This window comes from Roseococcus sp. SDR (assembly GCF_019083995.1).
Taxonomy (GTDB): domain Bacteria; phylum Pseudomonadota; class Alphaproteobacteria; order Acetobacterales; family Acetobacteraceae; genus Roseococcus.
This window is the reverse complement of the sequence record NZ_JAHRCU010000024.1, coordinates 1-54,174: the sequence shown is the minus strand read 5'-3', so window position 1 is coordinate 54,174 and position 54,174 is coordinate 1. Positions and strand designations below refer to the sequence as shown.

Below are 54,174 nucleotides of genomic sequence, written 5' to 3'. Positions count from 1 at the left end.
CATCCTTCCAGGGTAGTTTCCTGGGGTGACGTCAGCACTGATGCGCCCCTGCGTTATTCGGTTGAACATTGCTTCACCCGCAGAGCGCCCTCCCGGTAATGTCCGTATGTCAGTTGTCGCACCTCTCAGTTGAGTGCCAATTGGCTGCCCGTTCGGCGTCACGATTTCGAGGATCTCGCGTCGGCTGGCAGCAGCTGTCGCGGCCGGTGTGGACGGCGTCTGGCCGCGTAAGCCGGATTGTGGCGCCGCAGCCGCGCCGCCTCCGCCACCCCCTGCCTCCGGAATGACGCCCTTCCGATCGCCCACCCCGCCACCGTCCGGTCGTCGCGCCGCAGCCAGGGAGATATGGGCATCGTCCAACAAGCTTCGGCGGCGCAGCACGAGCTTTCCGAAGCCACCTGCGTCACCCCCTGACGGCCCGCGCGTCTTGATGCCTCGGGCCGCGCCGCCACGATCCGCGCCAGCATCCATGAGACCCCCAGCGGGCGCCGCGCGCGTGTGGGCGGCAACCGGTTGCCCGTTGCGGAGATAGGCGCGCACCTGGATGAGGCCGCCGCTCGGCCGGGCATCACGCCCGTACATGGCCTGGAAGCCCTCGGTGACCCAGGCGCGCCAGGCGTCCCTCTCGGGATGGCCGGGCCGCCAGTATCGTTCATCCGCGACAGCCGCGCGCAGTCCGGCGGCGTCCAGGGTGACCTTGTCGGACATGGGCGGGCTTCTCCATCGCCGCGACGCGCCTGGGCGCTCGTCGGCTCACGACATGGAATGGTTTGCGAGTGGCGCGGGCTCAGCCGCGCCGATGCCCCGCCTGCCTGCTGGCCTCGTGCCGCATGGCGATGGCGCTACACCCGGCCAGCGCCACGCCGAGCCAAGCTGATTGCATCCAAAGGCATGGGACCTTGCCCGGCGGATCGCCGGACGCAGTTCGGCCGCGGCGCTCATGACATCGCATGAATACGATCAGAAGTCAGGAATTTTTTCTTATCGTGGGCCGGGGAGGATGGCCTGCGCGACCCCGGGATGATCGGCAGTCCTGCGCGCGGGCGGCCCCGCGGAAAAGCGGAACGGGCCGGTGCGGCGGGTTGCGCCGCCGCCCGCTAAGCCCAGAGCCGCTCGCGCTGCATGTTGGTGTAGAGGCCGGCCACGAACTCGCCATAGCCGTTGAAGATCCGCGTCGGCACGCGCTCGCCGGAGCCCAGCAGCCGCTCGGTGGCCTGGGACCAGCGGGGATGCGCGACCTCGGGGTTCACATTCGCCCAGAAGCCGTATTCGGAGGGCTGGATCTTGAACCAGAAATTCTCCGGCCGCCGGTCGGTCAGCGTGATGCGCACCACCGACTTGCCGGACTTGAAGCCGTATTTCCACGGGAACACCACGCGGAAGGGCCCGCCATTCTGCGCCAGCAGCGGCTTGCCATACATGCCGACGGGCATGAAGGTCAGCTCGTTCATCGCCTCCGCGATGCTGCAGCCCTCCACATGCGGCCAGGGATACCAGCTCTGGCGCAGGCCGGGCATCACCGCCGGCAGCTGCGCGGTGGTGAAGGAGACGTAGCGCGCATTGGCAGTGGGCTCGACGAGCTTCAGCAGTTCCGAAAGCTGGAAGCCCGTCCAGGGCACGGTCATCGCCCAGGCCTCGACGCAGCGCAGGCGATAGATGCGCTCCTCGATCGGCAGCAGGCGGATCAGGTCATCCACGCCATAGGTGGCGGGCTTGGCCACCATGCCATCCACCTGGATGGTCCAGGGGCGCATCGGCATGCGGCTCGCTTCGCGCACGATGTTCTTGCTCGTGCCGAATTCATAGAAGTTGTTGTAGGTCGTGGCCTCGCGCTCGGGCGTGATCTCGCGCTCGGGGCGGTAGCGCAGGTTGCGCTGGTGCTCGGGCAGGGGCGGCACGGGGCCGGATGCCTGCTGCGCGAGCGCAGCCGACGGAAGCAAGGCGGCACCCGCGCCCATCAAGGCGCGCCGGTTGACCACCAGGTGCTCGGGCGTGACCTGGCTTTCCGGAATTTCATAGCCACGGCGGCGACGGATCAGCATGGGATGGCTCCTGGCGCTTGTTCCACGCCCAAGGGTGGGGATCAGACCCTCTTCGTCAAGCGCGGCCGGAAGGTAACGCCCGCCTCACCAATCGGGCGCCAGCACATGCAGGCCATTGGCCTCCACCAGCCGGTCCCGCTCTGGCCGCAGGCCGGCGCGGGCGAGTGCGAGACTCTCGGCGTCGCGCAGCACATACATCACGCCGGGCTCGGGCCGGCCCTCGGCGAGGCGCGCGGCCACCTCGGCCCGCAGGGCGGCCACGCGGCGGCCATCGCTGCGCGCCAGGTAGATCGCGTCCGTCGCCATGCGGTGCGTGGCCGCGAAGACCGCGATCTCCTCCCAGGCCGCGCCCTGGTTGGCCGCGGGCACGGCACGGATGGCGCGATAGCGCGTCGCCGCCTCGGCCCAGAATGGGTCGGAAAGGCGCAGCGGAAGCTCGGCCGGCGTCGGCGGAAACAGGCCGGCGAGGCGCGCCACACCCGGCCGCAGATCGGCCGCCTGGATGGCCAGCAGCCCGGCCAGCGCGAGGCCCGACCAACGCGGGCCGCACAGGCGGATCAACCCCGCCACACCGCCCAGCAGCGCCGCATAGGCGATGGGCCAGAAGAAGCGCTCCGAGGCGCGCAACGCGCCCATCCACTCCACCACGCGCCCGGGCAGCGGCAGCAGCGTGATCTGCGAACCGCCGACGGAAGGCCGGTGCGTGATGGCGAAGGCCAGCATGGCCAGCAGCACCACGAGCAACGGCACATGCCGCCAGCCGGGCCTCAGCCAGGCCAGGAAGGGCAGCAGCAGGAGCGCGCCAAGCCCGGGGTAGCTGCCCGAGACCTCCGGGTGGTCGGGGTCGGGCAGGTCGGGCAGGAAGCGGCCCCAATAGGCGGGGTCGAAGGGCGCCAGCAGGTCGAGCTGCTTCGCGCCATAGGTCGTGCCGCCATGCCCGGCCGAGAGCAGGAAGAAGCCTGCCGCCCAGAGCCCGGCGATGCCCACCCCCAGCACCATGGCCGCCTCGGTCCAGTTGCGCCGGCGCCACCAATCGGCGGCCCAGAGACCCAGCACCATGGGCAGCAGGTAGGAATGGACCAGCGAGGCGGCCAGCACCAGCGCCGTCCAGCGCCAGCGGCCCGCCCCCTCCAGCACGAAGCACAGCCCCCAGAGCAGCAGGAAATGCGCACCGAGGGCGAAATGCCCGCCGAGGCGGTTCAGCAGCATGGGCTGCAGCACGAAGAGCATCGCGCCGGCGAGGCGCGGCAGCGGCGCCTCCGTCCAGCGGCCGATCAGCCGCCAGGCCAGCCAGCCCTGCAGCGCGCCGCAGGCCAGGAGCCACATCCCCCAATACTGGCCGATCTCGAAGACGCCCCGGAGCGCCTTGAACAGGAAGGCCAGCAACGGGATCGCATCCGCGTAGAAGACGGAGGAGGCCAGCTCCATCCCGAAATTCGGGCTGATGCCGGGCGGCAACCCCCAGGGCGCGTCCCGGAAGAAGGTCCAGCCCAGCCAGTACTGGACCGGATCGGGCCCGAGCCGGCCGGAGAGCATCCAGCCGCTGTGCGAGGGGGGGACGATGCCGGGGCCGAAGATGCCAAGGATGACGCTCGCGCCCAGCAGGGCGGCGGCCGTGGCGCCGATCGCGGCATGGAGTGATGGAGGGCGCAGCGTTCGGTCTTTCCCGGCGTGAAGGCCGGGAAGAAGCGTCAGTCATGCGGCCATATGATGGCGAAGTGGCGCGCCCCTCAGACGGGGCCTTCCGCCTTCAGGATGTCACCCAGCGGGATCACCTCCGGCGCGCCCTGCACCTTGAAGGCGACGCTGCCCTCATCCTCGCCGTTCCAGGCGCGGCTGAGCACGGCGCCGATCACCGGCAGCCAGGAGGAATCGGCCAGGGACTTGCTGACATGCGCGATCAGCGTGCCGCGATCATCATGCATGGCGGTGACGTGCCGGACCCAGACGCCCTCACCCAGGCTGGATTCATCATCCGGCGCTTCGCGCGTCAGGATGCGGAGCAATTCGCGCACCCGGCCGTCGGTCCGGGCCAGCCGATCCAGGCGCCAGGGTTCCTCGCTCGCATTATGGGCGGTCATCGTCGGATAGACTGGGCGCAACGCTCTGTTCCTCATCCCGGAGCGGCGGCGCTTGTCATGGGCGGCCTGCCGCACGCCCCAGGCATTGTCGCCCAGGGAATGTAACAATCCTGCATGGCGCCGACGCAACGGCAAGAAGAATCTTGGCAGGAAGGCCGGAAAGCGTCTGTGCAGACCGTTCCAAATCAGGAACTTCTGAGACGACCTATCCCAGCGCAATCAATCCCGCACAAGTCGAAATCCGCCCTCAGCCCTTGGGGTGCGGCCTGTCGCGGAAGTAGGGGATCACCTCACCCTGCATCTTCATGGTCAGCGGCAGCCCGTTGCGGCCCACCTGCTTGCCCATGATGAGGCGCACCCAGCCCTCGCTCACGCAATACTCATCCACATTGGTGCGCTCGATCCCCTTGAAGATCACACCGACGCCGCGCTCCAGCGCCTTGGCATCGTGGAAGGGGCTCTTGGGGTCGGCCGCCAGGCGGTCGGGGGGCGTGTCGGGAAGATCTGCGTCGGACATGCGCGTCTCCTAACCCCGTTTCGGGGAAATTGGCCAGCCGCGCGCCTTCCGATTATGTCTGTGTCATCAACCTGAACCGGTGCCGCCATGACCCGATTCCGCAACGCCCCCGCGATCCGCAGCCCCCGCGGCCTCGACATCACCTGCCGCCAATGGACCACCGAGGCGGCGATGCGCATGCTGATGAACAACCTCGATGACGAGGTGGCGGAACGCCCGGGCGAGTTGGTCGTCTATGGCGGCATCGGCCGCGCGGCGCGCGACTGGGACAGCTATGAGCGCATCGTCGCGGCACTCAGGACGCTGGAGGGCGACCAGACGCTCTGCGTGCAGTCGGGCAAGCCGGTCGGCGTCTTCCGCACGCATGCCGATGCGCCGCGCGTGCTCATCGCCAATTCCAACCTGGTGCCCGCCTGGGCGAATTGGCAGCACTTCAACGAGCTCGATCGCAAGGGGCTCATGATGTACGGCCAGATGACGGCCGGCTCCTGGATCTACATCGGCAGCCAGGGGATCGTGCAGGGCACCTATGAGACCTTCGTGGAAGCCGGCCGCCAGCATTTCGGCGGCTCGCTGGCGGGCCGCTGGATCCTGACGGGTGGCCTGGGCGGCATGGGCGGCGCGCAGCCGCTGGCGGGCGTCTTCGCCGGCGCCTCTGTGCTGGCCGTCGAATGCCAGCCTTCCAGCATCGAAAAGCGCCTTGAGACGAAGTATCTGGACCACCGCGCCGAGGATCTCGACACGGCGCTGTCCATGATCCGCACGGCCTGCGCCGAGAAGCGCGCCATCAGCGTGGGCCTGCTCGGCAATGCCGCCGAGATCTTCCCCGAGCTCGTCCGCCGCGGCGTGGTGCCCGACATCGTCACCGACCAGACCAGCGCGCATGACCCGGGCAATGGCTACCTCCCCGCCGGCTGGACGCTGGCCGAATGGCAGCAGAAGCGCGAGAGCGATCCGGCCGCCGTCGCCGCCGCCGCCAAGCGCAGCATGGTGGCGCATGTGCAGGCCATGCTCGACTTCCAGAAGATGGGCAGCGCCGTGCTCGACTACGGCAACAACATCCGCCAGATGGCCAAGGATGAGGGCCTCGCCAACGCCTTCGATTTCCCGGGCTTCGTGCCCGCCTATATCCGTCCGCTCTTCTGCCGCGGCATCGGCCCCTTCCGCTGGGCCGCGCTCTCCGGCAACCCGGAGGACATCGCGAAGACCGATGCCAAGGTGCGCGAGCTGATGCCGCATGACACGCACCTCCATCAATGGCTCGACATGGCGAAGCAGCGCATCGCTTTCCAGGGCCTGCCCGCGCGCATCTGCTGGGTCGGTCTCGGCGATCGGGACCGCATCGGCCTCGCCTTCAACGAGATGGTGGCGCGCGGCGAGATCGGCCCCGTCGTCATCGGGCGCGACCACCTGGACAGCGGCTCCGTCGCCAGCCCCAACCGCGAGACGGAGGCGATGATGGACGGATCGGACGCCGTCTCCGACTGGCCGCTGCTGAACGCGCTGCTCAACACCGCCTCCGGCGCCACCTGGGTCTCGCTGCATCATGGCGGCGGCGTGGGCATGGGCTATTCGCAGCATTCGGGCATGGTCGTCGTCTGCGACGGCACGCCCGACGCCGCGCGCCGCCTCTCCCGCGTGCTGTGGAACGATCCGGCCACGGGCGTGATGCGCCACGCCGATGCAGGCTACGACATCGCGCTCGCCTGCGCGCGCGACAAAGGGCTCGACCTGCCCGGCATCCTGAAGTAGCGCGCCGCGCGGTGCAGATCCTTTTCCTGCATCAGAACTTCCCCGGGCAGTATCGCCACCTTGCGGCGGCGATGGCCCGACGGAAGGGCGTGAAGGTGGTGGGCCTCGGCCAGAACGAGACGCCGCTGCTGCCGGGCATCACGCAGCTCCGCTACAAGCCGCCAGAGCCCGGCAAGACCACGCCGCATCCCTACCTCCTGCGCACAGAAGGCCATATCCGGCACGGCCAGGCGGCCGCCCGCGCCGTACTCGAACTGCGCAAGAAGGGACTCCGGCCTGATCTGATCTGCGCCCATCCCGGCTGGGGCGAGGCGCTCTTCGTGAAGGACGTCTTCCCTGAGGCGAAGATGATTCTCTACTGGGAGTACTTCTTCCGCTCAGCCGGCGGCGATATCGGCTTCGACCCGCCCGGCGTGCCGGTGAGCCTGGATGAGGCCGCGCGCACCCGGGTGCAGAACACCATCCAGCTCATCCAGCTCGAGGCCGCGGATTGGGGCGTCTCCCCCACGCGCTGGCAGTGGTCCCGCTATCCCGACTGGGCGCGGGACCGCATCTCCGTCATCCATGAGGGGATCGACACCGCCATCGCCTCGCCCCACGGGCCCGCCGAATTCCGCCTGCCGGACGGCCGCGTGCTCACGAAGGAGGACGAGGTGGCGAGCTTCGTCGCGCGCAACCTCGAGCCCTATCGCGGCTTCCCGCAATTCATGCGCGCCCTGCCCGCCTTCCAGAAGCTGCGCCCCCGCGCCCATGTCGTGGTCGTCGGCGGCGACGGCGTCTCCTATGGCCGCGCGCCCGCGCAAGGCGGCAGCTGGCGCGACGTGATGCTGCGCGAACTGGACGGGCAACTCGACCTCAGCCGCATCCATTTCACCGGCCGCGTCAGCTACCCCAACCTGCTCAGCCTCTTCCGGCTGACCCGCGCGCATCTCTACCTGACCTACCCCTTCGTCCTCTCCTGGTCGATGCTCGACGCCATGGCCTGCGGCGCCGCCATCCTCGGCTCCAGCACGGCACCCGTCACGGAAGTCATCCAGGACGGCATCAACGGCCGCCTTACCGACTTCTTCAACCCCGCCGCGATCGCCGAACACCTGGCCGCGATGCTCGCCGACCCGGACGCCCAGGCCCCGCTCAAGGCCGCCGCCCGACGCCACGTCGAAACCCATTACGACCTGCAGGCCATCTGCCTCCCCCGCCAAATGGCCCTGCTCGACGCCATCGCGACCGGCCAACCGGCGCCCGAGTTCGACGGCTGAGCGCATCCGCCGGGCCTAGGGCACGCGGGACTTGGAGAGGGGCGCCGCCCCTCTCCAAACCTCACCCCGCCAAGGGCCGAGAGGCCCTTGGAACCCAGGACGGGGCTTGTTGAGGGAGGGGGCATCGAGGGCGCGCGCGTGATCAAGGGCGCTTCTGCCCCCTCCCTCAACAAGCCCAATTCTTGAAGGGGTCCACGGGGCCCTGGCCCCTGGCGGGATGGGTCTGGGAAGGGCAGAGCCCTTCCCAGTTCACCCGCGCACCCCGGCCCGGATGGGCGCGCTCAGCCTGCGAATTCGGCGCGGATGGCGGCGTCGTGTTCGCCGAGGCGGGGGACGGGGCCGAATTCGCGCGGGCCGTCGCTGAAGCGGGCGGCGGGGGCCGCGAGGGGGATGGGGCCTTTTTCGGTCTCGACGTTGATGCGGCGGAGTGCCTTGTGTTGCGCGAGGCCGGCAACGTTGTTCACGAAGCCATAGGCGGTGTTGGCGCGCGTCAGGCGTTCGACGCAGGTGTCGCGGTCGTAGGATTTGAAGACGGCGGCGATGTGCGCGTCCACCATCGGGCGCTGGGCCACGCGTTCGACGTTGATGCGGAAGCCTTCGCGTTCTGTGAGGCTTTTGTCGCCGAGGAAGTGTTCGGCGAATTGCGCCCATTCGCGCTCGTTCTGGATGGAGATGAGGATGAGGGCACCGTCCTTCGTCTCGAAGGCGCCATAGGGGCAGAGCGAGGGGTGGGCGAGGCCGATGCGCTGCGGTTCCTTGCCGGTGCCTTCGAGGTAGAGGAGCGGCACGTTCATCCAGTCGGCCATGCCGTCGAAGAGGCTGACGGCGATGCCCTTGCCCCGGCCGGTGATGGCGCGTTCGAGGAGGGCTTCCAGCACAGCGGCATGGGCGTTCATGCCGCAGGCGATGTCGCAGGCCGAGACGCCCACGCGGCCCGGGCCCTCGGGGCGGCCGGTGACGGAAGTGAGACCGCTTTCCGCCTGCACCAGCAGGTCATAGGCCTTCATGCCGGCGTATTCGCCATCCTCGCCATAGCCGCTGATGTCCACGGTGATGAGGCGCGGGTGCTTCGCGCGCAGTTCGGCGGAGCCGAAGCCGGCGCGTGCCATCGCACCGGGGGCGAGGTTCTGGATGAAGACATCGGCTTTCGCGAGCAGGCGGGCGAGCAGCGCCTTGTCCTCGGGCTTCTTGATGTCGAGGCGGAGGCTTTCCTTGCCGCGGTTGAGCCAGACGAAATAGGTGGAGAGGCCCTTGCAGGCGGCATCGTAGCCGCGGGCGAAATCGCCTTCCGCGCGTTCGATCTTGATAACGCGCGCGCCGGCATCGGCCAGCTTCATCGAGCAGGTGGGGGCCGCCACCGCCTGTTCCATCGAGACCACCAGGAGGCCGGCCAAAGGTTTCCCGCTCACGTGTCCTACCCTTCTCGTTTCAAACTCTTCTCATTGCAGGCGCGCCGTGCGGATGAAGCTACCCCAGCGGGCATGCTCGGCGCGGATCAGTGCGGCCGCGGCCGCCGGTCCGTGCTCCGTGCCTTCGGGCGTGATGACGGAATCGGCGGCGAGGCTGCGCGCCAGCATCTCATCCCCGAGCGAGGCCTCCAAGGCCCGGGCCATGCGCTGGATGAGGGGCTCGGGCGTGCCGGCGCGCAGCGCGAGGATGTTCCAGATGGCAAGGTTGGGCAGCGTCAGCCCTGCTTCGGCGGCGGTCGGCACGGTGGCGAGTTCGGGCAGGCGATGCGGGTGCAGCACGGCGATGGCACGGGCGCCGAGATGGGTCGCGGGGATGGCGGTGATGGCCTGGTCCACCATCACGTCCAGCAGCCCGGATTGCAGGTCCTCCAGCGCGGGTCCGCCGCCGGGATAGGTCACGAGTTCGCCGCCATCGCCCAGCGCGCGCATCAGCATGACGCCACCCATGAAGAGCGCGCTGCCGCGCCCGGCGCTGCCGATGGTCAGCGGCCCCTGCTGCGCGCGCCGGCGCAGCGCCGCGACATCGGTGATGCCGGAAGTGGCGCTCGCCAGCAGCACCATGGGGTTGGTCGCGATCAGGCCGATGGGGGCCAGGTCGGCCAGCGGATCATAGGCGAGTTGCGCGAAGAGGTGCGGGTTGAAGGCGAAGAGGGCCGGATTGCCGATGATGAGGGTGCGGCCATCGGCGGGCTGCGCCATGAGGTGGCGCATGGCGCGCTGGCCCGTCTCGCCGGGCATGACCTCCACCGTCACGGGCGCGTCCAGCGCGCGCGCCAGGACGGGCGCGATCATGCGGCCCAGGCGGTCGGTCGCGCCGCCGGCGGCGAAGGGGATGAGCAGGGTGACGGGCTCGGTGGCGCGGGCGGGTGCGGCCGTGAGGGCGAGGCCCGCGAGCATGCTGCGGCGTGTCAGGCTTGGCACGGACAAGCTGCCCTCCCCTGCTTTCCGGCGGAACCGGATGGGCCCATAGTGGCGCGAGACTGCCATTGCCGGGCGCAAAGGTTAAGCTTTCTGCCGCCCCGCGCGATCCCGCGCGGGCGGCCGTGACGGAGGAACCATGCCCATGTCGCAGCACGCCACGCCATGACCACCTCCTGGGGGGAGAAGTATCGCGCGGCCCGCCCCGCCCGCGTGACGGAGCTGGAAAAGCCCTTCGCCGGCATCCCGGCGGGCGCGCAGCTCTTCATCGCCTCGCCCAAGGTGATTGATGCCTGGCTGCGCACCATCCCGCCCGGCCGGACCAGGGATGTGGCGGCGATGCGCGATGCGCTGGCGAAGAGGAACAAGGCGGATGCCACCTGCCCGACCTCGACCGCGATCTTCCTGCGGATCGTGGCGGAATCCGCGCTGGAGCGCGTGGCGGCAGGCGAGGCGCCGGAGGCGGTCTCGCCCTTCTGGCGCGTGGTGGAGCCGGGCGGCGCATTGGCGCAGAAGCTCTCCTGCGGGCCGGATTTCATCGCGCAGCAGCGCGCGCTGGAGGCGGCCGCGAAACCCTCACGCAAGAAGGCCGACCCCGCATGATCACCCGCATCCCTGGCAAGGTCGCGAGCCGCAGCCGCGCGGTCATCCACAATGGCATCGTGACGACGGTCGCGACCTCGCCCGTGAAGTCGGCCTCGATGCTGGAACAGGCGCGGCTGGCGCTGGCGGCGATCGACCAGAACCTGGCGGATGCGGGGACCAGCAAGTCCCGGATCATCACGGCGATGGTCTATCTGGCCGACATGTCCCGGAAGGGCGAGCTGAACCAGGCCTGGGATGAGTGGGTGGACATGGCCAACCCGCCGCAGCGCGCCTGCCTGGGCGTGGCGCTGGAGGGGGCGGATCTGGTGGAGATCGTGGTCACGGCGGTGGTGTAGGCGGCTGCATCCCAGCCCCATCCGGACCGCACGCTCAGAATGAGCACGGCCTACCGAGAATGCGGCCGCAAAGCGGCCGCCGCGCCCAGAGTAAGCTTGCAACTCGCGCACGCCGAGCGGCGCGAAGCCAAGCGCGCGGAGCGCGCGCCCGGCGTTTGAGGGCATCAACAAGACCATGCGGCCGCAAAGCGGCCGCCGCGCCCAGACTGACCTTACAACCCGCGCGGGTTCAGCGGCGCGAAGGCAAGGCGGCGGAGCCGCCGCCCGCCGTTTGAGGGCGGGAAAACTAATAACTTCTCGGCATGCCGAGCACATGCTCGCCCAGATAGCTCAGCACCAGGTTCGTGCTGATCGGCGCCACCTGATACAGTCGCGCCTCGCGGAACTTGCGCTCCACGTCATATTCCTCGGCAAAGCCGAAGCCGCCATGCGTCTGCACGCAGGCCTCGGCCGCCGCCCAGGCGGCATCGGCGGCCAGCATCTTGGCTGTATTCGCCTCCTCGCCGCAGGGCAGGCCCGCCTCGAACTTCTCGAGGCCCTTGTGCAGCAGGGCTTCGGCCGCGCGCATCTGGGCATAGGCCTTGGCGATGGGGAACTGCACGCCCTGGTTCTGCCCGATCGGGCGGCCGAAGAGCACGCGCTCCTTCGCATAGGCCACCGACTTCTGCGTGAACCACTTGGCGTCGCCGATGCTCTCGCTGGCGATCAGCAGGCGCTCGGCGTTCATGCCGTCCAGGATGTAGCGGAAGCCCTTGCCCTCGACGCCGACCAGGTTCTCGGCCGGGACCTCCATGTTGTCGAAGAAGACCTCGCAGGAATTGTGGTTCATCATCGTGCGGATCGGCCGAATGGTCAGGCCGTTGCCCAGCGCGGCGCGCATGTCCACGATGAAGGTGGAGAGCCCCTCGGTCTTCTTCGCCACCTGGTCCTTGGGCGTGGTGCGGGCCAGCAGCAGCATCAGGTCGCTATGTTCGGCGCGGCTCGTCCAGATCTTCTGGCCGTTCACGATGTATTTGTCGCCCTGCTTCACAGCCGTGGTGCGCAGGTTGGTGGTGTCCGTGCCGCTGGTGGGCTCGGTCACGCCGAAGGCCTGCAGGCGCAGCGTCCCCTCCGCGATGCCGGGCAGATAGCGCTGCTTCTGCTCCGCGCTGCCATGCTTGAGGATGGTGCCCATGATGTACATCTGCGCGTGGCAGGCGGCGCCGTTGCAGCCCTCGGCATGGATCGTCTCGAGGATCGCGGCGGCGGCCGAGAGCGGCAGGCCCGCGCCGCCGAACTCCTCGGGGATCAGCGCGCCGAGATAGCCGGCCTCGGTCAGCGCCTTCACGAATTCGGTCGGATAGCCGCGGCGCGCATCCAGCTCACGCCAATACTCGCCCGGGAAGCGCGCGCAGAGCTTGCGCACCTCCTCGCGGATCTCGGCATGCGGGTCAGCGGAAATCAGGGAATGGTCCATGGGGCGTCTCCTTGCCCGATGGATTAGGCCCCGATCCCCGTCAGGGCAAGATTACCAGCCGAGGTCCCCCTCGCCTTTCGCGCGTTCCACATTGGCGGCAAAGGCGGCAAGGTTCCGCGTGAAGATCGCGGTGCACCACTCGATCTTGTTGACCGGGCCGGGGCCATAGAAATCGATCCGGTGGAAGCCCGCCTCGCGCAGCTGGCGATAGGCCGCGTTGTATTGCCAGCGATCGGCATTGTCGAAGATGAGGAAGCCATCGGGCTTGAGGTGGCGCGGCGCCAGCCACGCGGCGAAGCAGCGTGCCATGCCATCCACCACGATCACGTCGAAGGGGTCGGGGCCATGCGCCTCGATCTCGGTCGCATAGGCGGCGAAATCCTCGGTGAGGAGGCCGTGCATGACATTGTGCCCGTCATCATGGCTGAGCGGCAGTTCGGGCGCGGTCGCCAGGAAGCGCTTGAGCAGCGCGCGGCGTTTCGGCGACAGCGCGGCGCCCCGCTCGCGCGTGAGGATGCGGAGATTGCCGCCCCCCGCGGCCGCCACGCGCGCCGCCCAGCCGGCGTCATGCTCGACGCTGATGACCTCGGCCACGCGCGCCGCCCACCAGAGCGAGGAGCCGCCACAGCCATATTCGAAGACGCGGAATTCCGGCCGGATGATGCGCGCCAACTGCCGCAGCGCCGGATAGGTGATGTAGGGCACATAGCCCGCATGGTCGCGCGGCGTGCCGTCCAGGCTGGCGAACCAGCCCAGCCGGTCGAGATAGCCGCGCGCGAAGTGATAGACGGTCTCGTTCACCGCCGCGTGATGCTGGATGCTCATCCTGGGCTCCGGGTTTCACCGGAGCATGCGCGCGGCGTGCTTAACGCGCGGTAAGCGTCAATCCACCGTGGCGCCCGAAAGCCGCACCACCTCCGTCCAGCGCGCCATGTCCTCGCGCAGGAAGGCGGCGTATTCCGCGCGGCTCATCGGTGCGGGCTCCGCCCCGGCCGAGCGGATGCGCTCGGCGATCGCGGGGTCGCGCAGCATGGCCTGCGTCATGCGGTTCAGCGCCTCCAGCACCGGCTCAGGCGTGCGGGCGGGTGCGACGAAGCCGAACCAGGCGCGCACGTCGAAGCCGGGCAGCACCGTCTCGGCCAGCGTCGGCACATCGGGCGTGAAGGGCCAGCGCTGCGGCGTGGTGACGGCGAGCAGCTTGATCCGGCCCTCCCGCACATGCGGCAGATAAAGCGGCACATTGTCGATGACGACACCCACCTGCCCGCCCAGGAAATCCACGACGAGCGGCGCCGAGCCGCGGAAGGGCACATGCACCATCTCGATGCCCGCACGCAGCTTGAAATACTCCTGCGTCACATGCCCCGAGGTGCCGTTGCCCGGCGAGCCGCAATTGAGCCGCCCGGGCTGCGCCTTGGCCAGCGCGATCAGCTCCGCGATCGTGTTCGCCGGCACGGAGGGGTGCACGAAGATGCCGTTGGCCACGACGGAAATGGCGCTGATCGGCGCGAAGTCGCGCAGCACGTCATAGTTCAGCCGCCCGGCGCGCAAAGCCGCACCCGCCGTCATCGAGATGGAGGTGGAGAGGAAGGTGTGCGCGTCATCCGCGCGCGCCGTCTGCTCATTGGCCAGCGTCCCGCCGCCACCCAGGCGGTTCTCGACGACCACGGGCTGGCCCAGCAGGGGCGAGAGCCGGTCGGCCAGCATGCGGGCATAGATGTCGGGCAGGCCGCCGGGCGGGAAGCCCACCAGCATGCGGATGGGCCGCGTGGGCCAGCCCGGCACGCCGGAGCCCTGGGCCCGCGCGGCAACAGGCCAGAGCGCGGGGGCCGCCAGCGCGTGGCGTCGCGTGAGCCTCATGGTCCATCTCCCGAAAGACGGGGCGATCGGACCATGATGCGAAACGGCAGAAAAGCAGAAATTGCATCTCCGTCGCAGCCGGTGCGACGGAGATGCCCGTTCCTCAGTCAGCCTGGATGCGGAATTCGCGCACCAGGCCACCCCATTGGGCGATCTGCCGATCCAGGAAGGGGCCAAGCACGGTCTTGTCGCCCAGCACCACGCGGGCCTGCTGGGTTTCCGTCATGGTGCGCGTCACGCGCTCCTCCTGGAAGGATTCCTTCAGGGCCGCGAACATCCGCGCCTGGATCGCGTCGGGCGTGCCATGCGGCGCGAAGACGCCCCACCAGGCCTCGGCCTCGAGGCCCTGGAAGCCGCCCTCCACCGCCGTCGGCACCTGGGCCAGCGCGGGCAGGCGCTCGGGGCCGAACTGCACGACGGGGCGCAGCGTGCCGCCGGCGATGTGCGGGGCGACGACGGCGGCACTGCCGATCATCATCTCCACATGGCCGGCCACCGTGTCATTCACGGCAAGCCCGCCGCCGCGATAGGGCACATGCGCCATGCGGATATTGGCGCGCGAACCCAGCAGGATCATCGTCAGATGGCCGATGGTGCCGTTGCCGGTGCTGCCATAGCTGATGGCATCGGGGCGCGCGCGGGCGGCGGCCACCACATCGGCCAGCGTCCGGTAGGGCTTGTCCGGCCGCGTCGCGATGACATAGGGCGCGCCGCCGATCAGCATGACGGGATCGAGATCGCGCGTCAGGTTGAAGGGCAGGTTGGGCAGCAGGGCGGGCAGCGTCGCGTGGCTGTCGAAGGTGAGCAGCCAGGTCTGCCCATCGGGCCGCGCCGTCGCCACCACCTGCGTGCCGAGCGAGCCCGCGGCACCGCTGCGGTTCTCCACCACCACCGGCACGCCGAGGCGTTGCGAGAGGCCGGGCGCGGCGAGGCGCGCCACCGCATCCGTGCTGCCGCCCGGCGCGAAGGGGACGACGATGCGGATGCTGCCCGCGGGCCAGGACTGGGCGGACGCGATGGCCGGTGCGGCGAGAATCGCGCCCAGCGTGGCGCGGCGTGTGATGCGGATCATGTTTCCCCCGGTTCCCTATTCCAGCTTGGCGCCCGTGGCCGCCACGATGGGCCGCCACTTCGCCTGTTCGGCGGCGATGTAGTCGCGGCTCTGGTCGGGCGACAAGCGCCCCCCGACCTCAAAGCCCGCCGCCTCCAGCTCGGCGCGGAATTCCTGCACCGCGAGTGTCGCGGTGATGGCGGCGGCGAGGCGCGCGCGGATCGGCTCCGGCGTGCCGGTGGGCAGCATGACGGCGAGCCAGACCGCGGCCTCGAAACCCGAAAGGCCCAGCGCCTCGGCCACCGTCGGCACCTCGGGCACCAGCGGGCTGCGCGCGGTGGAGGCGACGGCCAGCATCCGGGCGCGGCCCGAGCGGTGCTGCTCCAGCGTCGTCGCCACCGTATCGGTCAGCGCATCCAGATGGCCGCCCAGCAGATCCGCCATGGCGGGCGCGCTGCCGCGGTAGGGCACGTGCTCGATGTTCACATTCGCCTCGCGCTTGAACAGCTCGAAGGACATGTGGAGGTAGCTGCCCGTCCCCGGCGAGCCGTAGCGCAGCTGCCCTGGCCGCGCGCGCGCGACGGCGACCAGCGCGGGCAGGCTGTCGGCCACGCCCGGCCGCACCACGAAAGCGACGGTGGCGGCACCCGGGATCGCGACCGGCAGGAAGTCGCGCAGCGGGTCGAATTGTGGGCGCTCGGCCAGAAGCGGATAGAGGCCGAGCGTGCTGGCCGTGCCGAAGAGCAGCGTCTGCCCATCGGGCCGCGCGCGCGCCGCCTCCAGCGTGCCGATGGCGCCCGCCGCCCCCGTGCGGTTCTCGATGACCACAGGCTGGCCGAGCTCCGCCGGCAGCCGCGCGGCGAGCCGGCGGGCAAACACGTCCGTGGCGCCACCCGGCGGGAAGGGCACGATCATGCGCAGCGGGCGGTCCGGCCAGGATTGCGCGAGGGCGGGTGTGGCCAGCGTCGCGGCCAGGAGGGCGCGGCGCTTCACAGCCCGGCCTCCCGCCAGCCGGGCGCCGCCTCATCCGGATGCGCCCCCAGCCCCGCCGCGCGGATGCCCATGATCGCCGCATATTCGTCACGGTCCGAGGCGTCGCCCGAGACGCCGACGGCGCCGATCGCCTCGCCCGCCGCGTTCAGGATCAGCACGCCGCCGGGCACGGGGATGAAGCGCCCGTCACTCGCGGCCGCGATGGAGGCCTGGAAGGCCACGCGTTCCTTCAGCCTGTCCCGCACGACGCGGCTGCCGATGCCCATGCCGAGTGCGGCCTGCGCCTTGCCGCGCGCGATCTCGAAGCGCAGCACCCCGCAACCATCCTCGCGCCGGAAGGCGACGAGCTGCGCGCCGGCATCGAGCACAACGACGGCGAGCGGCAGGAGATCGGCCTCGCGCGCGGCCTTCAGCGTGCCGTCCAGCACCGCTTCGGCCTCAGCGAGGCGCAGCGCAGAGGCGACAGGAACCAGGAAATAGCCTTCGGCCATGCCGACACATCCTCCGCATTCTCGTTGTCACGAGACTATCGCATCGAAGGCGCCCGCGGGAGGGCGCCGCTTGATCCGGCGCAAGGCGGAGCCCGCCGGATTTTCCTAAACGGATTGCAACGCGCCGGGATGCGGCGCGGATCGCCGGAAGGAACGCAAATTCATGAAATCGAAAGACCTCATGACCACCAACCCCGTGGTCATCGCCCCCGACACCCCGGTGGCGGCCGTGGCCGAGTTGCTGGCCGCGCGCGGCATCTCCGCCGTGCCCGTCGTGGACGCCGAGGGCGTGCCGCAGGGCATCGTGACCGAGGGCGACCTGATCCGCCGCCTGGCCGATCGCCCGCCCGGCCCGCTCAGCTGGTTCCTGCAGCTCTTCGAAAGCTCCGAGCCGCTGGTGGAGCGCTTCGCCAAGGCCCATGGCAAGACCGCGGCCGATGTGATGAGCAAGGACCTCGTCACCGTCAGCGAGACCGAGACGGCCGAGCGCATCGCGCAGCTCATGGAGCAGCACCACATCCGGCGCGTGCTGGTGGTGAAGGGCAACCACCTGGTCGGCATCGTCAGCCGCGCCGACCTGCTGCGCGCCGTCCTGCGCGGCCAGGCGACCGAGCAGGAGGCGCATGACGACCACGGCATCCAGACGGCGCTGGTGAAGGCCATGCGCGCCCAGCCCTGGGTGGACACCTATTGGGTCTATCCCTCGGTGAAGGCCGGCACCGTCACCTTCCACGGCTTCGCGCGGAACGACACGATGCGCCAGGGCCTCGCCATCATGGCGCGCGAGATCCCGGGCGTGGTGGCGGTGCGGGACAAGATGGACCCCATGCCGCTGATCCTGCGCGCGACCTTCTAAAGGGCCGGCGCCGCCCCATATCAGCACGGTCCGCGATATGGGGCGTGCCATGCAGGAAGAGCCAGGTCAGCAGCGCGAGGTGACGATCGGGGGCAAGTTCCTGGGCCTCGGCATCGTCGGCTGCACGGTGATCTATTGCATCTTCGTGGAGAAGTTCGGCTCGCCCGAGGCGCAGGGCAGGCTGCTTTGGGTCTTCCTCGGCTCGGTGGCAGCGGGCGTGATCATCCCGCTGCTGTTCTGCCGCCGACCCATCCGCTGAGCCGGCGGCACACAGCGCGCTTCTTGCCACGCACACGGAGTTGCAACCTGCGGCCCGCAGAGCCGAGCGCGCGAAGGCGCGCTGCGGCTCATGCCGCGAAGCCAAGGGCCGCGGACGCGGCCCGCCCGGCCTCTGAGGGGCACGAAGGTGAAACCTTCGTACGCGGGGTATCAGATATTGGCGCCCTCGATCACATTGCCGAAGCGCTCCCAGCCCGTGCCGTTCCAGCGCTGCAATTGCATCTGCCGGATCACGTTGAAGTTGTTGGGCTGCGTCTGCACCTTCACGCCCGGCAGCAGGGTCGCGATGTCCATGGGCGCGATGTTCGCCGCCTGGCGCATGATGTTCTCGCGGCTGAAATCATTGCCGCATTGCTTCAGCACCTGGATCATGGTGGTCCCGACGCCATAGCCATAGGTGAAGTTGTTGTCGTTCAGGTCGCCGTTGGGGACGAAGCGCTGCATGAAGCCGCGCCACTCGTTCATCCCGGCATCGTTGGCCCAGGCCGGGTCGCTCTGGTCCTTGCGGTAGTCGGAGGTGATGAGGCCGACGCCACGCTCCTTGCCCGCCGGCTCCATCACGGCGCCGACCGAGACGGAGACATTGGTCATGAACATCATCGGCCGCCAGCCGATATCGTGCACGCGGCGGATCGCCTGGGCCGCGAAGCGCGGAATGACGCCGCAGATCAGCACATCCGCGCCGCTCGCCTGGAGCTGGACGATCTGGCTGTCCACCGTCGGGTCCGTCGCCTCATTGGTGGCGACGCGCACCATGGAATCGAAACGGGGGCCCAGCACGTCGCGCACGCCGTTCAGGTAGTCCCGCCCGAAATCATCATTCTGGTGCAGCAGCGCGATGCGCGCATTGGGGCGCGTTTCCAGCACGTGCTTGGCGTAGATCTGCGCCTCGACGCGATAGCTGGGCTGCCAGCCGATGGTCCAGGGGAACTCGCGCGGATTGGCCCATTTGTCGGCGCCGGTCGCGAGGAACAGGTGCGGCACGCGGCGCTGGTTCATGTAGCGATGCACGGCATTGTTGGTGGGCGTGCCGAGCTGGTTGAAGGTGAAGGCCACGCGGTCCTGCTCCACCAGGCGGCGCGTCTGCTCCAGCGTACGCGGCGGCGAATAGGCATCGTCATAGACGATGAAGTTGATGCGCCGGCCTGCCACACCCCCCTCCTCGTTCAGGCGGCGGAACATGGCGGTGAGGCAGGTCGAGATCACCGAATAGGCCGAGGCCGGCCCCGAGAGCGAATTGGTGCTGCCGATGCGGATCTCATTGGCCGTCACCCCCGGCGCTTCCTGCGCGGGGGCGATGTTGGGCGCGGCGAGCGTGGCGCCGGAAGCGATGAGCAAGGTGCGACGCGTGGTCATGATGGTTCCCTCCCAGGAATGACGCGTTTCTTGGTGGTGAGGCGGCGGACCAGCCCGGCCACGCCGTCCGGCAGGACAAAGAGGAAGAGGATGAGGATGGCGCCGTAGATCACGCCCGGCGCCGAGCGGCTGACGGCCTCGGCCAGGTTCGGCACGAAGAGGACGAAAAGCCCGCCGAAGACCGAGCCCAGGATGGAACCGACACCGCCCACCACCATGCCGACGAAGAGGCTGATGGAGAGGATGAAGGTGAAGCTGTCGGGCGCCACGAATTCCACCACCGCGGCCGAGAGCGAGCCCGCCATGCCGGTGATGATGGCGCTCACGGCAAAGGTGCGCGTCTTGATGCTGGCGAGGTCCATGCCCATCGCCTCGGCGGCGGTCGGGTTGTCGCGCACCGCCATCATGGCGCGGCCGATGCGCCCGCGCAGCAGGTTGGCGGTGAGGAGGTAGCAGACACCCGCCACCAGCAGTGCCACGAGATACATGTACTGATCGGGGTTGAGTTTCAGCCACTCCGGCGCCTCGGGCTTCAGCAGAAAGAGGCCCTGCACGCCGCCCGTCCAGGCCTCGACGGCCTTGTGCTTCAGGATCTGCGGGACCGCGACGGCGAGGGCGAAGGTGGTCAGCGCCAGATAAAGCCCGCCCAGGCGCAGCGCGGGGAAGCCCACGCCCCAGCCCACCGCGCCGCAGATCAGGGCCGAGACGGGCAGCGTCGCCCAGAAGGACCAGTCGAGCAGTGACATGGGGATCGCCGTCGCATAGGCGCCGACGGCGAAGAAGGCGCCATGGCCGAGCGAGATCTGGCCGTTGTAGCCGGTGACGATGTTCAGCCCGAGTACGGCCAGCGCCATGATGACGGCCTGCGTCAGCTGGAAGAGGTGAAACCCCTCCAGCAGCCAGAGCGGCAGCAGGGCCAGGGCGAGACCAGCGAGGAGAAGCAGCGGCCGCATCCGCTCAGACCCGGCTGAAGACGACGCGGCCGAAGAGGCCGGAGGGCCTGACGACCAGCACGCCGATGATGATGACCAACGCCACCGTCAGCTTGAGTTCCGTCCCCACCACATAGGCGCCGGCCAGGTTCTCCAGCACGCCCACCATGAAGCCACCGATCACCGCGCCGGATGGGTTGTCGATGCCGCCCAGAAGCGCGCCGGCGAAGGCATAGAGCAGGATGCCCAGCATCATGTTGGGGTCGAGAAAGACGGCGGGAGCGACCATCATCCCCGCGACGGACCCGATGGCTGCCGCCAGGCCCCAGCCCAGCGCCAGCATCCAGCCGACGCGAATGCCCACCAGCCGCGCCGAGCGCGGGTTGTAGGCGGCCGCGCGCATGGCAAGGCCCAGCGAGGTGTGTGCGAAGAACAGATACACCAGGATCAGCACCGCCAGCGTGACCGCCGTGCTGCCCAGCTCATGTGCGGAGACGAGGCCGCCGAAGAGCAGGCCATCGCTTTGGAAGGGCGTCGGGAAGGCCTTGGTGGTGTGGCCGAAGATCCAGCCCGTGGCGTTGCTGATGATGAGCAGCATGCCGATGAAGACGCCCACATGCGTCAGCACCGGCGCATTCTGCACGGGGCGCATCAGGATGCGCTCGACCAGCGCACCGATGACGAAGGAGACCACCAGCGTCGCGAAGAAGGCCACCCAATAGGGCAGCCCGGCCTGGATCATGGTGAGCGCGATGAAAGTCGAGAGCGTCGCCATCTCGCCCTGGGCGAAGTTCACGTGATGGGTCGCCTGGTAGATCATGACGAGGGCCAGCGCGACCGAGGCGTAGATGCCGCCCGTGGCGATGCCGGCGATGAGCTGATGCGCGAAGCCGTCCATAAGCTATGCCTTCTTCCTGCCGGCCGATTCAGACCTTCGCTCCTGCGTCGCTTCGGTCATCGGACGGCTCAGTATCCCAGATAGGCGCGGCGGATGGCCTCGTCCTGCCGGATTTCGGCGGCGGGGCCCGAGGTCACGATGTGCCCCGTCTCGATCAGATAGGCGCGGTCGGCGAGTTCGAGCGCGAGATTCGCGTTCTGCTCGACGAGCAGGATGCCCACGCCGCTCTCCTCGCGGATGCGGCGCATGATGCCGAAGATCTCCTGCACGATGAGGGGTGCCAAGCCAAAAGAGGGCTCGTCCAGCAGCAGAAGCTTGGGCCGCATCAGCAGCGCGCGGGCGATGGCGAGCATCTGCTGCTCGCCGCCCGAAAGCGTGCCGGCCTGCTGCTTCCAGCGCTGCCTGAGGCGCGGGAACCACTCCCACATGCGCTCGAAATCCGCCTGCACCTCAGCATCACGCCGCGTATAGGCGCCGAGGCGGAAATTCTCCTCCACGGTGAGTTCCATGAAGGTGCCGCGCCCATCGGGCACATGCGCGACACCCAGCCGCGCGATGTCCTCGGTCGCCATGCCGGTGATGCGGCGGCCTTGCAGCACCACGTCGCCTTCCACGCGGATCATGCCGCAGACGGCGCGCAGCGTGGTGGTCTTGCCCGCGCCATTGGCGCCGAGCAGCGCGGTCACGCTGCCTTCCTGCACCACGAAATCCAGGCCATGCAGCACCTGGATGGGGCCATAGCCGCCCCGCAGCTTCTTCACCTCAAGCAGCATGCGCGTCATGCCCATCACCCAGATAAGCGCGGATCACCTCCGGGCTGGTGCGCACCTCATGCGGCGTGCCATCGGCGATCTTCTTGCCGAAATCCAGCGCCACCACCTTGTCCGAGACGCGCATGACGAGGTTCATGTGATGCTCGACCAGCAGGATGGCGAGCGCGAAGCTCGCCCGCACCTGCTCCAGCAGGCGCGCCAGCTCATCCACCTCGCCATGGTTCAGGCCGCCCGCCGGTTCATCGAGCAGCAGGAGCTTGGGTTGCGAGATCAGCGCGCGCGCCATCTCCACCCGCTTCTGCGTGCCGAAGGGCAGGTCCGCCACCGGCACATCGGCGACGTTCTCGAGCGCCAGCAGGCCGAGCAATTCGTCGGCGCGGCGGGCGGCCACCCGGTCCTCTTCGCGCGCGCCGGGCAGGCGCAGCGCATGGGCCAGGAAGCCTGCGCGGCCCTGCGAATGCGCCCCCGCCAGCACGTTCTCCCGCACCGACATGCTTCGGAACAGCGCCAGGTTCTGGAAGGTGCGGCCGAGGCCCAGCGGCGCCATGGCGTGGCGCGGCATGCCCGTGGTGCTGGTGCCCGCGAAGGTGACGCTGCCTTCGCTCGGTCGGTAGATCCCGCTGATGATGTTGAAGAGCGTGGTCTTGCCCGCGCCATTGGGGCCGATCAGCCCGCAGATCTGGCGCTCCTCCACCGCGAAGGAGACGCCAGCCACCGCCGTGACGCCGCCGAAGCGCATCACGACATCGCGCACCTCAAGCAGCGCCAAGCGCCGCCCTCCTGCCGGTGGGACGCATCACTTCCTCCCTCCGCCGCTTCGCGGTCGGCTCTTTTCAGAAGCTGAATGCAGCCTGAAAACGCGGCGGCCCGCAAGGAGAAATCAGGCGGCGCGCGCCGCCGCCGGCAGCACGCCGCCCATGGCCTCGGTCAGCGCCGCCGCCGCCGCGCGCACGCGCGGGCCCATGGAGGCCACCTTCGCATCATCCATCCGCACCGTGGGACCGGAGATGGAGACGCCGCCCACCGGTTCGCCGAATTCATTGAACACGGCGGCCGCCACGCAGCGCATGCCGAGGTTGCGCTCCTCATCATCCACCGAAAATCCGCGCGCGCGAATGCCGATCAGGTCCGCGATCAGGCTCGCGCGCGTCGCATGCGTCTTGGGCGTGAAGACCTCGAGCGGCAGGCGCTTCAAGAGCGCGTCGCGCTGGCGCGCCTCGGTGAAGGCGAGGATGGCCTTGCCGATTCCCGAGGCATGCAACGGGCTGCGCGTGCCGGGGCGGAAGAAGGCGCGGATGGCTTCATGCGTCTCCACCTGGCTCACGAAGACCACGCAATCCTCATCGGCGAGGGCGAGATTCGCCGTCTCGCCCGATTCCAGCATCAGGTCCTGGATGATGGCGCGCCCCTGCTCGGCCAGCTTGCGGCGGCGCAGGAAGCCCGCCCCCATGCGGAAGGTCTCGATGCCAATGAACCAGAGCTGGTCGGCCTCGTTGAACTCCACCATGCCGTGCGCCTGCAGCGTGGTGAGCATGCGATAGGCGGTGGAAGCCGCGATGCCCGATTGCTGCGAAATCTCGGTCAGCGAGAGGCCATTGCCGGCCGAGAGCAGCTTCATCAGCGCGATGGCGCGATCGAGCGACTGGACCGAGGCGGCCTCATTCGCCTGCGAGGTGCCACGGGGCCGCCCGCGGGAGCGCTTTTCGGCCACGGGCCTAGGCATCGCGGAAATATTTTTCGCCATCTGGAAAACCCCAAGCGCAGTGGAAAACCTTAATCGCTTCCGAGTCAGTATGTTAGTCCTATTTTTCCGCATTGCAAAATAATATTCTGAAAAAATTGCACGCGAAGGCGGCACCTGTCATTCCTTCCCGTCGCAACGACCTCGCAGGGGATGAACTCATGGCCAAGATGCGCGCAGTGGATGCAGCGGTTCTCGTGCTGGAAAAGGAGGGCGTGGACTGCGCCTTCGGCGTCCCCGGCGCCGCGATCAATCCCTTCTATTCCGCGATGAAGAAGCGCGGCTCCATCCGCCACATCCTGGCGCGCCATGTCGAAGGCGCCTCGCACATGGCGGAGGGCTATACCCGCGCCAAGCACGGCAATATCGGCCTGTGCATCGGCACCTCCGGCCCCGCCGGGACCGACATGATCACCGGCCTCTACTCCGCCCAGGCCGACAGCATCCCGATCCTCTGCGTCACCGGCCAGGCGCCCCGCGCCAAGCTGCAGAAGGAGGACTTCCAGGCGGTGGACATCGCCGCCATCGCCGGCCCTGTGACCAAGTGGGCGGTGACGGTGATGGAGCCCTACCTCGTGCCCATGGCCTTCCAGAAGGCCTTCCACCTGATGCGCAGCGGCCGCCCCGGCCCCGTGCTCATTGACCTTCCCGTGGACGTGCAGGTGGCCGAGATCGAGTTCGACATCGAGACCTACACCTCGCTGCCCGTCTACAAGCCCGCCGCCAGCCGCGCCCAGATCGAGAAGGCGCTCACCATGCTGAACGAGGCGGAGCGCCCGCTGATCGTCGCCGGCGGCGGCATCATCAACGCCGATGCCAGCGAGGAGCTGGTGGAATTCGCCGAGATCACCGGCATCCCCGTGATCCCCACGCTGATGGGCTGGGGCGCCATCCCGGATGATCATGACCTGATGGCCGGCATGTGCGGCCTGCAGACGAGCCATCGCTACGGCAACGCCAACATGCTGGCCTCCGATTTCGTGCTCGGCATCGGCAACCGCTGGGCGAACCGCCACACCGGCAGCGTGGACAAGTACACCGCCGGCAAAAAGTTCGTGCATGTGGACATCGAAGGCACGCAGATCGGCCGCGTCTTCGCACCCGATTATGGCATCGTCTCCGATGCGCTCGCCGCCCTCGACCTCTTCGTGAAGGTGGCGATCGAGTGGAAGACGGCGGGCAAGCTGCGCGACCGCAGCGCCTGGGCCGCCGAATGCCTCGCCCGCAAGCACTCCATGCTGCGCGAGACGCATTACGACCAGGTGCCGCTCAAGCCGCAGCGCGTCTACCAGGAGATGAACGAGGCCTTCGGGCGGGACACCTGCTACGTCACCACCATCGGCCTCAGCCAGATCGCGGGTGCCCAGCATCTGCGCGTCTACAACCCGCGCAACTGGATCAATTGCGGCCAGGCCGGCCCGCTGGGCTGGACGCTGCCGGCGGCGCTGGGCGTGCGCGCCGCCGATCCGGACAAGGAGATCGTGGCGCTCTCGGGCGATTACGACTTCCAGTTCCTGATCGAGGAGCTGGCCGTCGGCGCCCAGCACAAGCTGCCCTACCTGCATGTCGTCGTGAACAACTCCTATCTCGGCCTCATCCGCCAGGCGCAGCGCGGCTTCGAGATGGATTTCGAGGTCTCGCTCAGCTTCGAGAACATCAACATGGAGCATGACGAGAATCTCGCCGGCTATGGCGTGGATCACGTCGCCGTCGCCGAGGGCCTGGGCTGCAAGGCGCTGCGCGTGAAGAGCCCGAACGAGTTCAAGCAGGCCTTCGCCGATGCCAAGGCGCTGATGCAGGAACACCAGGTGCCGGTGGTGCTGGAGTTCATTCTGGAGCGCGTGACCAATATCCCGATGGGCACCGAGCTCGACAATGTGAATGAGTTCGGCGGCGCGCTGGATGTGGCGCCGGCGGCGCGGGAGATGGCGCCGGCCAAGTAGTCAGGGCCGCAGCGCTTCCGTGAGGAAGCGCACCACCTCGGCGTTGAACCTGGCGTGGAAGGCGGCGCGGTCAAAGCCCGGTGCGCTGGCACAGATGAAGGCTGCCACCCGCGCCAACTCCGCATTGCAGGGCGCGAGGAAGTCGAAATGCCCGGCGCCCTGCACGCGGTGGAACTCGGGCGGGCGGGGAAGCGCCGCCCGCACCGGCTCGACATAGAAGGGCGCGCGCAGGATCTCATCCTCCGCCGCCTGCCAGAGCTGAACCGGCATCGCCACCGCATCGAGCGAGCCGGGCAGGAAGGCGAAGCCAAGCGCCGGTGCCGCCACCACCAGCGCGCGCAGAGGGACCGCCGAGCGCGTGACCTGCGGTGCTGCCGCCTGCGCCGCTGCGCCGATCAGGCGGCAGTCAAAGAAATCGGGATGGGCCGCGCAATGCGGCGCCACGCGGCCGAAATCCGGCATGCCGCCCGCCGCCGCCAGCACGGTAAAGCCGCCGGCGGAGAACCCGAAGGCGCCGATCCGCTCCGGCGCCACCGCCCCTGGATTCCAGGGCCCGGCCATGTAAGCCACCACCGCCGCGAATTGCCGCGTGCGCCCGCCCAGATCGGCCGCGCCGGATTGGTCACGGTAGTTGTCGCCGGGGTGGGTGGGGGCCGCGACGATGAAGCCAGCCTCGGCCAGGGCCAGGGCGGTGTCGGCATGGCTCGCGAGGTAGCCCCCATTGCCGTGGGAGATGACGATGAGCGGCAAGCCCCTGCCCCGCAGCGGCGCCCCGGGAACGAGTTGCTGGGTGAAGGCGCCGACGCGGGTGGGCACGGCGGTGCCGGTTGCGCCCGGATACCAGATAGCCGTCTCGATCAGCGCCCCGCCTGGATCGGGCAGTTGGATCAGCGCGAAGCCGGTTTGCGCCTGCGCCGGCCAGGCGCCAGCCAGGAAACAAAGGACAGCGAGCAGATGATGCATGACGACACCCCCGGTCTGACCCGACAAGCTGGCCCACCGCGCTGGCCCAAGTCAAAGCGCGGCAGACGCCCCGTGATCGCTATTGCGGCCGGACACCCATGGCGATGGTCCGTTCATCCATGCGCGGGTCATGCCGCAGGCCGCGCCGCACGGCCCAGGTGTTGAGGTATTGCACCAGCTGGATCACCGGCCGCTCCTCGGCGAACATGGCCACCGCCTCCTGCCACATCGCCTCGCGCCGCTCGTCATCCATCGTGGCGGAGGCCTCGGCGGTGAAGGCGTCGAAGCGCGGGTTGGAATAGCGGGCGTTGTTGTTCGCACCCGTCAGGCGCTGGCGGTCATGCGTCGAGACGATGTTGACCAGGAAGTTCGACGCCTCGCCGGTCGAACTCCCCCAGGCGCCGATCTGCATGCCGAATTCGATGCGCGCCCGGCGCGGCACGAAGCCGGTCCAGGGCAGCGCCTCCACCTGGGTGCGCACGCCGATGCGCGTCCACATCTGCGCGACAGCCTGGGCCAGGCGCGCATCATTGGGCCAGCGGTCATTCGGCGTGGCGAGCGTCAGGCGGAAGCCGTCAGGGAAGCCCGCCTCGGCCAGCAGGCGGCGCGCGCCATCGGGGTCGAAGGCGTCGGGCCGGACATTCGGGTTGTAGCCGAAGGCGCCGGGCGGCAGCCATTGCGCGGTGGATTGCGCGGCCCCCTCCATCACGCGCTCCACCAGCGCGTCACGGTTGATGGCGAGGCTGAGCGCGCGGCGCACCCGCGCATCCTTGAACGGATTGGCGGCGAGCGGCTGGCCGGCATTGTCCGTCACCCCGGGCGGCGCGCCGTCGCGCGAGAAATCGGGCGCCATGTAGACGGTGCGCAGGCTCGGGATCTCGGTGACCGTGATGCGCGGATCGCGGCGCAGGCGCGCCAGGTCGCTCGTCGGGATCTGCTCGATGATGTCCACATCGCCGGCCAGCAGCGCCGCGGTGCGGGAGGCATCGTTCAGCAGCATGCGGTAGCTGACGCGCGCCCAGGGCTCGGCCCCGCCGAAATAAGCGTCGTTGCGCGTCATCTCCACGCGGTCGCCGGCGCGAAAGCTGACGAAGCGATAGGGCCCGGTGCCGATCGCCGCGCGGCCGCTGTTGAAATCCTCCGTCGCCGCCCCTTCCGCCGCGTGGCGCGCGATGATGGAGACCGAGGCAAGATCGAGCGGCATGAGCGGGTGCGGCGCGCGGGTGTGCAGCCGGATGAGGTGCGGGTTCACCACCTCGACGCGCTCGATGGCGCGGAGAAAGCCGCCGAAACCGCCCGGGCTATTGGGCACGTTCGGCACGCGGCCGAAGGTGAAGACCACGTCGTCCGCGGTGAAGGGGCGCCCGTCATGCCAGGTCACGCCTTGGCGCAGCTCCAGCTCCCACACCGTGTCCGAGACGGGGCGCCAGGCGGTGGCGAGCGAGGGGTGCGGGCGGGCCCTGCCGTCGCGCTCGATCAGCCGGTCGAAGATATGCATGGTCAGCGCGTTGTTCGGGCCGACATTGTGGAAATGCGGGTCAATGCTCGTGACCGGCGCGCCCGAGCCCACGCCGAGCGTCTGTGCCACCCCTTGGGCCTGCGCCGAGACGCTGATCGCCGCCGCCAGCACCGCCGTCACCCACTTGCCCATGAACACCTCCCGCGAATTGTCCGGAAGGCTAACACCCAGGCAATGCGGGCGGCTACTCCTCCTCGCGCCGGAAGCGGCTCTGCACCACAGGGCGGGATGGGCCCGCGCCCTGGCGGCTGATGGGAATGGAGCGGACCTTCACCTCGGGCATCGGGCGCTGGAGGTCAATGTGCAGCAGGCCATTGTCCAGGAAGGCGCCTTCCACCTCGATCCCCTCAGCCAGCACGAAGGCGCGCTGGAATTGCCGCGCCGCGATGCCGCGATGGATGAAGATGCGCCCCTCCGTGTCGTCCCGCTGGCGGCCGCGGATGACGAGCTGGTTGTCCTCCTGCGTGATGGCCAGGTCATCCATGGAGAAGCCGGCGACGGCGAGCGTGATGCGCAGCCGCGCCTCGCCCGTCTGCTCGATATTGTAGGGGGGATAGCCCTCGGCGTTCTTCTGGACGCGGTCGAGCATCTGTTCGAGGTGGTCGAAGCCGAGAAACAGCGGCGAACCGAACACCGAGGATCGAGACATGCAGCCTCCTGCCGGGAGCGAGGACATGCCGCGCGCCCCTTCGTGGCGGCGCCCGGCCCGCCAAGACTTGGCCCGGGTGGGGCCGGCTTGCAAGGTCCGTTGCCAGGGTGGGGGCCAGGCGCTACCTCAGCCCCATCATGAGCGACGAAAAACTCCCCATCCTGCTGGTGCCCGATGCGCGGCTCCGCCTGAAGTGCCGCCCGGTGGGCGAGGGCGATGGCGATGCGGTCCGCGCGCTGGCGCCCCGCATGCTGGCCACGATGTATGCCGCCCCCGGCATCGGGCTGGCCGCACCCCAGGTGGGCTCGGACCTTCGCCTCTTCGTGCTGGATTGCGGCGGCAAGGACACGCCCGAGCCGATGGTGCTGGTGAACCCGGAAATCATCGCCGAAAGCCAGGAGCGCGGCATCCGCGAGGAGGGTTGCCTCTCGCTCCCCGGCCTCTATGCCGATGTCGAGCGCCCGCAGCGCATCAAGATCCGCTGGCGCGAGCTGGACGGCACGCGGCGCGAGATGGAGGCGGACGGGCTGCTCGGCGTCTGCATGCAGCATGAGATGGACCACCTGAACGGCGTGCTCTTCGTCGATCATCTCTCGGCGCTGAAGCGCAACATGATGCTGCGCAAGCTGGCCAAGGATCTGAAGAACAAGGCGCGCGAGGCCGAAGGTGGGTGACACCACCATGCGGACGCGCGAGCCGCTCCGCATCGCCTTCATGGGCAGCCCGGATTTCGCGGTACCCGCGCTCCAGGCGCTGCATGCGGCGGGGCATGACATCCGCGCCGTCTATACCCAGCCGCCCAAGCCCGCCGGGCGCGGCCAGCAGGAGACCCCCTGCCCCGTGCATCGCGCGGCCCTCGCCCTCGGGCTCGAGGTCCGCACGCCGGCGCGGGTGAAGCGCGATGCGGCGGCGCATGCGGATTTCGCGGCGCTCGACCTCGATGTAGCGGTGGTGGCGGCCTATGGGCTGATCCTGCCACCGGCCATGCTGGACGCGCCGCGGCGTGGCTGCCTGAACATCCATGCCTCGCTGCTGCCGCGCTGGCGTGGGGCGGCGCCCATCCATGCCGCCATCCTGCATGGCGATGCCGAAAGCGGCGTCACCATCATGCGCATGGAAGAGGGGCTGGACACCGGCCCCATGCTGCTGCGCGAGGCGGTGGCGCTCAACGCCCGCAGCACGACGCCCCAGTTGCACGACGCGCTGGCCGCGATGGGTGCGCGCCTGATCCTGCGCGCGCTGGACGAAGCGCCGCCCGAGACGCCGCAGCCCGAGGCAGGCGTCACCTATGCCGCCAAGCTCAGCAAGGCCGACGGCCTGCTCGACTGGGCGCAGCCGGCCGCCGCGCTCGATGCCCGGGTGCGGGCGATGAACCCCTGGCCTGGCGCCTATTTCCCGCATGCGGGCGAGGTGCTGCGCGTGCTGGCCGCCGAACCGGCCGAGGGCGCGGGCGCGCCCGGGACCGTGCTGCCGGGGCCTGGCCTGGTGGTGGCCTGCGGCACGGGCGCGCTGCGCCTCGCGCGCCTGCAACGCCCCGGCCGCGCCGCGATGGATGCGGATGCGCTGCTGCGGGGCTACGCCCTTCCCCCAGGCACCAAGCTCGGCTGATTGATGCCGAGAGCTTTGCCTGGCCGGCAGCCGCCACACCAACCCTGCCGGCAGCTCGGCTGATGCCGAGCTATGCCCTCCTCGTCGAATATGACGGCACCGGGCTGGTCGGCTGGCAGCGGCAGCCCAACGGCCTCTCCGTGCAGGAAGTGATCGAGGAGGCCGCCGCGCGCCTGAACGGCGGGGTGGCACCGCTCGCCACCGCCTCGGGCCGCACCGATGCGGGCGTGCATGCGGAAGGCCAGGTGGTGCAGATCGCCGTCAGTGCCGATCTGCCGCCCGCCCGGCTGCGCGCGGCGCTGGATTTCCACACGCGGCCGCACCGCATCGCCATCCGCGGCGCGGCCTTCGCGGCCGAGGGCTGGTCGCCCCGCTTCTCGGCCATCCAGCGCCATTACCGCTATCGCATCCTCAATCGCCAGGCGAAGCCCGCGCTGGAGGAAGGGCGCGTCTGGCATGTGCCGCTCAGGCTGGATGCGGAGGCCATGCACGCGGCGGCACAGCAGCTTCTCGGCCGGCATGATTTCTCGGCCTATCGCGCCGCCTCCTGCCAGGCGGAATCCCCGCTGCGCACGCTGGAGCGGCTGGACGTGATCCGCGTGGAGGAGGAGGTGCACATCCTCGCCTCCGCACGCAGCTTCCTGCACCACCAGGTCCGCAACCTCGTCGGCACGCTGCATGAGGTGGGGCTGCATCGCCGCCCGGTGGATTGGCCGCGCGCGGTGCTGGACGGGCGGGACCGCCGCGCGGGCGGGCAGACCGCGCCGCCCCAGGGCCTCACCTTCCTGCGGGTGGATTTCCCGCAGCCGCTGGCTTGGGCCTGATCAGGTGCCCGAGATCCGGCCCGTGACGCCGCCGATGAAGAGGCCGAGTGCGAGGTCCAGCACCACGAACATCACCGCCGTCATGCTCGGCACGGCCAGCGCGGTGCGCGCCACGAACCATTCGAGCCACATGGCATAGCCGACGGCGGCCAGGCCCAGCGCATTGCCGACCCAGGAGGGCAGGCCGAGCGCCGGCGGCACCAGGAGCAGCACCATCAGCAGATACTGGACGATGTTGGTCCAGTTCCAGGCGGCAATGAATTGCGGCCATTGCTCGGTGCGCTTCGCCTGCTCGGCCAGCATGCGCGAGGCGAGCGCAAAGGCGACCCAGCCCAGCGTGTAGCCCACCAGTTCCCCCGCCAGGGCAATGGCCACACCGGCCGGCGGCGGCGATTGCATCCACCAGGCGGTGAGGCGGAGAGCGACGAAGAGCGGCAGGCAGACCAGTGCCGCCACAAAGGAATGGCGTGCGGCCTCCATCCCCGGCGAGATGAGCAGCAGCCCCTCCGCCCGGCCCCGCGCGAAAAGCCAGGCCGAGGCGAGGCCGTTGACGATGCCGGGCGTGCTCAGCGGAGGCACTCCTCGATCACGGCGCGGTAGACGCCGGCCAGGGCGCGCAACTCCTCCACCGGGGCGCATTCGTCGCGCTGGTGCAGGGTGGCGCCGACCGCACCGAGTTCGGCCACCGGGCAGTAATGCGTGATGAAGCGCGCATCGGAGGTGCCGCCGCCGGTGTCGAGCTTGGGCGTGACGCCGGTGCTGCGCTCCACCGCGCGGCTCAGCGCCTCGACGAAGGGGCCGGGCTGCGTCACGAAGCTCTCGCCCGAGACCTGCACGCGCATCTCGTGATCGGGCGCGTGCTCGGCCAGGATGGCGCGCAGATGCTCGGTGAGCGCGGCCGAGTTATGCTTGTCGTTGAAGCGGATGTTGAGGAAGGCGCGCGCCTCGGCCGGGATCACGTTGGTCGCGCTGTTGTCCACCTGAAGGCCGGTGACCTGGAGAGTGGAGGCCTCGAACCAGTCGCTGCCCGCATCGAGCGGCGTGCTGGTCAGCGCATGCAGCACGCGCGTCAGCCGGTGCACCGGGTTGTCGGCCTTCTGCGGATAGGCGCTGTGGCCCTGCTTCCCGCGCACGGTGATCCAGGCATTCATGCTGCCGCGCCGGCCGATCTTGATCGTGTCGCCCAGCACCCGCTGGGAGGTCGGCTCGCCCACCACGCACATGTCGGGCGTGTGGCCGTTCTCGGCCATCCATTCCAGCACGCGTCGCGTGCCATCCACCGAGGGGCCTTCCTCATCGCCGGTGATGAGCAGCGAAATGGAGCCGGGGTGGTGCGGGTTGGCGCTGAGGTAGTCGGTCAGGCCGGCGACGAAGGCGGCGATGCCTCCCTTCATGTCGCAGGCGCCGCGGCCATAGAGCGTGCCGTCGCGGATCACGGCGGCGAAGGGGCTGTCGGCCCAGGCGGCCTCGTCGCCCGGCGGCACCACATCGGTGTGGCCGGCGTAGCAGAGATGCGGGCCCTCCGTGCCGCGGCGGGCGAAGAGGTTGTCCACCTCCCCCCCTTCAGGTCCATAGCGCAGCCGCGTGCAGGTGAAGCCGAGCGGCCGAAGGGCTGCCTCCATCACATCCAGCGCGCCGTCATCCGCCGGTGTCACGCTTCGGCAGCGGATCAGCGCTTGGGCGAGCGGGATGGGGTCGGTCGCAGCGTTGGTCACTGCGGCCGCTCCGCCGGATTCGTCACCGCCGCGGAGCGGCAGCGGATCGGCACCGTTGCACCGCGCCTCAGCCCTCGCAGGTGGTCCGGATCGCCGCCCGCATCTGGTCCACGGTCGGTTGGGCGCCGCTGGTCTGGCCCAGGGTGATCATCATCTGGCCGAAGGGCGGAAGATGGTGCCGGGTGGCCGCATTCACCGGGTTGCCAAGGTTGGGGATGCCGATGACCCAGATTTGCATCATCTGCCGGGTCGGCGTGAGGTTCCGGGCCGTGACCCGCCAGACGAAGGTCTGGGAGCTCGAGGAACCACCGGCCACGGCTTCCTGGAGCGGAACGCCGAGCGCCAGCACTTCGGCGCAGTTGCGCGCCTGCGCCATGGCGGGAAGCAGCGCGAGGCCGAAGGCCGCAAGGAGAAGGCGTCGCATCGTCACAAGGTCTCCTGTTTCCGATGCTTCGAACTTGTCCAAACGTCATGCCGCGCGCCAATAGGTTGAGCGGACCGCGCCGATCCGCGCCGCCGATTGTCAGGGTGCCGCCCCCAGACAGCCCAGCCCCGCCGGTCATGGCCGCCGGGCATGGCACCGAACCGGGCTTGCGCGGCCGCCGCCAGCCAAAGGTCCGAAGCGGCGCGAGAGCGGCGTCGCCGTCAGTCACGCAGCAGGTCGTTGATGCTGGTCTTGGCGCGTGTCTGCGCGTCCACGCGCTTCACGATCACGGCGCAATAGAGCGAGGGGCCGGGCGAACCATCGGGCAGCGCCTTGCCGGGCAGGCTGCCGGGCACCACGACGGAATAGGCCGGCACGCGGCCCACGAAGATCTCGCCCGTCGCGCGGTCGATGATCTTGGTCGTCGCACTCAGGAAGACGCCCATGGAGAGCACCGAGCCCTGCTCGACGATCACGCCCTCCACCACCTCGGAGCGCGCGCCGATGAAGCAGTCATCCTCGATGATGACGGGGTTCGCCTGCAGCGGCTCCAGCACGCCGCCGATGCCGACACCGCCCGAGAGATGCACGTTCTTGCCGATCTGCGCGCAGGAGCCGACGGTGGCCCAGGTGTCCACCATGGTGTTGGCGCCGACATGGGCGCCGAGATTCACGAAGCTCGGCATCAGCACCACGTTGGGCGCGATATAGGCCGAGTGTCGGGCCACGGCGCCGGGCACGGCGCGGAAGCCCGCCTCCTTCCAGCGGTTCGGCCCCCAGCCGGCCCACTTCAGCGGCACCTTGTCATAGGCGCCGGCGGAGGTGTCCATCGGCGCCGAATCGCTGAGGCGGAAGGAGAGCAGGACGGCCTGCTTCAGCCACTGGTTCACCTGCCAGCCCTGGGCCCCCTTCTCGGCCACGCGGGCCTCGCCACGGTCGAGCATCTCGAGCGCGGCCATCACATCCTCACGCGGGGCGCCTTGCGTCGTGGCGGAGAGCGTGTCGCGCTTCTCCCAAAGGGCTTCGATGCGGGCTTGCAGGGTCATGGCGTGCGGCCTCCTCAGGATGTCGGGCAGAGGCTTCGCAGCGAGGGGGCGGGGTGTCAATCTCGCCCGGCCCTTCCGAGGCGCGGCGGGGGGCTGCTACACGCGGGAAGGCTCGCCACAGGACAACTCAGCATGGCATCGCTTCCCTGGACCGCCCTTCCCGCCCTGGCCTGCGCAATCGGCCTGTCCGGCGCGGCCATCGCGCAGCAACGGCCCCAGGCCCCGGCGCCCGCGCCGGCACCAGCACCGGCCCCTGCCCCGACGCCTGCCCCCGCACCCGCGGCCGACCTGCCGGACCGCACCCAGGCCAATTTCGGCGATTGGCTCATGCGCTGCGAAACCCAGCGCCCGCAGGGCCAGCCCGTGCTCCGCGTCTGCGAGACGGCGATCGCCATGACCGACCAGCGCGGCCAGACGCTGGCCCAGGTCGTCATCGGCCGGATCGGCCGCACCGATGCCTATCGGATGCTGGTGCAATTGCCGCTCGAACTGCGGGTGGATCAGGCCGCGCGCCTGGTGCTCGACCCCGCGGCGACGCCGCTCGAGGCGATCAACATGCCATTCCGCCTGTGCAGCGCCTCGCGCGGTGGCTGCTTCGGCGAAACGGAAGCCATGGCGCCGGCCGTGGTCGCGCGGCTGCGCGCGCGCGGCGAGGGCCAGGGCCGGCTGGATTTCCGCGATAGCGCGGGGCGCGATGTGCAGATCCTGTTCAGCTTCCGCGGCTTCGGCCAGGCCATGGATGCCTTGGCGCGTGAGACGGGCGGCTGAGGCCGCATTGACGCGCGGCACGCGCATGCCAAGCTCCCCGCCTGCTTCCGGGGATCAAGACACTTGGCCGATGCCGACCTGAACAGCGCCGCCTGGCGCATTTCGCCCAGCCGCTACTGGGCCTCCCGCCCGGCGGAGTTCGCCCTGCCGGCAAAACCCCTCTCCCGCTACGTTACCATGCGCGATGGCTGCCGCCTCGCGGTGGATGTCTGGCTGCCGCAAGGTGTGACCGGCCCGGTGCCGGCCATCCTGATCCACACGCCCTATTACCGCCGCTTCGCGATGCGCCCCGATGGCGAGGGCGAATCCTGCCCGAACGCGGCGAAGTTCCGCGACGCCTTCGTGCCGCGCGGTTATGCGCTGGTGGTGGTGGATATTCGCGGCACGGGGGCCAGTTTCGGCACGCGCGACAGCTTCCGCTCGCCGCGCGAGCGCGAGGATGCGCGCGAGATCAGCGACTGGATCGTCTCGCAGCCCTGGTCGGACGGGCGCATCGGTGCCACGGGCATCTCCTATCCCGGCGCGGCCTCGGACTTCCTCGCCAGCACCGGCCACCCGGCCGTGCGCGCCATCATTCCGCTTTTTGCCGTCTGGGACACCTGGGCGGATCACTATTATCCGGGCGGCGTGTTCCTGAACCGGCTGGCGCAGGTCTATGACGAGCTGATGGTCGCGATGGACCATGACCGGCGCGACCTGCTGGGCAAAGTGAGCTACTTCGCCAATCCCGATCTCGCCGGCCCGGCCCCCGTGGATGAGGACGCGGATGGCAGCCTGGTGCGGGAGGCGGTGGCGCAGCATCTCGGCAATTTCCGCATGCCGGATTTCATCACCGACCTCGCCTTCCGCGAGGAGGCGCTGCCCTATGATCCGAATTTCTCCTCGGCGCAGATCAGCCCCTATGCGGTCAGCCACGAGATCCCGAAGGATGTGGCGATCTATGCCGTCTCGGGCTGGCTGGACGGCGTGGGCTACGCCAATTCCGCGATCGCCCGCTACCTGACGATGCGGGGCAATCCCACGCATCTGCTGCTCGGCCCCTGGGATCACGGCGCGCGCTGCAATGTCTCGCCCTGGCGCGGGCGGATCGAGCCGGAATTCGCGCTGCTGGGCGAGATGCTGCGCTTCTTCGACGAATATCTGATGGGCCGGGAGACGGGCCTCAGGGACGAAGCGCCGATCCACTATTTCTCCATGCATGGCGAGACGTGGAACGCGGCCCAGCAATGGCCGCCCATCCCGGAGACCACGCGGCTGCATTTCGCGCCCGGCGCGCTCGGCACCGCGCCCGCGAGCAACGAGGTGGCGCATCATCCGAGCGACTTCGCCTGGGGCTCGGGCGAGGGCACGCGCTATGAGCGTATCGCCGCCATCAACGCGCTCGACTACCACACCGACTGGACCGAGCGCGTGGCCGCCCTGCCCGGCTACGACACCGCGCCCTTCGAGCGCGACATGGTGCTGAGCGGCCATGTGATCGCCGAGCTGATGATCGCCTCCAGCGAGGCCGATGCCTCCATCCTCTGCTACATCTCGGAGATCGAGGCCGACGGCACGGCGCGCTACGTGACCGAGGGCCTGCTGCGCGCCCTGCACCGCAAGGAGGCGCCGAACCCGCCGCATTACCAATCCACCTGGCCCTACCGGACGTTCCATCGCGCCGATGCGAAGCCGCTGACGCCCGGCCAGGCCGAGCGGATGCGCATCCCGCTGCTGCCCACCTCCTGGGTGTTCCGGAAGGGCTCGCGCCTGCGCTTCTCGCTGGCGGGCACCGATGCGCATCACATCAAGCAGATCCCGCATGGCCGGCCGCCCGTGCTGAGCCTGCATCTGGGCGCTTCTGCGCTCGACCTCCCCCTCAAGCCGTATCAGGAGTGACCCGCATGCGTGCCACCCGCCGCGCCCTGCTGACCTTGCCTCTCCTTGGGCCACTTGCGACGCCCGCGCTGGCGCAGATCCCCGCGCGCCCCTTCCGCATGATCCTGCCGCAGCCGCCGGGTTCGGCGAATGACACGGTGGCGCGGATCATCGCCGAGCCCATGGGCCGCGTGCTGGGCCAGCCCGTGGTGGTGGAGAACCGGCCGGGCGCCAACGGCATGGTCGCCATCAACCTGCTCAAGCAGCAGGCGCCGGATGGCTCGGCCATGCTGCTCTCGGGCGTCTCGCAGCTTTCCTTCAACCCGCATCTCTATCCGAACCTCCCCTATGACCCGGTGCGCGACTTCACCTATGTCGCCCCCGTCACGGATGCGCCCTTCATCCTGATCGCGAGCAAGCGCTCGGGCATCACCAGCGTCGCCCAACTGCTGGAGCGCGCGCGGGCCGAGCCGGGGCGGCTGACCTACGCCAGTGCGGGCATCGGCAATTCCACCCATCTCTCGGTCGAGATGATCGCCGACCGCGCGAATGTGCGCTTCACCCATGTGCCCTATCCCGGCACCGGCCAGGCCATGACCAGCGTGATCTCGGGCGAGACGGACTTCATGATCATCGTCCTCGCCGTCGCACTCGGCCAGGTGCGGGCGGGCGCGGTCTCGCCGCTCGCGCTCGTCGCCCCCAGGCGCCTGCCCTTCCTGCCGGACCTCGTGACCCAGGCCGAGGCCGGCATCACGGCGCCGCTCATGCCGGGCTGGTTCGGGCTGGTCGGCCCGGCCGGCGTGCCGGAGCCGGTGGTGAACCAGGTGAACGCCGCGGTGCGCGCCGCACTCGCCGATGAGGGCGTGCAACGGCGCCTCACCGATGTCGTGCTGGTGCCCATCCCCGGCTCGCCGGCGGATCTGCTGGCGCGCATGCGGCAGGATAGCGAGGTCTGGGGGGCCTTCATCCGGGCGCGGGGGCTGCGGCCGGAGTAAGAAAAAATGGCCTCCGGCGGCTGGGGCCGAGAGGCCCCAGACCCCAGGACTGGGGGACATCTTGCCATCGGGGCGGTGTGGGCGTGTGATTCATCCGCAGAAAGGAAACGCCTGATGAAACTCGCCTATTCGCCCGCCAGCCCTTACGTCCGGAAATGCATGGCCGCCGCCATCGCCCGCGGCATCGACGGCCAGATCGAACGCTGGACCATCCCCACCGCGGACCCCGCCTTGGTGCCGGTCAACCCGCTCTCCAAGGTGCCCTCGCTCGTCACGCCCGAAGGCCAGTGCCTCTATGACAGCCCGGTGATCTGCGAATATCTCGACAGCGTCGGCAGCGCCCCCGGCCTCTTCCCGGCACCCGGCCCCGCGCGCTGGAACGCGCTGCGCCAGCAGGCGCTGGGCGATGGCATCATGGACGCGACGCAGCCGCGCCGCCGCGAGGTGGCCCTGCCGCAGGATGAAGGCCGCATCACTTACATCCAGGGCCAGCAGCTCAAGGTCGCGCGCGCGCTGGATGCGCTGGAGGCCGAGGCCGACACGCTGGGCATGCTCACCACCATCGGCGAGATCACCATCGCCTGCGCGCTCGGCTACCTCGATTTCCGCTACGCGCATGAACCCTGGCGCCCGGGCCACCCGAAGCTGGAAGCCTGGTACGCCAAGGTCGTGGCGCTGCCGCCCATGGCGCGCACCATGCCGCCCGCCGGATGACATTTTCGCGACGGGGGTTCGCCGCCCCCCCCGTCGCGCCTAGACTGGGCGGCGCCCAAGGAGACCGCCGCCATGTCCCACACCGACCCGCGCCTCGCCCAGATCGCCGAGCTCATCGAGCTGAAGGCCGATGGCCGCTATGGCCTGGCCGACATCAACCAGCGCCAGCACGCGCTGCAATCCGCCTGGCTCGCCGAGCGCGCCGGCTGCGCGCCCGCGCTGATCGCCGCCGCGCTGCTGCACGATGTCGGCCACATGGTCCACAACCTCGGCGAGAACCCGGCCGAAGAGGGCGTGGACGACGAGCATGAGCGCCTGGGCTACGAATTCCTCACCTCCATGTTCGGCCCCGAGGTGACCGAGCCGGTGCGGCTGCATGTCGCCGCCAAGCGCTATCTCTGCGCGACCGAGGCCGATTATTTCGGCAAGCTCTCCAAGGATTCCGTGCTCAGCCTCAGCCTGCAAGGCGGCCCCATGTCGCCCGACGAGGTCGCCGAATTCGAGGCGGTGCCCGAATACAAGGACGCCGTGCAGCTTCGCCGCTTCGACGAGCAGGCCAAGGTGAAGGGGCTGGAGACGCCGCCCGCTTCGCATTTCATGCAGTATGTCGAGCGCGTGATCCGGCCCGCCTGAGCCAGGCCTACTCCCGCTCGATCCCGGCGCGGCGCACGACCTCGGCCCAGCGGGCGCGCTCGGCCGTCAGCATCGCATCCATCTCCTCCGGCGTGCCGCCCACGGGCTCCGCACCCCAGCCCGCGAGCCGGTCGCGCACCTCGGGGATGCGGATGATCTGGTCGATCTCGCGCGCCAGTCGCCGCCGGATCTCGATGGGCGTGCCGGCAGGGGCCGCGTAGCCCAGCCAGGCATTGGCCTCATAGCCCGCGATGCCCGCCTCCTGCAGCGTCGGCACATCGGGCAGCAGCGAGAAGCGGCGCGCGCCGCCGACAGCCAGCGGACGCAGCGTGCCGTTGCGGAAATCCTCGAGGAAGGAGGGCGCCTGCTCGATGACGAGCTGGATGCGCCCGGCCAGCAGGTCCGTCCGCGCCGGCGCGCCGCCGCGATACTGCACCATCTCCATCTCCACGCCGCCCGCCAGCGCGCGGAACATCTCGACGGTGAGGCGGGACGCCATGCCCGAGGTCGCGAAATTGATCGAGCCCGGGCGGGAGCGTGCGAGGGCCAGGAACTCCGCGACATTGCTGACGCCGAGCGAGGCCGGCACCACCATCACATAGGGGATGAGTGCGACCATTGAGACGCCGACCAGATCGCGCGCCGGGTCATAGGGCAGCGTGCGATAGACGAAGGGGTTCACCGCCATGGGCCCCGGGCTGCCGGCGAGCAGCGTATAGCCATCGGGGGCGGATTTCGCGACCGCATCCGCGCCCAGGATGCCGAAGGCGCCGGCGCGGTTCTCGACCGCCACCTGCTGGCCGAGCGGGCGCGCCAGGTTGTCCGCAATGAGCCGCGCGATGAGGTCGGTGGCGCCGCCCGGTGCGAAAGGGACCACCACGCGCAAGGGCCGCGCAGGCCAGGTCTGGGCATGGGCCAGCGCGGGCGTGGCGAGGGCGGCGAAGGTGGCGCGGCGCGTGAGCTTCATTCGGCGGCCCTCTGCACAAAGAAGCGGTTTTCCGGCCTGGACAGGCCCAGATTGTCACGCAGCGTGCGGCCGGAATACTCCGTGCGGAACAACCCACGCCGCTGCAGTTCCGGCACCACCAGCCGGATGAAACGCTCCAGCCCCGTCGGCACCACGGGGGCCGCGATCATGAAGCCGTCGCAGGCCTTCTCCAGGAACCAGCGCTCCATGAGGTCGGCCACCTGTTTGGCGCTGCCCTTGAAGAAATTGCCGGCCATCTGCGGCAGGATGGCGCGATAGGTCTCGCGCACCGTCATCTTCTGCTCCAGCGCCTTGGCCACGATCGCCTTGCCGATGCCGGTGGGGCCGATATGCTCGAAATCCAGCGCAGGAAACGGCCCGTCCAGCGGATAGGCCGACATCTTCACCCCCACCATCTTCGAGAGATAATCAAGGCCGACCGCGGGCGGCACCAGGTCATCCAGCTCGCGCGCCAGCTGCTCCGCTTCCTCCTCCGTCTCGGCGGCGATGATGGTGACACCGCTCAGGATCTTCAGGCTGTCGGCATTGCGCCCGTATTTCGGCAGGCGGCCCTTGAGGTCGGCATAGAGCTTCTGCGCGCGCTCGATGGTGCCCTCGATGGCGAAGACGCAATCGGCCGTCGCGGCCGAGAGCTCCTTCCCCGTCTCCGACTGGCCGGCGGAGAAGATCACCGGATGCCCCTGCGGCGGCCGCGGCGCGTTCAGCGGGCCGGCCACCTGGAAATGCTTGCCGCGAAAATTCAGCGCATGGACCTTGGACGGATCGAGGAAGCGGCCGGAGGCCTTGTCCTGCGGGAAGGCGTCATCCGCCCAGGAATCCCAGAGCCCCTTCACGATCTGCGCGAATTCCCCCGCGCGCTCGTAGCGGTCATCGCGCGGGACGTGTTCCTCATGGCTGAAGTTCAGCGCATCGCCCGGGTTGGAGGTGGTGACGAGGTTCCACCCCGCCCGCCCCTTGCTGATGTGATCGAGCGAGGCGAAGCGCCGCGCCACCGAGAAGGGCTCGTCATAGGTCGTCGTCGTCGTGGCGACGAGGCCGACATGCTCCGTCACCATCGCGAGTGCGGAGAGCAGCGTCACCGGCTCGAAGACGCCTGGCCGGTCGGACGGGCTGGTCGCGGCGAAGAGGTCGGGCTTGTCGAGGTTGCGCACGCCATTGCCGTCGGCGAGGAACAGGAGGTCGAACTTTCCGCCTTCGGCGATGCGCGCGAGGCGGATGGCGTTCTCGAGATTGCTGGCCGGCTTGTCCCAGGCGGTCGGGTGGCGCCATTCGCCGACATGGGAGCCCTGCGCATTGGCGTTGGCGGCCAGGATCATGTGGTGCGGCATCGGTACCCTCCTGCAATGAGCAAGCTTCGCGCCCAATCCGCCTGCGGTGCAAGAGCGGCTTGACGCTTTCCCTACGCGGCGGCGCAATGGGCGGATGAACCGCCGCACGCTTCTCGCCTCCGCCCTTGCCCTCCCGCTCGCTGCGCCTGCCCTGGCGCAAGGCTTCCCGAGCCGCCCCATCCGCATCCTGGTGGGCTTCGCCGCCGGCGGCTCCACCGATGTCTTCGCCCGCAGCATGGCGCCGCGCCTGCAGGCGCTGCTGGGCCAGCCCGTGGTGGTGGAGAACCGCCCCGGCGCGGGCGGCAATATCGCGACCGAAGCGACGGCGCGCAGCGCGCCCGATGGCTATACGCTGCTGCTGGGCACCATCGGGCCGCTCGCCATCAACCCCACGCTCTACGGCAACCTGCCCTTCGACCCGCTGACCGACCTCACCGCCATCACCCTGGTGGGCGAGGTGCCCAATGTGCTCGCCGTGCCGGCGGACCGGCCCTGGCGCAGCGTGGCGGAGATCATCGCCGCCGCCCGCGCGCGGCCGGGCACGCTGAATTTCGGCTCCTCCGGCGTGGGCTCGGCCGGGCATGTGGCGGGCGAGCAGCTGAACCTGATGGCGAATATCCAGACCACGCATGTGCCCTTCCGTGGTGGCGGCGCGCTGATGCCGGAGCTGCTGGCCGGCCGCGTGGATTTCGCCTTCACCACGGCGCTCAACGCCATCCCGCAGGCCGAGGCCGGGCGGCTGCGCGTGCTGGCCGTGCCGAACGCCACGCGCGTCTCGCTCATCCCCGAGGTGCCGACGGTGGCCGAAAGCGGCCTGCCCGGCTTCGACGGCATGGACTGGGCCGCGCTGATGGGCCCGCGCAACCTGCCCGCGCCCATCCTCGCGCAGCTCAACCAGGCCGCCACCGCCGTGCTGCGCGAGCCGGAGCTGGTGCAGAACATGGCCGGCCGTCGCCTGGTGCTGATGCCCACGACGCCGGAGGAAGCCAGCGCCTTCCTGCGCGCCGAGACCGCGCGCTGGGCGCCCGTGATCCGCGCTTCCGGCGCGCGGCCGGATTGAGCGCGTGCGCGTCTATCTCAGCCACGGCACGCTCTCCTTCCCCGGCTATTTCGGCGAACGCGCATTGGCAGCGTTGCAGCAGCATGCGGAGGTCGTCCGCAACCATGGCGAGGCCGAGTTGCGCGACGAGGCCCTGGCCGAGGCCGCGCAGGGCTGCGACGCCATCATCGCCTATCGCGGCAGCCCGGGCACCGAGGCGACCTTCGCCAACAGCCCACAGCTCAAGGCCTTCCTGCGCTGCGCGGTGGATATCAGCACGGTGGATGTCGCCGCCGCCTCGCGCCACGGCATCCTCGTGACACAAGCCACGCCGGGCTTCGTGGATGCGGTGGTGGAGCTGGGCCTCGGCTTCATGGTGGATCTGGCGCGGGGCGTGAGCCGAGCCGTGCAGGATTACCGCGCGGGCCGCATCCCGGAGGTGCGGCCAGGGCTGCAATTGCGCGGTGCCACGCTCGGCCTCGTGGGCTATGGCCGCATCGCACGGCGGATGGCCGAGGTGGCGACGGCCATGGGCATGCGGGTGCTGGCCCATGACCCGCAGACCGGCACGCACACATTGCCCGAGGTGCTTCAGGCCGACATCATCGTCTGCCTCGCCCTCTCCACGCCGGAGACGCGGCACCTGATGAATGCGGGCGCCTTCGCCGCCATGCGGCGCGGCGCCTTCTTCATCAACCTCTCGCGCGGCGAATTGGTGGATGAAGCGGCGCTGGAGGCCGCGCTGGAATCCGGCCATCTCGCCGGCGCGGCCATGGATGTCGGCAGTTTTCCGGACCAGATGCCCAACCCGCGCCTCGCCGCGCGCGCAGATGTGATCGCCACGCCGCATGTGGGTGGGCTCACGCCCGCCGCCGCCGAGCACCAGGCGATGGACACGGTGCGGCAGATCGCGGCACTCGCCGCCGGGCGAATGCCGGAAGGCGCGGTGAACGGGCCGCAGGCCACGCGGCTGAAACTCGGCGGTTAGAGCATTTTCAAGCCAGGCAGCTTTGCTTGGCGACTCGGAAAATGCGTGAAAACAATGTGCTGGAGCCGTTTCACCGTCTTCGCTTGCGGTGAAATGGCTCTAGCCCCGCTTCCGCCGGTGCCGCCACCAGTCCTGCACGGGCCCCAGCACCAGCAAAGGCGAGGCCGCGAGCGTCATCAAGGCCAGCACAGCCGCCCAACCCCGCGCGCCTGACGCGAAGGCCGCGATCGTGGCACCCGCCAGCGCCCCCACCACGATGCCCCCCAGCGCAAACAGCCCGAGGATCAGCCGGTGCCGGCGGGAGAGCCATTCGGGCGGTGGCACCTCGGGCGGGAGTGGCTTGCCGTCCCGCCCCACATCGGTGATGCGGCCCGGGTCCAGCCCGAAGGGCCGTTCCTCGCTCATCGGAACCTACTTGCCGCCCTTGAGCAGCCCGCCCCAGCCGAGGCCCAGCAGCGCTTCCACCAGCGCGGAGATCTCCGCCTGGAAGCCCGCGAAGCCGGGCGCGCGCTCCACCCGCGCCTCATCCATGTAGAGGCTGCGCGCGATCTCGATCTGGATCGCGTGGATATTCTCGCGCGGGCGGCCGTAATGCCGCGTGATGTAGCCGCCGGCATAGGGATCGTTGCGCTGGACCCTGCGCCCGCGCGCCTGCAGCAGCGCCTCGATGGCGCGTGTGGCGCGCGGCGCGCAGGCCGAGCCATGCGCATCGCCCAGCACGAATTCCGGGCCTTCGCCGTTCGGGCCGATGCCGCTCGGCATGGAGTGGCAATCCACCAGCAGGCAGAACCCGAAGCGCTCGCGCGTCTCGGCCACCAGGGCGGCCAGCGTGGCGTGGAACGGCTCCCACGAAAGCCGCACGCGCCGCTCCGCCTCCTGGAAGGAAAGCCGCCGCCGATAGATCGCCTCGCCATTCGCCACCACGCGCGCGATGGTGCCGAGGCCCGCGCCCACGCGCGGGCTCGCGGAATTCACCCAATCGGGCAGCGGCTCGTCGAACATGCCGGGATCGAGTTCCCAGGGCTCGCGGTTCGCGTCGCACCAGGCGCGCGGGAAGCGGGCGGCGAGCAAGGGCGCGCCCAGCGATGGCGCGGCGGCAAACAGCTCCTCCACGAAGGCGTCCTCGCTCTTGCGCAGCGCCGTGGCGTCCAGCCGCGCGGCGGCCAGGAACTCCTCCGGGTAATCGCGCCCCGAATGCGCGGAGACGAAGACCAGCGGCGCCACGTGATGCACCGGGCGCGTCAGGTCGAAGGCGCGCGGGCGCAATTCGGCCGGGGCGATCATGTCATGCGCCAACGCGCGTCATCCGCGCGGCGCATCCGGGCGATGGCCGAGACCACCCTCGTATTTCTCCTGCGCCTCGGGCGGCAGATAGGCCTGCTCCAGCGCGCGGATCTCATCGAAGCCCGAGAATTTGTGCAGGTTGCCGAGGCGGTGGTTGGAGAGCCGCTCCGTCATCCGCGCTTCCGCCATCGGCCCGTCGCGGCGCAGCTCGGCGGCGAGGTCCCCCATCGCCATGATGGATTGCCGGAGCAGCGCGCCGGGCAGGATGCAGGTGGCGATCCCCAGTTCGCCCATGCGCTCGGCGCTCATGCGCGGCGAGATGCCGGTCATGTTGTAGAAGACCGGGCCCTTCACCTCGCGCGTGATGCGCTCCACCTCCGCCTCGCTCGCGGGCCCTTCGACGAAGGCCTGGTCCGCACCGGCATCCAGGAACGCATTCGCGCGCCAGATCGCCTCCTCCAGCGAGCCGCCATGCGCGCCGCGGCTATCGGTGCGCGCGATGATGAGGAAGCTCGGGTCGATCGCGCTGCGCGTATCGGCCGCCGCGCGGATCTTGGCCACCGCCTCCGTGCGGCCGATCACTTCGCGCCCCGCCACATGGCCGCAGCGCTTCGGCGCCACCTGGTCCTCCAGATGGATTCCCGCCACGCCCGAACGGATGAACTCCTCCACGCAGCGCACCACGTTGATCGCATTGCCATGGCCCGTATCGCCATCCGCGATCACCGGCACGCGCACGGCACTCGCGATCAGCTTCGCGTTCAGCGCCATCTCGCTGAGTGTCGCGAGCCCCGCATCCGGCAGGCCGAGCAGCCCGATCGAGGTGCCGTAGCCGGACATATAGACCGCCTCGAACCCCGCCTCCTCCAGGATCAGCGCCGAGAGCGCATTGTAGCAGCCCGGCACCACCAGCGGCTTGTGCGTGGCCAGCAAGGCGCGAAACCGCTCACCGGGGCGTCCCGTCTGCGCCTGACCCAACCGCATGCCACTCTCCCGTCTTCCGCCGGGCGAGGCCCCGTGCGAGGCTTCCGAGAATAACAGAGGAACGCCGCCATGCCAGATGGATCGCCCGAAGCGCCGCAAGCCACAAAAGAACTCGGGGCCACCGCCATCGCCGAGCACGCCCATGCGCTGACCGAGCTGCTCCGCCTGCGCACCCTGCCCATCGGCATGAAGCTCTTCCGCGACCCCGACGAGATGGCCGCCGTCCCCGGCCTGCGCCGGCCCACGCCGGGCAAGCGCTTCTCCACCTGCCAGCTTGTCACGCAAGCGCGCCTCGCCGGCTTCACGCTCGGCGTGACGCACGAGAACGTGCCCGAATTCAGCAATTGCGGCGGCGTGATCGGCCTGAACACGCCCTCCGAGCTCTACCTCTCCGGCCGCAAGATGGAGGGCGTCTGGTTCGAGAACATCGAGGCCTCGGCCGCACACCAGGCGCAGATGCCCCGCGTGCCCGCCGAATACCACGGCCTCGTCATCTCGCCGCTGCGCGCCGCGCGCCTCGACCCGCCCGACATCTGCCTCTTCTACGGCAACCCGGCGCAGATGATTTTGTTCATCAACGGGCTGCAGTGGCGCAACTACCAGCGCTACGACTTCTCCATCACCGGCGAGAGCGCTTGCGCCGATAGCTGGGGCCGCGCCCTGCGCGACCGCACCGTCTGCCTCTCGCTCCCCTGCTACGCCGAGCGCCGATATGGCGGCGTCGCGGATGACGAGATGCTGATGGCCTGCCCGCCGGCCGACCTGGCCCGCGCGGTGACGGGGCTGCGCGGGCTTTCGAAAGCCGGACTGCGCTATCCGATCATGCCCTATGGGCCGCAGGCCGATCCCGCCGAGGGGATGGGGAAGAGCTACGCAGGAAAAAGCTAAGCCGGGCTCTGCCCGGCACCCGCCGGGGCCTCAGGCCCCGCACCCCACCACCGCAACGCCCATCCAGGGGCGGAGAACCTCGGGGACCAGAATGGTCCCGTCGGGCTGCTGGTGGGTTTCCATCACCGCGATCAGGGCACGGCCCACGGCCACGCCCGAGCCGTTCAGCGTGTGCGGCAAGACCATTTCCTTGCCGCGCTTGAACCGCGCCTTCATCCGCCGCGCCTGGAAATCCCGGCAATTCGAGCAGGAGGAAATCTCCCGCCAGGCCTTCTGCCCTGGCAGCCAGACCTCCAGGTCATAGGTCCGCGCCGCCCCGAAGCCCGTATCGCCGGCACACAGGAACACCCGCCGCCAGGTCAGCCCCAGCGCCGTCAGCACCGCCTCGGCACAGCGCGTCATGCGCTCATGCTCGGCATCGCTGTCCTCCGGCCGCGTGATGGAAACCATCTCCACCTTGCTGAACTGGTGCTGGCGCAGCATGCCGCGCGTGTCCCGCCCCGCCGAACCGGCCTCAGACCGGAAGCAGGGCGTCAGCGCCGTGTAGCGCAAAGGCTCCACCGGCTCGGCGATCACCTGGTCGGCGACGAGGTTCGTCAGCGGCACCTCGGCCGTCGGGATCAGGTAGTGATCGCCCGTCTTGAACAGGTCTTCCTCGAACTTCGGCAGCTGGTTCGTGCCATAGAGCGTGGTGGCGTTCACCAGCAGCGGCGGCGCCACTTCCATGTAGCCATGCGTGTCCACATGCAGGCCCAGCATCCATTGCCCAAGCGCCCGCTCCAGCCGCGCGAGCTGGCCCTTCAGCACCACGAAGCGGCTGCCCGAAAGCCGCGTCGCCGCGGTGAAGTCCATCAGGCCCAGCGCCTCACCCAGCTCGAAATGCTGCTTGGCGTCGGGCAGTTCGGCGGGCGTACCGTGGGTGTGCAGCACGACATTGGCCGTCTCGTCGCGGCCCTCGGGCACCTCGGCATCGAGGATGTTCGGCAGAACCTCCAGCGCGGCCGTCAGCTCGCGCTCACGCTGGCCCGGCAGGTCGGAGGCGGCGGCGGCCTGAATGGCGGCGACCTCGGCCTTCAGACGCTCCGCCTCATCCTTGTCGCCGCGCTTCATGGCCGCGCCGATCTCGCGGCTGAGTTCGTTGCGGCGGCTCTGCGCCGCCTCGGTGCCGCGGATCGCCTCGCGCCGAGCCTCGTCGAGTGCGATCAGCGTCGCGGACTGCGGCGCCAGCCCCCGCCGCGCCATCGCCGCGTCGAATGCGGCCGCATCGGCGCGCACCGCCCTGATGTCATGCATGGTCAGTTCACCGTGAAGAGAGAGACTACGCCGTTTCTTCCGGCGGCGGCTTGGGCGTCATCCAGGCCGCGAAGAGGATCGAGATCTCGTAGAGCAGGATCAGCGGCACGGCGAGGCCGACCTGACTGATCACATCCGGCGGCGTGATGATCGCGGCCAGCACGAACATCCCCACGATCGCGTAGCGCCGCCCCTTGCGCAGGCTCGCCACGCTGAGGATGCCCACGCGGCACAGCAGCACCAGCGCCACCGGCATCTGGAAGGCGAGGCCGAAGGCCAGGATCATGTGCATGACGAGCGAGAGATACTCGCTCACCTTCGCCTCCAGCTGGATCGGCACCGTGCCGGCGCCGGCCGGCGTCTCGAAGCTGATGAAGAAGTGCCAGGCCAGCGGGAAGATGAAGTAATAGGCCAGCGCCGCGCCCAGCAGGAACAGGATGGGCGAGGCGACCAGGAAGGGCATGATCGCCCGCTTCTCGCTCCGGTACAGGCCCGGCGCGATGAAGAGCCAGAGCTGCGTCGCCCAGATCGGGAATGAGAAGAAGACGGCGCCGAAGAAGGCCACCTTCAGATAGGTGAAGAAGGCCTCGTAGAGCGCCGTGAAGATCATCCGGCGGTCGCCACCGCCCTGCTCATACAGGACGTTGGCGAGCGGCGCGGCCAGGAAGCCGTAGATGTTCGTGCTGAAATAATAGCAGAGCGCGAAAGCGATGAAGAAGGCGCCAACCGACCAGAGGAGCCGCTGGCGCAGCTCCATCAGATGCTCGATGAGCGGCATCGGCTTGTCGTTGATGGGATCGTCGTCTTGCGCGGTATTGGACAAGGCGGCCTCAGGCGGTCTTGGCGGCGGCTTCCGCCGCGGGCGTGTCAGGGGTCGCGGTCGTGGGCGCAGGCGGGGTCACGGGCGCCGGCGCGGGCGGCGGCGCCACATTCAGCGGCGCGGGCGTGGACGGCGGCACGAAGGAGGGCATGTCGGGCGCCGGCGGCGGGGGCACCGGATCGGGCGCCTTGTAGGGCGCCATGGTCTGCGGCGGGATCATCGCGGGCGCATCGGGCGTGTCGCGCGCGGTCGGCGGGGGCGTCCAGGCCGGCGTGCTGCTGCCGCCCAGCGGATTCTCGGAGAAGGTCTTGGTCAGCGTGCCGTCGGCATCCACCGTCTTGGTGATCTCACCCTTCAGGTCGAAGCTGCGGATCTCGTTGATCGCGCCCTTCACCTCGGCGATCTGGTTGCGGACCTCGTCCAGCTTCGCCTCGCGCACCAGCTCATCCGCCTGCTGCTGGAAGCTGGCCAGCTTCTTCTTGCCGGTCTTGATGAGGTCCGCGATTCCGCGAATGGCGCCGGGCAGGTCCTTGGGCCCGATCACCACCAGCGCCACCACGGCGATCAACAAAATCTCGGACCAGGCGAGGTCGAGCATCCCATCCCCAATACGGTTTCCGCGGCCCTGGATACCAGCAGCCCGGCGCGCCGCCAATGCGGCTTGGCGCTATCTAGGCGCTCAGGGGCTCGGTTGCACCGGGGACACCCCCCTGGATGCGCGGAAAAGCGAAGGCGCGGCCCGGATCCAGCGCCACACCGACCATCTGGCCGCGCACCAGCGTGGCGCCGGGGGGCAGGCGGGCATGCAGGTGGAGCACGCCGCCCTCCCCATCGGCCACCGCCATATGGACCAGCGTGGTGGCGCCCAGCAGGCGGCAGGCCTCGACCTCGGCCAGCGTGCTGCCCTCCTGCCCGGCGGGCACCACACGCAGCCCCTCGGGGCGGAGCAGCAATTCGGCCGCGCTGCCATCGGGCAGGCCCCCGGCGGGCGCGCAGCCGATGACGCTGACGGCCTGGCCCTCGCGAATCCGGGCCGGCAGGCGGTTCACCTCGCCCAGGAAGGTGGCGACGAAGGGGTCGGCGGGCTGGAGATACAGCTCCTCGGGCGTGCCGAGCTGGACCACCCGCCCCTCCCGCATCAGGGCGATGCGGTCGGCCATGAACATCGCCTCCTCGGCGTCATGGGTGACGATCAGGGCCGGGATCCCGGCCTCCTGCAGCACATGCAGCGTGTCGTCCCGCACCTGCTCCCGCAGCCGGGCGTCGAGGCTCGCGAAGGCCTCGTCCAGCAGCAGCACGGCCGGGCGCGGCGCCAGCGCCCGGGCCAGCGCGACCCGCTGCTGCTGCCCGCCCGAGAGCTGGTGCGGCCAGGCGCTGGCATAGGCTTCCAGGCCGACCCGGGCCAGCGCCTCGGCCACGCGCCAGACGCGGTCGCCCTTGGGCATGCCGCGCAGGCCGAAGGCCACATTCTCCTGCACGGTCAAATGCGGAAACAGCGCGTAGTCCTGGAAGACGAAGCCCACATGGCGCGCCTCGGGCGGGATGTCCTGCCCCGGTTCGGCCAGCACCTTGCCATCGAGGAGGATGCGGCCCTGCTGCAGATGCTCAAGCCCGGCCACGAGGCGCAGCAGCGTCGTCTTGCCATCGCCCGAGGGGCCGAGCAGGCAGACGATTTCGCCCCGCGCCACCTCGATGGTGATGCCGCGCAGCACCTCGCGCTCGCCATAGCTGTGGCGGATCTCGGAGAGAATGAGGCTCATGCTGCCTTTTGGGCGGGTCGGCCCGCCCTGTCCATAAGGGTCAGGCCGCGTGCTGGCCCTCGGCGATGAGCGGCGGCGCGCCGGTCGGCGGCGGCGCCAGTTCCATGGCCGCGATGTCGCTCGAGACCAGCTCCTCCTTGCGGGGCAGCTCGTTCAGCGATTTCAGGCCGAACTGGTCCAGGAAGCGGGCGGTGGTGGCCCAGAGGGTGGGGCGGCCCGGCGCCTCCTTGCGGCCGCGCGGCGCGATCAGCCCGGCATCCAGCAGCGCGTCCAGGCTGGCCTGGGCCAGCGCCGCGCCGCGGATCTCCTCGATCTCGGCGCGGGTAACGGGCTGGTGGTAGGCGACGATGGACAGCGCCTCCATCGCCACGCGCGGCAGGCGGCGCGGCACCTCCACCACGCGGGTGATGGCCGGCGCCAGGTCCTGCGCGGTGCGGAAGGCATAGCCGCCGCCCACCTCCACCAGCTCCACCGGCCGGCCGGCGGTGCGGGCGAGCAGCGCCGTCAGCACGCTCTGCGCATCAATGCCGGGCGGGAGCGCGAGCTGCACGCGGGCCGCCGGGACCGGGCGTTCGGAGGCGAAGATCAGCGCCTCGGCCACGCGCAGGCCGTGCTCGAAATCGGCCGGGTTCACGGCGGGCGTCTCGGCCGGGGCTTCGATGTCGGTGTCAGCTGGCATGATAGAGGTCCCCCTCGTGACGGCGCAGCAGGATGGGGCCGAAGACCTCCTCCTGGCGCAATTCGACGCCGCCGCCGCGTGCGGCTTCCAGCGCGGCGATCAGCGTGCTGGCCACCGCCGCCTTGCGATCGAGCGGCGAGAGCAGCCCGTCCGGCAGAAAGCTTGCGAGCGTGTTCCAGCCCGGCGTGCTGCCGATCAGCCATTGCAGCCGGGCCAGCGCCTCGGCCACCGACCAGAGCTTGCGCGGCTTGGGCGTGAAGGGCCGGTCCGCCGCCCCCCGCCGCCGCGCCGTGGCATAGGCGCGCAAGAGCGAAGCGAGGTCGGCCACGATGCCCGAACGGTCCTCCACGCGCAGCGATTCCGGGGCGCCGCGGGCAAACACCTCGCGCCCCAGCTGGGCGCGGCTCTGCAGCCAGGCGGCGGCGGCGCGCATGCGGTCCAGCTCGGCCAGGCGCTCCGTCAGGCGGTGCGCGGCGAGGATGGGGTCCTCTTCCTCCGGCCCGCGCTCCTCCTCGGGCAGCAGCAGGCGGGATTTCAGCCAGGCGAGCCAGGCGGCCATGACGAGCCAGTCCGCGGCGAGTTCCAGGCGGACGCGGCGCGCGCCTTCGACGATGGCGAGGAACTGGTCCACGAGTGCGAGGATGGAGATCTGGCGGATATCCACCTTCTGCGCGCGCGCCAGTTCCAGCAGCACGTCGAGCGGGCCCTGGTAGCCCTCCAGCTCGAGCTGGAGCGATTCCTGGACGCCGCTCAAGGGTTCACTCCGGCGGCGCGCAGCGTGAAATCGAAGGCGGGGCGGATGATCTCGCGGAGGAAGACATCCATGGGCTGGAAGGCCGGGATCAGCGCCGGCAGCAGGAAGAGCACGCCGAGGACGATGAACAACCCCGCCGGTTCCAGCCGCGCATAGGCCATGGCAGCCCGCATCGGCAGCAGGCCCACCATGATGCGGCCGCCGTCCAGCGGCGGAATGGGAAAGAGGTTGAACAGGCCGAGCACCAGATTCGCGAGGATGGAAAGGGCCAGGAAGCGATAGACCAGCGCCATCGAGTCGGCCGAGAGAGAACCCTCCAGCCAGGAGGCGGGGTGGATCAGCAGGGCCGCGATGAAGGCCAGAACGAAATTCATGGCCGGCCCGGCGATGGCCACCCACATCATCCCCACGCGCGGATTGGCGAAGTTGCGCACATCCACCGGCACGGGCTTGGCCCAGCCGAACATCACATCCACGCGCCCCGTGGCCAGAAGCTGCGAGACGAGCAGGATGCCCGGCACCAGCAGCGTCCCCACCGGGTCCACATGGCGGATCGGGTTCAGGGAGATGCGGCCCATCCACTTGGCCGTGGGGTCGCCCAGGGAGAGCGCCGCATAGCCATGCGCCGCCTCATGCAGGGTGATGGCGATGACGCTCGCCATCACCGCGATGGCGAGCTGGGGCAGCATCTCGAGCACGCGGCTAGAGCAGATCGCGTTCGGATGGAATCATCTGAACGCGTGAAGATGCTCTGAAAACAAAGGCCAGAGCCTGCGAAGTGAGCGGCAGCGAGCGCAGCATGCCCTAGGCCGCCCGGCTTTGCCCGCGCGAGGCGGCGAGGCGGGCCGCCGCGCGCTCGGTGAGCGGCGGGGCGGCCTCCAGCACCGAGGCGGTCTCGGCGAATTTGCCCGAGCAATGCAGCACCGCGTCGCAGCCCGCGCCAAGGGCGGCCAGCGTGAGCTCCGCGAAATTGCCGGCCAGCGCCTTCATCCCGAGGTCGTCCGAGAGGAGAAAACCCTCGAAGCCGATCTCGCCGCGGATCACCTGGGCGATCACCTGGGGCGAGAGGGTGGCGCAGCGGGCCTCGTCCAGCGCGGTGTAGAGGATATGCGCCGTCATGCCCCAGAGGTCGGGAGTGCCCAGCGCCCGGAAGGGCGCGAAATCGGCGGCGAGCTCTGCGCGGCTGGCGGTCACGACCGGCAGCGCTTCATGGCTGTCCAGCGTCGCGCGGCCATGGCCGGGGATGTGCTTGATGACGGGCTGCACGCCGGATTGCCGCAGGCCCGCGATCCAGGCGCCGGCGAGGCGCGTGACCTCGGCCGGATCGGCGGAAAAGGCGCGATCGCCGATCACCTGGTGCATGCCCGGCAGGCGGAGATCCAGCACCGGGGCGCAGACCACATCGAGACCGACGGCGCGGCATTCGGCGCCGATCGCGGCGGCGGTGGCCTGGGCGGCGGCCTCCGGGCCATTCTCGAAGGTGGCAGCCGGGGGATGGGCGCGCCAATGCGGCGGCTTGAGGCGCGCCACGCGGCCGCCCTCCTGGTCCACCAGGATGGGTGCCTCGCGGCCCAGGCACTCGCGCATTTCGGCGGTCAGCGCGCGAAGTTGGGCGGGGTCGGCCACGTTGCGGGCGAAGAGGATGGCGCCGAGCGGGCGGTGACGGCGCAGCAGGGTCGCCTCCTCCGCCGTGAGGCGGAGGCCCGAGACCCCGATGATGGCGGCCTTCATCTCAGCCACCCGCCGGGATGCAGGCGATCTCCCGCGCGCGGATGGGCTCGCAGAAGGCGCGGGCGGCGGCGGCATCTGCGAAGCCGCCGGTGCGGACGCGCCAGAGGGTCGGCTGCCCGTCCCGCTCCAGCCGCGTGATGATGGGCTGCCGGCCCGCGAGTTCAGGAATGCGGCGCTGCAGGCGCTCCCACTCGGTGCGGGCGGCCTCCTCGCTGCGGGTCGCGGCGAACTGCACCATGAAGCGGCCGCCGGCGGCCGGCGCGGGCCGGGCCTGTTGCGCGGGTGCGGGCGTCGCGGCCGGGCGCGCGGCGGGCT

At 69.8% G+C, this 54,174-nt stretch carries 58 protein-coding genes (1 of these 58 only partly in view); 18 read left to right on the top strand and 40 right to left on the bottom strand.

Features of this window, described 5'->3' with window-relative positions; translation table 11 throughout:
- The 5 genes from KTR66_RS21340 to KTR66_RS21320 form a co-directional block, all read right to left on the bottom strand.
- Positions 1 to 708, bottom strand: partial view of a hypothetical protein gene (locus KTR66_RS21340; protein ID WP_213616232.1) — the 5' portion only. 114 nt of this gene lie to the left of the window's left edge; 708 of the gene's 822 nt are visible here — the first part of the coding sequence; it begins with the start codon at positions 706 to 708; the stop codon falls past the left edge of the window.
- 389 nt (positions 709 to 1,097) lie between these two features.
- Positions 1,098 to 2,042: a protein-methionine-sulfoxide reductase catalytic subunit MsrP gene (gene msrP / locus KTR66_RS21335; RefSeq protein ID WP_213616230.1), complete on the bottom strand. Its 945-nt coding sequence runs from the start codon at positions 2,040 to 2,042 to the stop codon at positions 1,098 to 1,100.
- Between the two features lie 84 nt (positions 2,043 to 2,126).
- On the bottom strand, positions 2,127 to 3,647 hold the full coding sequence (locus KTR66_RS21330; protein WP_305799139.1) for a DUF6311 domain-containing protein: 1,521 nt from the start codon (positions 3,645 to 3,647) through the stop codon (positions 2,127 to 2,129).
- A 125-nt stretch (positions 3,648 to 3,772) separates the two neighbouring features.
- Positions 3,773 to 4,144: a hypothetical protein gene (locus KTR66_RS21325; protein WP_213616226.1), complete on the bottom strand. Its 372-nt coding sequence runs from the start codon at positions 4,142 to 4,144 to the stop codon at positions 3,773 to 3,775.
- 226 nt (positions 4,145 to 4,370) lie between these two features.
- A complete protein-coding gene (locus tag KTR66_RS21320; protein WP_213616224.1) occupies positions 4,371 to 4,640 on the bottom strand; it encodes a DUF3297 family protein in 270 nt (89 codons plus the stop codon).
- Between the two features lie 87 nt (positions 4,641 to 4,727).
- On the opposite strand from KTR66_RS21320, the gene hutU reads away from it, so the two are divergent.
- Complete coding sequence (gene hutU, locus KTR66_RS21315; RefSeq protein WP_213616222.1) at positions 4,728 to 6,392, top strand: urocanate hydratase; 1,665 nt, start codon at positions 4,728 to 4,730, stop codon at positions 6,390 to 6,392.
- Positions 6,393 to 6,403: 11 nt separating this feature from the next.
- The gene (locus KTR66_RS21310) at positions 6,404 to 7,651 is read left to right on the top strand and encodes a glycosyltransferase family 4 protein (protein WP_213616220.1); all 1,248 of its coding nucleotides are present in this window, start codon (positions 6,404 to 6,406) and stop codon (positions 7,649 to 7,651) included.
- A gap of 281 nt (positions 7,652 to 7,932) precedes the next feature.
- Here the strand turns inward: KTR66_RS21310 and KTR66_RS21305 are convergent, their stop codons facing one another.
- Positions 7,933 to 9,060 carry a CaiB/BaiF CoA-transferase family protein gene (locus KTR66_RS21305; RefSeq protein ID WP_213616218.1) on the bottom strand — a complete coding sequence of 376 codons (1,128 nt, stop codon included), beginning with the start codon at positions 9,058 to 9,060 and terminating at the stop codon, positions 7,933 to 7,935.
- A 30-nt stretch (positions 9,061 to 9,090) separates the two neighbouring features.
- On the bottom strand, positions 9,091 to 10,041 hold the full coding sequence (locus KTR66_RS21300) for a Bug family tripartite tricarboxylate transporter substrate binding protein (RefSeq protein WP_371819189.1): 951 nt from the start codon (positions 10,039 to 10,041) through the stop codon (positions 9,091 to 9,093).
- Positions 10,042 to 10,203: 162 nt separating this feature from the next.
- Here KTR66_RS21300 and KTR66_RS21295 point away from each other — a divergent pair, with 162 nt between their 5' ends.
- A complete protein-coding gene (locus KTR66_RS21295; RefSeq protein ID WP_213616215.1) occupies positions 10,204 to 10,641 on the top strand; it encodes a hypothetical protein in 438 nt (145 codons plus the stop codon).
- Positions 10,638 to 10,979, top strand: a complete 342-nt coding sequence (locus tag KTR66_RS21290; RefSeq protein ID WP_213616213.1) for a RidA family protein — start codon at positions 10,638 to 10,640, stop codon at positions 10,977 to 10,979. Before KTR66_RS21295 ends, KTR66_RS21290 begins: the two co-directional genes overlap by 4 nt.
- Positions 10,980 to 11,265: 286 nt before the next feature.
- On the opposite strand, the gene KTR66_RS21285 is transcribed toward KTR66_RS21290, so the two are convergent.
- The 6 genes from KTR66_RS21285 to KTR66_RS21260 all read right to left on the bottom strand — a co-directional run bounded on the left by KTR66_RS21285 (position 11,266) and on the right by KTR66_RS21260 (position 16,830).
- Positions 11,266 to 12,435 carry an acyl-CoA dehydrogenase family protein gene (locus KTR66_RS21285; RefSeq protein WP_213616211.1) on the bottom strand — a complete coding sequence of 390 codons (1,170 nt, stop codon included), beginning with the start codon at positions 12,433 to 12,435 and terminating at the stop codon, positions 11,266 to 11,268.
- Positions 12,436 to 12,486: 51 nt separating this feature from the next.
- Positions 12,487 to 13,260, bottom strand: a complete 774-nt coding sequence (locus KTR66_RS21280; protein ID WP_213616209.1) for a hypothetical protein — start codon at positions 13,258 to 13,260, stop codon at positions 12,487 to 12,489.
- A 57-nt stretch (positions 13,261 to 13,317) separates the two neighbouring features.
- Positions 13,318 to 14,295: a tripartite tricarboxylate transporter substrate binding protein gene (locus KTR66_RS21275; protein ID WP_213616207.1), complete on the bottom strand. Its 978-nt coding sequence runs from the start codon at positions 14,293 to 14,295 to the stop codon at positions 13,318 to 13,320.
- 103 nt (positions 14,296 to 14,398) lie between these two features.
- Positions 14,399 to 15,367 carry a tripartite tricarboxylate transporter substrate binding protein gene (locus tag KTR66_RS21270; RefSeq protein ID WP_213616205.1) on the bottom strand — a complete coding sequence of 323 codons (969 nt, stop codon included), beginning with the start codon at positions 15,365 to 15,367 and terminating at the stop codon, positions 14,399 to 14,401.
- Between the two features lie 15 nt (positions 15,368 to 15,382).
- Positions 15,383 to 16,339 carry a tripartite tricarboxylate transporter substrate binding protein gene (locus KTR66_RS21265; protein WP_213616203.1) on the bottom strand — a complete coding sequence of 319 codons (957 nt, stop codon included), beginning with the start codon at positions 16,337 to 16,339 and terminating at the stop codon, positions 15,383 to 15,385.
- Positions 16,336 to 16,830 (bottom strand): heme-binding protein, encoded by a 495-nt coding sequence (locus KTR66_RS21260; RefSeq protein WP_213616201.1) that lies wholly within the window; start codon positions 16,828 to 16,830, stop codon positions 16,336 to 16,338. The genes KTR66_RS21265 and KTR66_RS21260 overlap by 4 nt, the downstream gene beginning before the upstream one ends.
- A 163-nt stretch (positions 16,831 to 16,993) precedes the next feature.
- On the opposite strand from KTR66_RS21260, the gene KTR66_RS21255 reads away from it, so the two are divergent.
- A complete protein-coding gene (locus KTR66_RS21255) occupies positions 16,994 to 17,686 on the top strand; it encodes a CBS domain-containing protein (protein ID WP_213616199.1) in 693 nt (230 codons plus the stop codon).
- Between the two features lie 49 nt (positions 17,687 to 17,735).
- Positions 17,736 to 17,945, top strand: a complete 210-nt coding sequence (locus KTR66_RS21250) for a hypothetical protein (protein WP_213616197.1) — start codon at positions 17,736 to 17,738, stop codon at positions 17,943 to 17,945.
- 170 nt (positions 17,946 to 18,115) lie between these two features.
- On the opposite strand, the gene KTR66_RS21245 is transcribed toward KTR66_RS21250, so the two are convergent.
- The 6 genes from KTR66_RS21245 to bhcR all read right to left on the bottom strand — a co-directional run bounded on the left by KTR66_RS21245 (position 18,116) and on the right by bhcR (position 23,647).
- Positions 18,116 to 19,321 (bottom strand): ABC transporter substrate-binding protein, encoded by a 1,206-nt coding sequence (locus KTR66_RS21245; RefSeq protein WP_213616195.1) that lies wholly within the window; start codon positions 19,319 to 19,321, stop codon positions 18,116 to 18,118.
- Positions 19,318 to 20,274 (bottom strand): branched-chain amino acid ABC transporter permease, encoded by a 957-nt coding sequence (locus KTR66_RS21240; RefSeq protein ID WP_213616193.1) that lies wholly within the window; start codon positions 20,272 to 20,274, stop codon positions 19,318 to 19,320. The genes KTR66_RS21245 and KTR66_RS21240 overlap by 4 nt, the downstream gene beginning before the upstream one ends.
- A gap of 4 nt (positions 20,275 to 20,278) precedes the next feature.
- The gene (locus KTR66_RS21235; RefSeq protein WP_213616191.1) at positions 20,279 to 21,151 is read right to left on the bottom strand and encodes a branched-chain amino acid ABC transporter permease; all 873 of its coding nucleotides are present in this window, start codon (positions 21,149 to 21,151) and stop codon (positions 20,279 to 20,281) included.
- 68 nt (positions 21,152 to 21,219) lie between these two features.
- Positions 21,220 to 21,933 (bottom strand): ABC transporter ATP-binding protein, encoded by a 714-nt coding sequence (locus KTR66_RS21230; RefSeq protein ID WP_213616189.1) that lies wholly within the window; start codon positions 21,931 to 21,933, stop codon positions 21,220 to 21,222.
- Positions 21,914 to 22,693, bottom strand: a complete 780-nt coding sequence (locus tag KTR66_RS21225) for an ABC transporter ATP-binding protein (protein ID WP_249732321.1) — start codon at positions 22,691 to 22,693, stop codon at positions 21,914 to 21,916. Before KTR66_RS21225 ends, KTR66_RS21230 begins: the two co-directional genes overlap by 20 nt.
- Before the next feature lie 111 nt (positions 22,694 to 22,804).
- A complete protein-coding gene (gene bhcR / locus KTR66_RS21220; RefSeq protein ID WP_213616187.1) occupies positions 22,805 to 23,647 on the bottom strand; it encodes an HTH-type transcriptional regulator BhcR in 843 nt (280 codons plus the stop codon).
- Between the two features lie 179 nt (positions 23,648 to 23,826).
- On the opposite strand from bhcR, the gene gcl reads away from it, so the two are divergent.
- A complete protein-coding gene (gcl, locus tag KTR66_RS21215) occupies positions 23,827 to 25,608 on the top strand; it encodes a glyoxylate carboligase (RefSeq protein ID WP_213616185.1) in 1,782 nt (593 codons plus the stop codon).
- On the opposite strand, the gene KTR66_RS21210 is transcribed toward gcl, so the two are convergent.
- From KTR66_RS21210 to KTR66_RS21200, 3 genes are all read right to left on the bottom strand, one after another.
- On the bottom strand, positions 25,609 to 26,571 hold the full coding sequence (locus KTR66_RS21210; protein WP_213616183.1) for a prolyl oligopeptidase family serine peptidase: 963 nt from the start codon (positions 26,569 to 26,571) through the stop codon (positions 25,609 to 25,611).
- A gap of 79 nt (positions 26,572 to 26,650) precedes the next feature.
- Positions 26,651 to 28,222, bottom strand: coding sequence for an ABC transporter substrate-binding protein (locus KTR66_RS21205; RefSeq protein WP_213616181.1), 1,572 nt, complete (start codon positions 28,220 to 28,222; stop codon positions 26,651 to 26,653).
- A 52-nt stretch (positions 28,223 to 28,274) separates the two neighbouring features.
- On the bottom strand, positions 28,275 to 28,739 hold the full coding sequence (locus KTR66_RS21200) for an Hsp20 family protein (protein ID WP_213616179.1): 465 nt from the start codon (positions 28,737 to 28,739) through the stop codon (positions 28,275 to 28,277).
- A 137-nt stretch (positions 28,740 to 28,876) separates the two neighbouring features.
- On the opposite strand from KTR66_RS21200, the gene def reads away from it, so the two are divergent.
- The 3 genes from def to truA all read left to right on the top strand — a co-directional run bounded on the left by def (position 28,877) and on the right by truA (position 31,171).
- The gene (def, locus tag KTR66_RS21195) at positions 28,877 to 29,413 is read left to right on the top strand and encodes a peptide deformylase (RefSeq protein ID WP_213616177.1); all 537 of its coding nucleotides are present in this window, start codon (positions 28,877 to 28,879) and stop codon (positions 29,411 to 29,413) included.
- 7 nt (positions 29,414 to 29,420) lie between these two features.
- Positions 29,421 to 30,347, top strand: a complete 927-nt coding sequence (fmt, locus tag KTR66_RS21190) for a methionyl-tRNA formyltransferase (protein WP_249732326.1) — start codon at positions 29,421 to 29,423, stop codon at positions 30,345 to 30,347.
- A 62-nt stretch (positions 30,348 to 30,409) separates the two neighbouring features.
- A complete protein-coding gene (gene truA / locus KTR66_RS21185; protein WP_213616175.1) occupies positions 30,410 to 31,171 on the top strand; it encodes a tRNA pseudouridine(38-40) synthase TruA in 762 nt (253 codons plus the stop codon).
- On the opposite strand, the gene KTR66_RS21180 is transcribed toward truA, so the two are convergent.
- The 4 genes from KTR66_RS21180 to dapD all read right to left on the bottom strand — a co-directional run bounded on the left by KTR66_RS21180 (position 31,172) and on the right by dapD (position 34,356).
- Complete coding sequence (locus tag KTR66_RS21180) at positions 31,172 to 31,750, bottom strand: hypothetical protein (RefSeq protein WP_213616173.1); 579 nt, start codon at positions 31,748 to 31,750, stop codon at positions 31,172 to 31,174.
- Entirely contained in the window at positions 31,738 to 32,886 is a 1,149-nt protein-coding gene (gene dapE, locus KTR66_RS21175) for a succinyl-diaminopimelate desuccinylase (protein WP_213616171.1), read from the bottom strand. The genes KTR66_RS21180 and dapE overlap by 13 nt, the downstream gene beginning before the upstream one ends.
- 67 nt (positions 32,887 to 32,953) lie before the next feature.
- The gene (locus KTR66_RS21170) at positions 32,954 to 33,310 is read right to left on the bottom strand and encodes a hypothetical protein (RefSeq protein ID WP_213616169.1); all 357 of its coding nucleotides are present in this window, start codon (positions 33,308 to 33,310) and stop codon (positions 32,954 to 32,956) included.
- A gap of 221 nt (positions 33,311 to 33,531) precedes the next feature.
- Positions 33,532 to 34,356 (bottom strand): 2,3,4,5-tetrahydropyridine-2,6-dicarboxylate N-succinyltransferase, encoded by an 825-nt coding sequence (dapD, locus tag KTR66_RS21165; RefSeq protein WP_213616167.1) that lies wholly within the window; start codon positions 34,354 to 34,356, stop codon positions 33,532 to 33,534.
- Between the two features lie 132 nt (positions 34,357 to 34,488).
- Here dapD and KTR66_RS21160 point away from each other — a divergent pair, with 132 nt between their 5' ends.
- The 5 genes from KTR66_RS21160 (at position 34,489) to KTR66_RS21140 (ending at position 39,323) form a co-directional block, all read left to right on the top strand.
- Positions 34,489 to 35,124, top strand: a complete 636-nt coding sequence (locus KTR66_RS21160; protein ID WP_213616165.1) for an invasion associated locus B family protein — start codon at positions 34,489 to 34,491, stop codon at positions 35,122 to 35,124.
- 63 nt (positions 35,125 to 35,187) lie between these two features.
- Positions 35,188 to 37,002: a CocE/NonD family hydrolase gene (locus KTR66_RS21155; RefSeq protein WP_213616163.1), complete on the top strand. Its 1,815-nt coding sequence runs from the start codon at positions 35,188 to 35,190 to the stop codon at positions 37,000 to 37,002.
- A 5-nt stretch (positions 37,003 to 37,007) separates the two neighbouring features.
- Complete coding sequence (locus tag KTR66_RS21150; protein ID WP_213616161.1) at positions 37,008 to 37,976, top strand: tripartite tricarboxylate transporter substrate binding protein; 969 nt, start codon at positions 37,008 to 37,010, stop codon at positions 37,974 to 37,976.
- A gap of 114 nt (positions 37,977 to 38,090) precedes the next feature.
- Positions 38,091 to 38,690 (top strand): glutathione S-transferase N-terminal domain-containing protein, encoded by a 600-nt coding sequence (locus tag KTR66_RS21145; RefSeq protein ID WP_213616159.1) that lies wholly within the window; start codon positions 38,091 to 38,093, stop codon positions 38,688 to 38,690.
- A 72-nt stretch (positions 38,691 to 38,762) separates the two neighbouring features.
- The gene (locus KTR66_RS21140) at positions 38,763 to 39,323 is read left to right on the top strand and encodes an HD domain-containing protein (protein WP_213616157.1); all 561 of its coding nucleotides are present in this window, start codon (positions 38,763 to 38,765) and stop codon (positions 39,321 to 39,323) included.
- A gap of 7 nt (positions 39,324 to 39,330) precedes the next feature.
- Here KTR66_RS21140 and KTR66_RS21135 read toward each other — a convergent pair whose 3' ends face one another.
- Together KTR66_RS21135 and KTR66_RS21130 are read right to left on the bottom strand one after the other, a co-directional pair.
- The gene (locus KTR66_RS21135) at positions 39,331 to 40,290 is read right to left on the bottom strand and encodes a tripartite tricarboxylate transporter substrate binding protein (RefSeq protein ID WP_213616155.1); all 960 of its coding nucleotides are present in this window, start codon (positions 40,288 to 40,290) and stop codon (positions 39,331 to 39,333) included.
- Positions 40,287 to 41,639 (bottom strand): LLM class flavin-dependent oxidoreductase, encoded by a 1,353-nt coding sequence (locus tag KTR66_RS21130; protein ID WP_213616153.1) that lies wholly within the window; start codon positions 41,637 to 41,639, stop codon positions 40,287 to 40,289. The genes KTR66_RS21135 and KTR66_RS21130 overlap by 4 nt, the downstream gene beginning before the upstream one ends.
- Before the next feature lie 94 nt (positions 41,640 to 41,733).
- On the opposite strand from KTR66_RS21130, the gene KTR66_RS21125 reads away from it, so the two are divergent.
- Positions 41,734 to 42,699: a tripartite tricarboxylate transporter substrate binding protein gene (locus KTR66_RS21125; protein WP_213616151.1), complete on the top strand. Its 966-nt coding sequence runs from the start codon at positions 41,734 to 41,736 to the stop codon at positions 42,697 to 42,699.
- Positions 42,700 to 42,703: 4 nt separating this feature from the next.
- Positions 42,704 to 43,666 (top strand): NAD(P)-dependent oxidoreductase, encoded by a 963-nt coding sequence (locus KTR66_RS21120; protein ID WP_213616149.1) that lies wholly within the window; start codon positions 42,704 to 42,706, stop codon positions 43,664 to 43,666.
- A 99-nt stretch (positions 43,667 to 43,765) separates the two neighbouring features.
- Here the strand turns inward: KTR66_RS21120 and KTR66_RS21115 are convergent, their stop codons facing one another.
- Genes KTR66_RS21115 through KTR66_RS21105 form a run of 3 tightly spaced genes read right to left on the bottom strand, consistent with a single transcriptional unit; the run spans position 43,766 to position 45,934 of the window.
- Entirely contained in the window at positions 43,766 to 44,071 is a 306-nt protein-coding gene (locus KTR66_RS21115) for a hypothetical protein (protein ID WP_213616147.1), read from the bottom strand.
- Between the two features lie 6 nt (positions 44,072 to 44,077).
- Complete coding sequence (locus KTR66_RS21110; protein ID WP_213616145.1) at positions 44,078 to 44,950, bottom strand: N-formylglutamate amidohydrolase; 873 nt, start codon at positions 44,948 to 44,950, stop codon at positions 44,078 to 44,080.
- Between the two features lie 18 nt (positions 44,951 to 44,968).
- Entirely contained in the window at positions 44,969 to 45,934 is a 966-nt protein-coding gene (locus KTR66_RS21105; RefSeq protein ID WP_213616143.1) for an oxaloacetate decarboxylase, read from the bottom strand.
- A 69-nt stretch (positions 45,935 to 46,003) separates the two neighbouring features.
- On the opposite strand from KTR66_RS21105, the gene KTR66_RS21100 reads away from it, so the two are divergent.
- Positions 46,004 to 46,822, top strand: a complete 819-nt coding sequence (locus KTR66_RS21100; RefSeq protein WP_213616141.1) for a DUF169 domain-containing protein — start codon at positions 46,004 to 46,006, stop codon at positions 46,820 to 46,822.
- A gap of 30 nt (positions 46,823 to 46,852) precedes the next feature.
- Here KTR66_RS21100 and serS read toward each other — a convergent pair whose 3' ends face one another.
- The 9 genes from serS to KTR66_RS21055 all read right to left on the bottom strand — a co-directional run.
- On the bottom strand, positions 46,853 to 48,115 hold the full coding sequence (gene serS / locus KTR66_RS21095; RefSeq protein WP_213616139.1) for a serine--tRNA ligase: 1,263 nt from the start codon (positions 48,113 to 48,115) through the stop codon (positions 46,853 to 46,855).
- 25 nt (positions 48,116 to 48,140) lie between these two features.
- Complete coding sequence (gene tatC / locus KTR66_RS21090) at positions 48,141 to 48,893, bottom strand: twin-arginine translocase subunit TatC (protein WP_213616247.1); 753 nt, start codon at positions 48,891 to 48,893, stop codon at positions 48,141 to 48,143.
- Between the two features lie 52 nt (positions 48,894 to 48,945).
- Complete coding sequence (gene tatB / locus KTR66_RS21085; protein ID WP_213616137.1) at positions 48,946 to 49,533, bottom strand: Sec-independent protein translocase protein TatB; 588 nt, start codon at positions 49,531 to 49,533, stop codon at positions 48,946 to 48,948.
- A gap of 73 nt (positions 49,534 to 49,606) precedes the next feature.
- Complete coding sequence (locus KTR66_RS21080; RefSeq protein WP_213616135.1) at positions 49,607 to 50,695, bottom strand: ABC transporter ATP-binding protein; 1,089 nt, start codon at positions 50,693 to 50,695, stop codon at positions 49,607 to 49,609.
- A 40-nt stretch (positions 50,696 to 50,735) separates the two neighbouring features.
- A complete protein-coding gene (scpB, locus tag KTR66_RS21075) occupies positions 50,736 to 51,374 on the bottom strand; it encodes an SMC-Scp complex subunit ScpB (protein ID WP_213616133.1) in 639 nt (212 codons plus the stop codon).
- On the bottom strand, positions 51,364 to 52,128 hold the full coding sequence (locus KTR66_RS21070; protein WP_213616131.1) for a ScpA family protein: 765 nt from the start codon (positions 52,126 to 52,128) through the stop codon (positions 51,364 to 51,366). The genes scpB and KTR66_RS21070 overlap by 11 nt, the downstream gene beginning before the upstream one ends.
- A complete protein-coding gene (locus KTR66_RS21065) occupies positions 52,125 to 52,817 on the bottom strand; it encodes a site-2 protease family protein (RefSeq protein ID WP_249732323.1) in 693 nt (230 codons plus the stop codon). The genes KTR66_RS21070 and KTR66_RS21065 overlap by 4 nt, the downstream gene beginning before the upstream one ends.
- Before the next feature lie 115 nt (positions 52,818 to 52,932).
- Positions 52,933 to 53,859 (bottom strand): beta-N-acetylhexosaminidase, encoded by a 927-nt coding sequence (nagZ, locus tag KTR66_RS21060; RefSeq protein ID WP_249732320.1) that lies wholly within the window; start codon positions 53,857 to 53,859, stop codon positions 52,933 to 52,935.
- A 1-nt stretch (position 53,860) separates the two neighbouring features.
- Positions 53,861 to 54,174, bottom strand: a 314-nt coding sequence (locus tag KTR66_RS21055; protein WP_249732319.1) for an SPOR domain-containing protein, incomplete at its 5' end; no start/stop codon positions are given.

Bases quoted from the DNA above. Each gene is read 5' to 3' on its own strand.
- msrP (WP_213616230.1), bottom strand. From the start codon at position 2,042: ATGCTGATCCGTCGCCGCCGTGGCTATGAAATTCCGGAAAGCCAGGTC.
- KTR66_RS21320 (WP_213616224.1), bottom strand. From the start codon at position 4,640: ATGTCCGACGCAGATCTTCCCGACACGCCCCCCGACCGCCTGGCGGCC.
- hutU (WP_213616222.1), top strand. From the start codon at position 4,728: ATGACCCGATTCCGCAACGCCCCCGCGATCCGCAGCCCCCGCGGCCTC.
- KTR66_RS21295 (WP_213616215.1), top strand. From the start codon at position 10,204: ATGACCACCTCCTGGGGGGAGAAGTATCGCGCGGCCCGCCCCGCCCGC.
- KTR66_RS21290 (WP_213616213.1), top strand. From the start codon at position 10,638: ATGATCACCCGCATCCCTGGCAAGGTCGCGAGCCGCAGCCGCGCGGTC.
- KTR66_RS21285 (WP_213616211.1), bottom strand. From the start codon at position 12,435: ATGGACCATTCCCTGATTTCCGCTGACCCGCATGCCGAGATCCGCGAG.
- KTR66_RS21280 (WP_213616209.1), bottom strand. From the start codon at position 13,260: ATGAGCATCCAGCATCACGCGGCGGTGAACGAGACCGTCTATCACTTC.
- KTR66_RS21275 (WP_213616207.1), bottom strand. From the start codon at position 14,295: ATGAGGCTCACGCGACGCCACGCGCTGGCGGCCCCCGCGCTCTGGCCT.
- KTR66_RS21270 (WP_213616205.1), bottom strand. From the start codon at position 15,367: ATGATCCGCATCACACGCCGCGCCACGCTGGGCGCGATTCTCGCCGCA.
- KTR66_RS21260 (WP_213616201.1), bottom strand. From the start codon at position 16,830: ATGGCCGAAGGCTATTTCCTGGTTCCTGTCGCCTCTGCGCTGCGCCTC.
- KTR66_RS21255 (WP_213616199.1), top strand. From the start codon at position 16,994: ATGAAATCGAAAGACCTCATGACCACCAACCCCGTGGTCATCGCCCCC.
- KTR66_RS21250 (WP_213616197.1), top strand. From the start codon at position 17,736: ATGCAGGAAGAGCCAGGTCAGCAGCGCGAGGTGACGATCGGGGGCAAG.
- KTR66_RS21245 (WP_213616195.1), bottom strand. From the start codon at position 19,321: ATGACCACGCGTCGCACCTTGCTCATCGCTTCCGGCGCCACGCTCGCC.
- KTR66_RS21240 (WP_213616193.1), bottom strand. From the start codon at position 20,274: ATGCGGCCGCTGCTTCTCCTCGCTGGTCTCGCCCTGGCCCTGCTGCCG.
- KTR66_RS21235 (WP_213616191.1), bottom strand. From the start codon at position 21,151: ATGGACGGCTTCGCGCATCAGCTCATCGCCGGCATCGCCACGGGCGGC.
- KTR66_RS21230 (WP_213616189.1), bottom strand. From the start codon at position 21,933: ATGACGCGCATGCTGCTTGAGGTGAAGAAGCTGCGGGGCGGCTATGGC.
- bhcR (WP_213616187.1), bottom strand. From the start codon at position 23,647: ATGCCTAGGCCCGTGGCCGAAAAGCGCTCCCGCGGGCGGCCCCGTGGC.
- gcl (WP_213616185.1), top strand. From the start codon at position 23,827: ATGGCCAAGATGCGCGCAGTGGATGCAGCGGTTCTCGTGCTGGAAAAG.
- KTR66_RS21210 (WP_213616183.1), bottom strand. From the start codon at position 26,571: ATGCATCATCTGCTCGCTGTCCTTTGTTTCCTGGCTGGCGCCTGGCCG.
- KTR66_RS21205 (WP_213616181.1), bottom strand. From the start codon at position 28,222: ATGGGCAAGTGGGTGACGGCGGTGCTGGCGGCGGCGATCAGCGTCTCG.
- KTR66_RS21200 (WP_213616179.1), bottom strand. From the start codon at position 28,739: ATGTCTCGATCCTCGGTGTTCGGTTCGCCGCTGTTTCTCGGCTTCGAC.
- def (WP_213616177.1), top strand. From the start codon at position 28,877: ATGAGCGACGAAAAACTCCCCATCCTGCTGGTGCCCGATGCGCGGCTC.
- fmt (WP_249732326.1), top strand. From the start codon at position 29,421: ATGCGGACGCGCGAGCCGCTCCGCATCGCCTTCATGGGCAGCCCGGAT.
- truA (WP_213616175.1), top strand. From the start codon at position 30,410: ATGCCGAGCTATGCCCTCCTCGTCGAATATGACGGCACCGGGCTGGTC.
- KTR66_RS21170 (WP_213616169.1), bottom strand. From the start codon at position 33,310: ATGCGACGCCTTCTCCTTGCGGCCTTCGGCCTCGCGCTGCTTCCCGCC.
- dapD (WP_213616167.1), bottom strand. From the start codon at position 34,356: ATGACCCTGCAAGCCCGCATCGAAGCCCTTTGGGAGAAGCGCGACACG.
- KTR66_RS21160 (WP_213616165.1), top strand. From the start codon at position 34,489: ATGGCATCGCTTCCCTGGACCGCCCTTCCCGCCCTGGCCTGCGCAATC.
- KTR66_RS21150 (WP_213616161.1), top strand. From the start codon at position 37,008: ATGCGTGCCACCCGCCGCGCCCTGCTGACCTTGCCTCTCCTTGGGCCA.
- KTR66_RS21145 (WP_213616159.1), top strand. From the start codon at position 38,091: ATGAAACTCGCCTATTCGCCCGCCAGCCCTTACGTCCGGAAATGCATG.
- KTR66_RS21140 (WP_213616157.1), top strand. From the start codon at position 38,763: ATGTCCCACACCGACCCGCGCCTCGCCCAGATCGCCGAGCTCATCGAG.
- KTR66_RS21135 (WP_213616155.1), bottom strand. From the start codon at position 40,290: ATGAAGCTCACGCGCCGCGCCACCTTCGCCGCCCTCGCCACGCCCGCG.
- KTR66_RS21130 (WP_213616153.1), bottom strand. From the start codon at position 41,639: ATGCCGCACCACATGATCCTGGCCGCCAACGCCAATGCGCAGGGCTCC.
- KTR66_RS21125 (WP_213616151.1), top strand. From the start codon at position 41,734: ATGAACCGCCGCACGCTTCTCGCCTCCGCCCTTGCCCTCCCGCTCGCT.
- KTR66_RS21115 (WP_213616147.1), bottom strand. From the start codon at position 44,071: ATGAGCGAGGAACGGCCCTTCGGGCTGGACCCGGGCCGCATCACCGAT.
- KTR66_RS21110 (WP_213616145.1), bottom strand. From the start codon at position 44,950: ATGATCGCCCCGGCCGAATTGCGCCCGCGCGCCTTCGACCTGACGCGC.
- KTR66_RS21105 (WP_213616143.1), bottom strand. From the start codon at position 45,934: ATGCGGTTGGGTCAGGCGCAGACGGGACGCCCCGGTGAGCGGTTTCGC.
- KTR66_RS21100 (WP_213616141.1), top strand. From the start codon at position 46,004: ATGCCAGATGGATCGCCCGAAGCGCCGCAAGCCACAAAAGAACTCGGG.
- serS (WP_213616139.1), bottom strand. From the start codon at position 48,115: ATGCATGACATCAGGGCGGTGCGCGCCGATGCGGCCGCATTCGACGCG.
- tatC (WP_213616247.1), bottom strand. From the start codon at position 48,893: ATGCCGCTCATCGAGCATCTGATGGAGCTGCGCCAGCGGCTCCTCTGG.
- tatB (WP_213616137.1), bottom strand. From the start codon at position 49,533: ATGCTCGACCTCGCCTGGTCCGAGATTTTGTTGATCGCCGTGGTGGCG.
- KTR66_RS21080 (WP_213616135.1), bottom strand. From the start codon at position 50,695: ATGAGCCTCATTCTCTCCGAGATCCGCCACAGCTATGGCGAGCGCGAG.
- scpB (WP_213616133.1), bottom strand. From the start codon at position 51,374: ATGCCAGCTGACACCGACATCGAAGCCCCGGCCGAGACGCCCGCCGTG.
- KTR66_RS21065 (WP_249732323.1), bottom strand. From the start codon at position 52,817: ATGCTGCCCCAGCTCGCCATCGCGGTGATGGCGAGCGTCATCGCCATC.
- nagZ (WP_249732320.1), bottom strand. From the start codon at position 53,859: ATGAAGGCCGCCATCATCGGGGTCTCGGGCCTCCGCCTCACGGCGGAG.